Raw genomic sequence first — 55989 nt, forward strand, 5'->3', positions numbered from 1 at the left:
TGATGAACGCAACCTTGCCTTCGAGTCTGCTTCTCATCGCTGCGCCGCCTTGACAAGGTTCGACCCGATGATCAGCCGCTGAATCTCGCTGGTGCCCTCATAGAGCCGCAGCAGTCGCACGTCGCGGTAGATCCTTTCGACGGGCACGCCATGCATGTAGCCGCTGCCACCGTGAATCTGCACCGCGAGATCCGCTACCTTGCCGGCCATTTCGGTGCAGAACAACTTCGCCGCCGACGGCGCGACCCGGCGGTCGCCGTTGGTGATCCACATCCGGGCCGCGTCGCGGACCAGCGCCCGACCGGCCAGCACCCCGGTCTGCTGGTCGGCGATCATCGCCTGCACCAACTGGAAGTCTCCGATCGACGTCCCGCCCTGCGTCGCGGTGGCGGCATAGGAAACCGATTCGTCGAGAGCGCGTTGCGCGGCTCCCACCGCGATCGCGGCGATGTGCACGCGGCCGCGCGCCAAAGAGGTCATCGCCGCCCGATAGCCGATGTCTTCGCTGCCGCCGATCAGCGCGTCGGCGCCCAGTCGGACGTCGTCGAAGCTGACATCGGCGGTCCACGCGCCTTCTTGGCCCATCTTGGCGTCCTTGGCGCCGACTTCGACGCCCGCGGCATCCGCGGGAACCAGGAAGACGGCGATCCCCGGGCCTTGGTCGTCGGCCGGGCGGGTGCGCGCGAACACGACGAACAGATTGGCCACGGGCGCGTTGGTGATGAAGCGCTTCTGTCCGGTGATCACCCAACCACCGCCGTCACAAACGGCCTTGGTTCGCAGGCCGGCGGGGTTCGATCCGGCGCCGGGCTCGGTCAGCGCGAAGGAGGCGACGACGTCGCCCGACGCCATTGGCTCGAGCCAGCGCTTCTTCTGCTCGTCGGTGCCGAAGCCGACGAGAACCTGCCCGGCGATGCCGTTGTTGGTGCCGAACATCGACCGCACCGCCAGCGAGGTGTAGCCCAATTCCATTGCCAGCTCGACGTCTTGGACAAGGTTGAGGCCAAGGCCGCCCCACCGCTGAGGAATGGCGTACCCGAACAAACCCATCGTCTTGGCCTGCTCGCGCAGATCGTCGGGCACCCGATCGTCGGTCAGGATCTCCTGCTCGCGCGGGATCACCGCGGTGCGGACGAAGTGACGGGTCGCCTCAAGGATCGCCTGGAAGTCCTCGTCAGAGACTTCGGGCTCTTCGTGGACTCCCGCGACGGTCATGCGCAGACGCTCCTTTCCTCGAATTAGGTACCCCAGCTCCCAGCACAGGATCCTATATGAAATATGATATTCGGAACTCAGGGGTCCCCCTGGGAGCAAGAACGCGATTAAGGATGAGTGGTCTTCAGTGTCGTTGCTCAGCGGTCAGGCCGCGGTGGTCACGGGTGGTGCACAGGGTCTCGGTTTCGCTATCGCGGAGCGATTCGTCGCCGAAGGCGCGCGCGTCGTGCTCGGAGACGTGAATCTCGAGGCGACCGAAACCGCCGCCAAGCAGCTGGGCGGTGACGACGTTGCCCTGGCGGTCCGGTGCGATGTCACTCGAGCGGCCGATGTCGAGGGCCTCATCCAGACCGCGGTCGAGCGCTTCGGCGGCCTCGACATCATGGTCAACAACGCCGGGATCACCCGCGACGCGACGATGCGCAAGATGACCGAAGAACAATTCGATCAGGTCATCGACGTGCACCTCAAAGGGACCTGGAACGGCATCCGCCTGGCGGCGGCGATCATGCGGGAAAACAAGCGCGGCGCGATCATCAACATGTCGTCGGTGTCCGGCAAGGTCGGCATGATCGGCCAGACCAACTACTCCGCGGCCAAGGCCGGGATCGTCGGGATGACCAAGGCCGCCGCGAAGGAACTCGCCTATCTGGGAGTCCGGGTGAACGTCATCGCGCCCGGCTTGATTCGCTCGGCCATGACAGAGGCTATGCCGCAACGCATTTGGGACCAGAAGGAGGCCGAGGTGCCAATGGGCCGGGCGGGGGAGCCCAGCGAGGTCGCCAGCGTCGCCTTGTTCCTGGCCTCCGATCTCTCCTCGTACATGACCGGCACCGTCATGGAAGTCACCGGCGGTCGGCACATCTGAACTCTGCCGCGAAAGGATAGCCATGCGTGAAGCGGTTATTTGTGAGCCGGTACGGACGCCGATCGGCCGTTACGGCGGAATGTTCAAGTCGCAGACCGCGGTCGATCTCGGTGTCGCCGCGCTCAAAGGACTACTCGAGCGAACCGGTCTTGCGCCGGAGGCCGTACACGACGTCATCCTCGGACATTGTTATCCGAGCAGCGAGGCGCCCGCGATCGGGCGAGTGGTGGCATTGGATTCCGGTCTGCCCGTGACGGTTCCCGGCATGCAGGTCGACCGTCGCTGTGGGTCCGGCCTGCAGGCGGTGATCCAAGCGTGTCTGCAGGTGGCCAACGGTGACCACGATCTCGTCGTTGCCGGCGGATGCGAAAGCATGAGCAATGTCGCGTTCTATTCCACCGACATGCGGTGGGGTGGGGCGCGCGGGGGTATTCGTGTGCACGACGGGCTGGCTCGGGGACGCACCACGGCCGGTGGCAGGTACCACCCCGTTCCGGGCGGAATGCTGGAAACCGCCGAGAACCTGCGTCGCCAGTACGGCATTTCGCGCCAGGAGCAAGACGAGCTCGCGGTGCGCTCACACCAGCGTGCCGTGGCGGCGCAAAAGGACGGCGTCTTCGCGGAGGAGATCATCCCTGTCGCGGTCCGCAGTCGGCACGGTGAGGAACTCATCGACACCGATGAGCATCCACGCGCCGACACATCGGTCGAGTCGCTGAGCAAGCTCAAACCCGTTCTGCTGGCCGAAGATCCGGATGCGACGGTCACCGCCGGCAATTCCAGCGGACAGAACGACGCGGCATCGATGTGCGTGGTGACCACGCGCGAGAAGGCCGCAGAATATGGGCTGAGGCCATTGGTCCGCATGGTGTCGTGGGGGCTGGCGGGCGTGGCGCCGAACGTCATGGGCATCGGCCCGGTGCCCGCGACCGACGTTGCGCTCGGCAAGGCGGGCCTGCAACTGTCCGACATCGACGTCATCGAACTCAACGAAGCCTTTGCCGCACAAGCGCTTGCGGTGATGCGCGAATGGAATTTCGGCTCGGCCGACCACGACCGAACCAATCTGCACGGGTCGGGCATCTCACTGGGTCACCCGGTCGGCGCCACCGGCGGCAGGATGCTGGCATCGCTGGCGCGTGAACTGCATCGCCAGGAGGCGCGCTACGGGTTAGAGACCATGTGCATCGGCGGCGGCCAGGGGCTTGCCGCGGTCTTCGAACGGGTCGCTTCGACGTGAGCGAGTTGCCGCTGAGCGGCCTGACCGTGGTCGAGGTGTCCAGCTTCGTCGCCGCACCGCTGTGCGGCATGACGCTGGGCCAGCTTGGCGCGCAGGTGATCCGCATCGATCCGATCGGCGGCGCCTCCGACGTCCAGCGATGGCCGCTGGCGGCGGATGGCACGTCGATCTACTGGACCGGATTGAACAAGGGAAAACGTTCGGCCACCATCGATCTGCGCTCGGCCGAAGGCCAAGAGCTGGTCCAGCGGCTGATCGTCGAGGGCGACGGCATCGTCGTCACCAATGCCGCGGGCTTGTCCTGGCTGAGCCATGATCAGCTGTCCGCCAAGCGTTCCGACGTGATCCACGTGCAGCTCGTCGGGCGTGGCGACGGCTCCACCGGAGTGGACTACACCGTGAACGCCGGTCTCGGATTCCCGCTGGTGACCGGACCCGCCAATCATGCCGGTCCGATCAATCATGTGCTGCCCGCCTGGGATGTGTGCTGCGGCCTGTACGCCGCACTGGCCGTCGTCACCGCCGTCCGGCGCCGCGAGCAGTCCGGGACGGGTGCGCGCGTCAGCCTGGCGCTCGAGGACGTCGCGCTGGCCACCGCGGGAAATCTGGGACTGCTGACCGAGCCGCAGGTCAACGGGACCCAACGCCCGCGATTGGGCAATGCCATCTACGGCCAATACGGCCAGGACTTCACCAGCCGTGACGATGTGGCATTCATGGTTGTCACGTTGACCGGCAGGCACTTTCGCGATCTGGTCGATGCGACGGGCACCGGCGCCGCGGTGTCGGCGCTCGCCGGGGCGCTCGGTGTGGACTTCGCCGCCGAAGGGGACCGCTATCGGTACCGTGACGCGCTCTCCGGCCTGTTCGCCACCTGGTTCGCCGAGCACACGGCCGAGGAGATCACCGCGGCATTGTCGAACACCACCGTCCTGTTCGAGCGATACCGCACGTTCGCGGAGGCCGCGGAACACCCCAAAGTGACCGCAAATCCGCTTTTTTCGCGGCTGCATCAACCCGGTGTCGGGGACTATTTCGCCCCCGGCTTGCCGGTGTCGTTCGACGGCACCCATCCCGCCAGCGCGCCCGCGCCCACCCTGGGGCAAGACACCCCCGACCTGCTCGCGCAGCGCCTGGGACTGACCCCGGCCGAAATCGAGCGCTTGACAAGCACCAACACGATAGGGAACGACAGCCCATGACCAGACTCGCGCAAACGCTCGGCCTGACGGAATTTCAGACCGAAATCATCGCTACCGTACGGCAATTCGTCGACAAGGAAGTCATTCCCAACGCGCCGGAACTCGAGCGCGCCGACACCTACCCACAGGAAATCGTCGACCAGATGCGCGAGATGGGTCTGTTCGGACTGATGATTCCGCAGGAGTACGGCGGCCTGGGGGAGTCGCTGCTCACATACGCGCTCTGCGTCGAGGAGCTGGCACGCGGTTGGATGAGCGTGTCCGGGGTGCTCAACACCCACTTCATCGTGGCGTACATGCTGCGTCAGCACGCCACCGACGAGCAGAAGCAACGGTTCCTGCCGCGCATGGCGATCGGCGAATCCCGCGGCGCGTTCTCGATGTCGGAGCCCGAGCTGGGCTCCGACGTGGCCGCGATCCGCACCCGGGCCAAGCGGAATTCCGACGGCACCTACAGCATCGACGGCCAGAAGATGTGGCTGACCAACGGCGCGACGTCGACACTCGTGGCCGTGCTGGTGCGCACCGACGAAGGTTCGGACAAGCCACACCGTAACCTGACCGCGTTTCTTGTCGAGAAACCCGTCGGTTTTGGTGAAGTCGTGCCGGGCCTGACGATTCCCGGCAAGATCGACAAACTCGGCTACAAGGGCATCGAAACCACCGAGCTCATCTTCGACGGCTACCGGGCGAGCGCCGACGACATTCTCGGTGGCACACCGGGGCAGGGATTTTTCCAGATGATGGACGGCATCGAGGTCGGCCGGGTCAACGTGTCGGCACGAGCCTGCGGCATCGGAATCCGCGCCTTCGAACTCGCCGTACGTTACGCGCAGCAACGCCATACCTTCGGCAAGCCGATCGCCGAGCACCAGGCCATCGCGTTCCAGCTGGCCGAGATGGCGACCAAAGTCGAAGCCGCACACCTGATGATGGTCAACGCGGCGCGGCTGAAGGACTCGGGAGAACGCAACGACGTCGCCGCCGGCATGGCCAAATACCTTGCCAGCGAATACTGTTCGGAGGTCACGCAGCAGAGCTTCCGGATTCACGGCGGCTACGGCTATTCCAAGGAATACGAGATCGAGCGGCTGATGCGCGATGCGCCGTTCCTGCTCATCGGCGAAGGAACCAGCGAGATCCAGAAGTCCATCATCAGCAAGCGATTGCTCGCCGAGTATCAGGTGTGAGGCGATGAGCATTCCGGATTTCGCCGCGCGGCCTCAGCTTTCCGAGGACGTCGCGCGATTCGTCCGTACCCGGATATTCGACGGCACCTACGCCGCGGGATCCTACGTTCGGCTAGACCAGCTTGCCGCGGAACTGGGGATCAGTGTCACCCCGGTGCGTGAGGCGCTGTTCGCCCTGCGCGCCGAGGGCCTCATCGCCCAGCAGCCGCGCCGGGGATTCGTGGTGTTGCCCGTGACCGGGCGCGATGTCGCCGACGTCGCCAACGTGCAGGCTCACGTCGGCGGCGAGCTGGCCGCACGCGCCGCTCTCAACATCACCGACGACCAGTTGCGTGAACTCAAGGAGATCCAAGCGCAGCTCGAAGACGCCTATGCCGGCGACGACCATGAGCGAACCGTTCGTCTCAACCACGAATTCCATCGGGCCATCAACGTTGCCGCGGATTCACCCAAGCTCGCCCAGCTGATGTTGCAGATCACCCGCTACGCCCCGGAATCGGTGTTTCCCAACATCAAAGGGTGGCCGGAACAGTCGATGAAGGACCATCGCCGGATCCTGTCGGCGCTGAAAAAGCGCGACGACAAACTCGCGCGGGCCGCGATGTCAGAACACCTTGCCGCCGGCGCCGTTCCGCTGATCGACCACCTCACCGCCCATGGGGTTGTCGTGGAGGTAAACGGTTCACGGGACTAGCTGTTGTTGTGCGAGCACGGCGGGGCTTACCCTGCCATTGGGGTGGGCAACGGTATGGAGATGAGAAATGCCCCCACTGCTTCGCACGTCGTCCGTGTTCGCGGCATGCATGGTCGCGTTCGCGCCCCCGGCGATCGCCGACCCGCTCGATCCGATCCCAGGCAACGGTGTCTTTGTCGTAGGACCCGACATTGCACCTGGCCTGTACCACACGGGCGGGTCGGGGTCAGCCTTTGGCGTCTGGATCAACAATGTGCCGACGCAGGACTCGATGTGCTCGTGGTTCACCTACAGCACGCCCGATGCGAACAAGGACCATGTACTGCAGACGAACACCTCTATCGGTCCGATGTTCGCCAATATCAACAGCTCGGTTAAGGCCTTCGAGTCGCAGAACTGTCAACCCTGGACGCGCGTCCCCTGACTCGTCACCGGCCGGCCTTGTCTCGGAATGTATTGCGATAACTCTGCGGTGCCACCCCGACTAGTCGGCGAAACTGTTCACGGAAATTCGTCGCCGATGCGAAACCAACTCGGCGTGAGACGTTTTCGATGCTGTCGGACGTTCTCTCCAGCAGCTCCTGCGCATGCTTGATCCGAATACCGTTGACCCACTGCATGGGTGTCTGCCCCGTCTCTTGCTTGAAACGCCGATTGATGGTCCTCTCGCTGGTGGACGCCTGCCGCGCGATACCGCGGAGGGTCAGCGGCAGGTGCGCGTTGTTCTCGATCCATGCCAGCAGGCCGTCGAGTTCGGTGTTGGACATGCGGCGGTTGCGGATGATGAATTGCGCTTGCCCGCCGGTGCGATGGAGCGGGGTGACGGCCAAGCGAGCGGCGTCGGCGGCCGCCGCAGAACCGTAGTCGCTTGCAACCATATGCAGGCAGAGGTCTAGGCCCGCTGATGCTCCGGCCGAAGTGAGAATCTGCCCCTCGTCGACGTAGAGGGCATCGGCGTCGAGCCGGACGCTGGGATAAGCGGCAGAGAACAATTCGGCTGCCAGCCAGTGAGTGGTCGCGCGCCTGCCGTCCAAGATGCCCGCGGCCGCCATGGTAAAGGCCCCGCTGCAAATGGAGGCGATTCGAGCTCCGCGGCTGTGGGCCGACTTGAGCGCGATGGCGACGTCGTCGCGAACCGGCGCCGTGACATCGTTGCGGCCAGGCACGACGATGGTGTCGGCGTTGCGGAGTTCTTCCAAGCCGAAGTCGGTGGAGATGCGGATCGGTCCGGCCGCTAAGAGGGGCTCGCAACCGCACACTCGGACCCGGTAGCCGGGCGCGCCGTCCTCGAGCCGGACACGGCCGAATACCTCGATCGCGATGGCGAGGTCGAACGCGATGACGTCCGGCTCCGCCAGGACGGCCACGCGGTGCATGGCTTGGCAATATACCGGTGCATTGTGTCATTCCAGCCACTGGTTCACTGCCGCCGGACCCGTGACGATGGCGGAGTGCATGTGCAAATCGTGCTGTACGACGGGTTCGACCCGCTCGACGTCGTCGGGCCGTTAGAAGTGCTGGCCGCGGGCAGCGACAGCGTCGGGGGCGAGCTGACCGTGACGCTGGTGTCGGCGGAAGGGGCGCGCAGCGTGACCGGGGGAACCCGTGGACTCGCGTTGGCTGCCACCGCCACGCTTGATCCGGACAGCCGCGGGTGTGTCATCGTGCCCGGCGCCAGCGGGCCCGTGGCCGGGGACCCGGATGACGGCGTCGAGACCATTCCGGTGCTTTTGGCCAGGGCAAGCCAGACCGAGCTAACGCCGTTGTTGCGGAAGGCTTTCGCCAACCCGGAGGTGACGATGGCGGCGGTGTGCGGGGGATCGGTGGTGATGGCGATGGCGGGCCTGATCGAAGGACGCCACGCCACGACGCATCATTTGGGATTGGAGTTACTCGAGGCTTGCGGCGTGCACCCGGTGGCGGCTCGGGTCGTCGACGACGGGGATCTGGTCACCGCGGGCGGGGTGACATCGGGGCTGGATTTGGGTCTCTACCTGCTGGACCGGTGGTACGGCCCACGAATTGCGCACGCCGTCGAGGAACTCTTCGAGTACGAGCGCCGGGGCACCGTGTGGCGCCCAAGCGGGCGAGAACCAGTGGAGGCATGAGTTGGGTATCGAAGGCGAATGGGACGTCACGATCAAAACGCCGATCGGCACACTCGCCGTGGAGTATGTGTTCAGGGAGTCTCCTGACGGGCTCGGTGGGACCGCGACCTATAAGTCCGAAACGGTTCCGTTGCACGACATTACGAGCGAGATCGTCGAGGACGGCACCCGGCTGACATGGCGTCAATCGGTGACCAAGCCCATCCGGCTGAATCTAGCCTTCGACGTGGTGGTCGACGGTGAAGTCATGACGGGGCATTCTCGCGCGGGCCGGCTGCCGCGGTCGGCGGTGTCCGGCAGTCGTCGTTAATCGCGCGCCGCGCCGAGCAGTGCCCCCCGCAGACGAGGGATGTCGACCTTGCCGGTGCCGCCGCGCGGAACGTCGTCGTCGGATTGCAGAATCAGCCACAGCGTCGGCACTTTGAAGGAGCTCAACAACTTTCGGGCCGAAACGCTCAGCTGTTCGGCGGTCAGCGCCCCCGCGCACACCACCGCCGCGCCGACCCGCTCACCCGACGGATCGGAGACGTTGGTGACGTACGCGTTCTGGACGCCGTCGATCGTGCGCAGCGCGCGTTCCACCTCGCTCGGATACACGGTCGCGCCGCTGACCTTGAACATGTCGTCGGATCTGCCGTGGTAGAACAGGAACCCGTCTCGATCGAGGTGGCCGAGGTCGCCGGTGGGGTAGAAGCCGTCGGCGGTGAACAGTTCTTCGCGGCTGCGTCGGCAAATGCCACGCAGTGTGTGCGGTCCCCGAATCTGGATCGTGCCAACGGTTCCCGCGGGAACCGGCTCACCGTTGTCACTGTCGACGATGCGAACCTCCATGCCGGCAAAGGGCTTTCCGCAGCTGCCCCACGCCGTCGGCGGCATGTCGGTGTCGGCGGGATAGCCGCAGTAGGGCCCGAACGCCTCCGTCATGCCGAACAGCGTGGCCCGCGCCCCGGGAGCGGCGCGCTGCTCGGGCGGCAACAGTGCTTCCAGGCTGCCGGGCCGCAACGCCGACAGATCGGCACCATTCGTTTCGGCGTGCCGGGCCAGCGCCTCGGCCTGATCTGGCCAGCCGCGAAACAATGTGACGCGCTCGGTTTCGAGGAGCCGCAGGGTGGTTTCGGGACGCGGGATTTCCTCGGTCACCAGGGTGGCGCCGGCCAGCAGCGCCGACAGGATCCCGCTGCCGAAGCCGCCAACCCAGAAGAACGGCATCGGGAGATACAGGCGCGTGTCGGTGGTGATGCAGCGCGCCGCCAGGCCCGACTCGACCGCGCCCAATGCGTTGCCATGCGAGTGGATGACGCCCTTGGGCGCTCCGCTGCTGCCAGAGGTGAACATGATGACCAGCGGATCGGAAGGGGTGACCGTTTCGGTCATCGCGTCGACGATCCGGCGAGCACCCTCGCCGGCCCCGGCGTCGTCAAACCGGTCGGCAGGCCAAACTTCGCGTAGGGCGGGAAGTTCGAGCCGCGGCATGGAGCAGACGTCGTCCAGGTAGCGATGGCCGCGGAATTCCTCGACGCTCACCAGGAACTGCACCGAGGCGGCCCGTAGCTGGGCGACCAGTTCGCCCGCTTGCAGCAGCGTGCTCAGCGGAACCAGCACGGCGCCAATGCGGGTCAGGGCGACGGCCACCTGCACCCAGCGCACGGAGTTGGGCATGATGAGCCCGACTCGCGTGCCCTTTCCGACGCCGGCGTCGACGAAGGTCGCGGCCAAATCGCGCGTGGTTGTGTCGAGTTCGAGGTAGCTGATCCTGGTCGTCGGGTCGATCACCATCGGCTTGGCGCCGTGCTGTGTGGCACGCGACCTGACCAGCCGGTCGATGGTGTCAGGCATCGAACAGCTTCCTGAGCCGGTGCGTGTCGACCTTGCCGCTGGACAGCAGCGGTATTTCGGCACGGGTCAGGGCGGCGAATCGCCTCGGAATTTTGTACGCCGACAATTCGGCCTTGAGCCGCTCTCGCAACGCGCCTTCGTCGATATTGGGTTGGACAACGACAGCCGCAACCAACTCCCCCCGCTCGGCGTCCGGTATGCCCACGACGTGCGCCTCGGCGCCGGTGACCTTGGCGATGGCCTTCTCCACCTCGGCCGCCGAGACGTTGGCGCCCGCCGTTTTGATCATTGCGCTGAGCCGGCCGGCGAAATAAAAGAAGCCGTCCGCATCGACGCGCACCAAATCGCCGGTGTGGAACCAGCCGTCGGCGTCGAAGCATTCCTCGCGGCTGCGCTTGTAATACCGCTGCATCACGTACGGCCCGCGGATGCACAGCTCCCCGACTCCCGCGGAATCCGGGTCGACGACCATGGTCTCGAATCCGGGCGCCGGCTTGCCGAACGACCCGCGCCGCGATTCGGGTTGATCGGATTCGTCGCCGCTGATCAATACGACGCTGCCGGCCTCGGTCATGCCCAGCATGTTGTGACGCAGCTCCGGGTCGGCCGGGCGAATATCGGGCGGCATGATCGGGTACAGGTTGCCCCGGCGCATCGAGGACAGATCGCGTTCGGCGAAGCTCGGATGGTTGGTCAGGTGAGCGACCGCCGCGGCAAAACCGTTGGTCATGGTTGGCTTTTCGGCCTCCAGCAGGTCGAGCGTCTCGCCGGCTCCGCTGGCGTCAGAGCCGGCGTTGGAGCACACCAGCGTCGACCCGGCAACCAACGTGGCCAGCAGGCCGAACGCGAACCCGCCGATCCAGAAGAACGGCGAATTGCATAACAGCTTGTCGGCCGCGGTCAAGCCGCGGATCTCGTTGAGGTTTTGCTGATGTTCGAGCAGGGCGGCGTGGGTGTGCACCACTCCTTTGGGAGCGCTAGCCGATCCCGACGTGTAGACGACGGCCAGCGGATCGCAGCCGTCGACATCCTGTTCCATCGCGGCCAGCAGCGCGGGCTCGACGGACGCGGCCAGCCCGCACACGCGCTCGTGCGTGAGCGCAACGCGGCGCAGTTGTGGTGCGGCGGTGACGAACAGGCGTTCGCCCGAATCGAAGCGGGGGTCGGCCAGCGCCCCGGCGATTCGTTCCGCGTAGTGGTGAGAGCGGAACGATTCGGCGCTCAAGAGAATTTCGACGTCGCTGTGGACCAGTTGCTCGCGCAGCTCGCGAGCGGTGACGAAAGTCGAAAACGGGATCACGACGGCGCCGATTCGCGCGGCCGCGAGCATCCCGACGATGAACTCGGGGCCGTTTGGGTAGAGCAGGCCGACATGGGTTCCCTTGCCTGCGCCGAGGGCGATCAGCCCGCGGGCGAGCTCGGCCGACCGCCGATCGGCCTCGGCGTAGGTGATGCGGTCGGAGTCGGAGACCAGAAGCGGGTGGTCACCGCGCGGCTGCGCCTGGGTCCGCAGGATACCGGCGACCGTCAACTCACTGGGCATGGTCTCGCTGCGCGGCGGATTCGTCGAAGAAACGTTGGACCGCACGCAGATCGGCTTTACCCGACGGTGTTCGCGGGATCGTGTCGACGATCGCAATTTCGGTCGGAATCTCGTAGCGGGCCAGTCGCGTTCGCAGATACTCCACCAGCGCGTCGGCGTCGGTGTATTCGGCTTCGCGCAGTTCCACCACGGCGACCGGAGTCTCCCCGAGCCGTTCATCGGGTCGCCCGACCACCGCGGCGCCCGCCACCGCAGGGTGGCCCTCGAGCGCGACGCGCACGTCGTCGGGCATGACCTTGAACCCGCCGCGGATGATCGCTTGATCGGCCCGCCCGACGATCCACACGAAGCCGTCGGCGTCGATTCGCGCCATATCCGTGGTCCGCATCCACGTTGCCGACGGCCCGAGTTGCCCGGGTTTCACCTCGAGCAGGCCCACCCGGTCCGGCTCGAGCGTCTTGCCGTCATCGCCGACCACCCGCAGCTGCGCACCCGGGTTGGCCCGGCCCACGCTGCCACGTTTTGCGCGCCAGAACTTCTGGTAGTCGGTGAGCGTCCAGCCGGCCACTCCTCCGCCGAATTCGGTTGCGGCATAGGAGGTCAACACGGGGATGCCGTATTTGTCGGTGAAGGCGTCGGCGTCGTCGGCTGAGAGCGGAGCCGTGCCGCAGGTGACCGCCCGAATGCTGTCCAGGTCGGCCCGCGGCAGATCGGAGTGCAACACCGTCCGCAATGCCGCCGGTACCAGCGAAACCGCGCGGGGCCGGTGCTTGCGCACCGCTTCGGCCCAGGCGTTGAGTTCGAATCTTTCTAGCAGCACAAACGGTCTCGCTTCGGCGATGCATTGCAGAACGCGGAACACACCGCCGATGTGCACCAGCGGGGAATTGACGATCGCGACTCCGCGCCTGAGCTGGGTGGGCGCCGAAGCGTTCTCCGGAGCGGGACCCATCACGCTGCGCGCCAGCATGTCGTAGCTGAGGTCGACTCGCTTGGGAGTGCCGGTGGTTCCGCTGGTCAGCATCCGTACCGCCACGCCGGGTGGGTCGGCGGTGTGCGGCGTCGGTCGCGGCGACCCGCCGGCATCGTCCAACGCGCCCGAGATCGCGACGGTCCGGGTCTCCGGGCTGACCAGCGTCGCCAGGTCGTCGGGTTCGCCGAGGACCAATGGCAGTTGTAGCGCGGCGATATCGGCTCGGGTGCGCTCATCGCCCCGAGATGGGTTGATGGTGACCACAGTTCCGCCGCCCAGCAGCACACCGAGGAATGCCGCGACGTGCGCCGGCCGGTTGCGCAGCAGCATCCCGATCCCGGCCTTGTGGTTGGCGGTGAGGGACGCGACATGCGATGCCGCATCGCCAACTTGACGCCACGACAACCACTGGCCATCATACTCGATGGCGTGCGAGTCCGGCTGCAGGTCAAGTACTTCCGCGATGCGCTGGCTGAGTGGGTGAGGAGGCATCAGCGGATCTTCGGCTGGCGGGGGCCCTCGCTCTGCTGGGTGGCTAACTCGGCGGTGCCGAGCGGGTTTCCCAGCCGGGTGTAGATCAGCCCCTGCTCCAATGCTGCTCGATACGGCTTGTCCAGCGACTCCCAGATCGCCTTCACGGTGCCCTGGGTCGCCGACGGCGGCTTGGCGGCGATCGCCGCGGCGATGTCACGGGCACGGTCCCACAGCTGGTCGGGAGAGACAACCTCCGATACCAAGCCGATTCGCAGCGCGGTGTCGGCACCGACCCGTTCGTCGTTGCCCATGAGCGCGATCCGCAGCGTCTGACCCAGACCGATGCGCCGCATCAGGCCGATCGGCTCCAACGCGCAGACCAGGCCGGCCGACACGTGTGAATCGAAAAACGTTGCATCCGTTGAGCAGATGACCACGTCGGATTCGTTGAGGAAGTAGAACGCGCCCGCGGTGCACATGCCCTGGACGGCGCATACCACGGGTTTGAACATCTTCTGCCACTTGGGGCTGAGCGCCTCGCCGGGATCTTCGTGGTTCCAGACGTTTTCGGGTTGGCCGTAGGGCGTCTTGATGTCCAGGCCGGCACTGAACGCCCGGTCGCCGGCCGCCCGCAGCACGACCGCGTGCACCGAGTCATCGAGTTTGACCACGCGCCAGGCTTCGGCCATCTCCTCGCACATGGTTCGGTTGAACGCGTTGAGTTGGTCGGGCCGATTCAGTGTGATGGTCGCGACGTGGTCGGAGGGGTCGACGTCGAGCAGGATGGTTTCGAAATTCATCGACACTGCCAATCCGGCTTCCGCTTTTCCACGAAGGCCTTAGGCCCCTCGAGAGAATCCTCGGTGTGCAGGTTGCGTTCGCGGAATGACTCGGCCAGCATTTCGGCTTCGTGCAGTGGCAGGTCCAGGCCTTTGATAATGGCGAGCCGGGTGCCCCGGACCGCCAGTGGCGCATTGGAGTTGACGATGTCCGCGATCTCGTGGGCGCGTTCCAGCAGACGGTCGTGTTCGACGACCTCGCTGATCAGCCCAAGCTCGTATGCCCGCCGTGCGTTCATCCGCTCGTGCTTGCCCATGAGAGCCATGCGCAGGGCAATCGAGCGCGGCAACACCCGCGCCACCCGGACCACCTCACGCCCGGCCACGAGCCCGATGCTGACATGGGGATCGAAGAACGTCGCTTTGTCCGACGCGATGACAATGTCTCCAGTGGTGACCCAATCCAGCCCGGCGCCACAACACAATCCGTTGATCGCCGCGAGCACCGGCTTGGCCATCGTGCGAAACGGCGGTGTGCCCTCCTGCGGTGCCTCCCACTGTTCGTAGGTCGACAAATACGGCCGTTCGTTGATCACCTTGCCGTCGCCCGGAATGGCTTTCACGTCGGCCCCGGTGCAGAAGGCGCGTCCGGTGCCGGTCACGACGAGCAGCCACACCCTCTCGTCGTTCTCGGCCTCGTCGTAGGCGGCCCGCAGCTCGGTGATCATGTGCGGGCTTAGCGCGTTGAGGGCCTCCGGCCGGTTCAGCGTGATGGTGGCCGTGTGCCCGTCGACGTCGTAGTTGATGGTGTCGAACGAGTCAGTAGGCATACCTGCTCCTCATCGGCCGTTGAACTTCGGGGCGCGGCGTTGCCGAAAGGCGTCCAGGCCTTCTTTGAAATCGCTTGTCCGACACGATAGTTCCAGATTGAACAGCTCCTGGGTCAGGGACTGGCTCAGCGTCGCATCCTGACCGAAGCCCAGCGCTTGCTTGGCCAGCCCGAGTGCGACCGTCGGCCCGCCTGCCAGCCGCCCCACCAATTCCTCGGCGGTGCCGTCGAGTTCGGCGGGCCTTACCGCCTGATGAATCAATCCCCAGTCGGCGGCATCCGTCGCGCTGACTTTCTCGCCGAGCAGCAGCATTCGCCTGGCCCGGGCCAGGCCGACCAGCCGGGGGAGCAGCCAGGTCGAGCCGGAATCAGGGCTGAAGCCACGGTCGACGAACGGCTCCCAGAACACCGCGTCGGTCGCGGCCACGGTGAAGTCGGCGGCCAGCGCCACGTTGCAGCCAAACCCCACCGCCCGTCCCTGCACGCTGCACACCACCGGCAGTTGAATGCTTCCGACGAGCTCGATCACCCGGTGGGCTTCGTGGGGAACGCGCCTCACCAGATCGCCCGTACGCGGGCGTTGCCGATCGTTGGTGGCCACCCAATCGACACCCGCACAGAAGTCGTCTCCGGCGCCCCGAAGGTGAATCGCCCGCAGCGAGTCGTCGGCGGCGGCATCGGTCAACGCCTCGACCAAAGTCCCGATCATCAATTGGGTCAACGAATTACGCCGGGATGGCCGGTCGAGCGTGAGCCGCAAGACCGCGCCGTCTCGGCGCGCACTCACCGAACCCTCGGCACCGGCCTTCTCGGCCTCGTGACTCACCGTCGAATCCGGCCTTTCTCCGCCGATACGGTTACCCATACAGTAGGCAATACGATTGATACGCTGTATAAGTTAGCAAGGAAACGCTGCCGACGGAAATATCCCGGGTCTGACCCGGCGAAAAGAGGGAAGCATGGCCTTCGAGCGAGGGCAGGCCGCGCCCGCCTCGGCGGGCACTCACGCTGCCAGTCCGGACGCCAAATTCGGCGAGGCCCCGCTGGCCCAGACCATGGCCGCCGCTGGCGCCATGCGGCGCCTCAGCTCGCTGCTGCTCAGCCTCGAGCACGATCACCCGACGGTCGACGTCATGCTGGCCAGGTTCGCCGAATGGGAAAGCGAGCTGGACGCCGCCGCACCGACGGACTACGCGCCCCGAATCGGTGAGATGGACGACGATCCCCGGCGGGTCTATCTCAATCACGCCACCGACATCGGCGCCTACAACCCGTGCTTTCCGGAGTATGGGTTCGACCGTCTCGACGCCGAGACGGCCGGCGGCCGCGTCGCCTTTCCCGTCGTTTACGAAGGGCCGCCCGGACTGGTGCACGGCGGCTTTCTGGGCGTCTTTTTCGACTGCGTCATACAGCATCACAATTGCGTCACCGGGCTTTCCGGCAAGACGCGATCGCTGCTCGTGACGTTCCGCCGCCCCACGCCGCTCCTGACCGAGCTGCGGTTCGACATCGTTCGCTCGCCGGCCGAACGGGGGATCACGTCGACGGCCCGGCTCCTGCTCGACGACGAAGTGCTGTGCATCGGTGAGGTCAACACGTTGGCCTCGCCGCCGGAGAAACTGACCGGATTCAAATTCGGCAGGCGGCGAAAGGAATCCGACGGATGACTGCCTCGGGCGACCCGGACGATCGTGTACTTTTCGACGTCGATCCGGAGCGGCGAATCGCGACGATCACGCTGAACAATCCCACGCAACGCAACTCCTACGATGCCGCCATGCGCGACGCCGTCGCCCGTTACCTGGATCGCGTGGCCGACGACGACGACCTCACGGTGGTCCTGCTGCGCGGGGCCGACGGCGTCTTCAGCACCGGCGCCGACATGAACAACGCGTACGGCTGGTATGGCAAGGAGGGCGGCCAGGACGATGAGGCGGCCAAGCGCCGTCCCAGCCAGCGCAGGCGACTCACCGTGGACCGCAAGTCATTTGGCTTCTACCACAACTTGCTGGGCTTCCCCAAGGTAACGGTCGGTGAGATCGCCGGCTACGCCCTGGGCGGCGGCTTCGAGATGGCGCTGATGACCGACATCTCCGTCATCGCGCGCGACACCAAGATCGGCATGCCGGCGACGCGCTTCCTCGGGCCCGCGCTCGGCAGCCTGCACATGTTCTTCCACCGGCTGGGACCCGTGCTGGCCCGGCGTCTGCTGCTGACCGGCGACGTAATCGAAGCCGGCGACATCGAGCAGCTCGGAATCTTCACTGACACATGCGATCCCGGCTACGTCACGGTGCGCGCCCAGTACTGGGCGGAGAAGGCGGCCAAGATGCCGGCGGATGGAGTCGTCATCGCCAAGGAGGCGTTCCGCCTCGTCGAGCAGACCCAGGCGTACCAGGGCGAGGAGGTGGCGAGCTATCTGTTCCACGCCTTCGGCACCAACTTGCAGTTCGGGCCGGACGAATTCAACTTCGTCAAGACCCGCGCACAGCACGGCACCAAGGAAGCATTTCGGCTACGTGATGAGCACTTCCACGTGCCGGAACCCGAAGCGTGATAACCCGATTCGATTGGGCCAGCCGGGGGCTAACGTGCCGCAGCCGCCTTGCTTCGCGCCCGCTGAGCGGGTGACTTGGCCGCCTTGCGTTGCCGCGACGGCGCCGACTTGGCGCCCTTCGCCCCCTTGCCCTCTTCGATCAACCGGTCGGCGTGGTCGAGGATGCAGTTGAGGCCGTATTCGAAATTGGTCTCGTCGGGAGCCCCGATGCGGTGGCCGATTCCGGTGACTTGGGCCAGCAGGGGAGTGGTCCCGGGATCGATGGCGACGGCGTCCTCGATTGCGCGCTGTCCGAGGTCCGTCGATTGGTTCTTTTCGTAGAGCCGCTGCAGCACCACCGACCCGCGGACGTGCATCGAAATCGCGGAGTAGGTGTCAAAGGCATCCTCGGGCGTCAGGCCGGCCTCGACCAGGTTGGCGATCGCTTTTTCCATCTCCTGGGCCCCCAGGCGGGCGGCTTTGGGGCTGAGCGCCGCGCGAATCAGAATCAGGTCGCACAGAATTGGGTTGCCCATGAACGTCTTACGCATCAAACGTGCGTGGTTGCGCAAAGTCTCGCGCCAGTCGTTCGCTTCGACGTACGGGGTGGCAAACACGTACTTGCTCAAGGCGCGATCGGTCATCGCGTTGAGCAGATCGTCCTTCTTGCGGAAGTACCAGTAGATGCTGGTGACGCCGACGCCGAGGTGTTTGCCGAGCAGCGGCATGCTCAGGTTGTCGATCGATACCTGCTCTGCGAGTTCGAATGCGCCGCTGATGATGTCATCGGGATTGATGGATCCGCGTTCGCGTCGCTGCCGCTTATCGGCGGTTGCCTGCTTTGCCACTACGGGCACCTCCATCAAAATGTATCCTGCGTCTGCGGTCTGGAAGAACCGCGCCACCCGTGCAGGTGAATCTACCGGCAGATCCTTTCCCACCTGCGCATACGCGGGCGTGTCGCTGTTCGCCTTTGACCAGTCAACTCGGCTCTCGTGCGGATTTCCATCTGCTACTGTAATACCTATCGTAGGCTTTTTGGTAAATAAGGCTGGACGGGCGAAGATGGCCGGGCGCAACCTTCTGGGTGAATCTCCCGATGAGCCGCGGATCGCGCCATGGATTTAGGGCTGGCGAACGCCTCGGCGGTGGTCGTCGGCGGTAGCCGCGGCATGGGCCTGGCGACGGCGCGCTGCCTCGCTGAGGAAGGCGCCCGCGTAGCGGTCGTCGGCCGGACCCGAGCGAGCCTCGACAGCGCGGTGGCGGATTTGGCGGGGCGCGGCAGTCCCGATGCCCTCGGGTTCGCCGCCGACATCGGTGACGCCGGCGAGGTCGACAAGGTCTTCGCCGAGCTTGGGCAGCGGTGGAACGGCGAACTCAACGTGCTCATCAATACCGTCGGGCCGGGCGCGCCAGGCACCTTCGAAGTCCTGACCGACGACCAGTGGCGCCAGGCCGTCGAAGACGGCGTAATGGGGATGGTTCGTTGTGTTCGCGCCGCACTTCCGTTGCTGCGCAACGCGCAATGGGCTCGGATCGTCAACTTTTCGGCGCACTCGACGCAGCGACAAAGTGTGATGCTGCCCGCCTATACGGCGGCCAAGTCAATGCTGACCAGCGTCTCGAAAAACCTGTCCCTGTTGCTGGCGAAGGACGAGATTCTGGTCAACGTCGTGTCGCCGGGCAGCATCGCGTCCGAGTCGCTCGTCGGCTGGGCGAATTCGGTCGGCGTCGACGGGAGCGATCCCTATCGCCTGATGGAGGCAATCGGCAAGCACTTCGGGCATCCGGCGCAAATGCCTCGGGCCGGGCTACCCGAAGAAATCGGGCCCGTCGCCGCGTTCCTCGCGTCGCGGCGGAACTCCTACATGACCGGGGCCAACATCAACGTCGACGGTGGTTCCGACTTCACCTGACTTCCAAATCGTTTGGCTCGCATAAGGAGTGCACTATGGCGACGGCTGCCGAGGCTCGTGTTTGGGCGCGAGGGGCGTTGCGGGGAATCGGCGACTCCCTCTATACCCCGTTCTGCGGGACCGACGGTGATGAAATCGACTGGGACGCCTATCGGACGCTGGTGCGCTACTGCGTCGGCGACCTCGGCCACCCGATGTTGTGGTGCACCAGTGGCATCGCCGAGTTCTGGTCGCTGACCCTCGATGAGCGCAGACGTCTGTTAGAGGTGGCGATCGAGGAGGCGCGCAGGCTGAATCCGGATGTCGTCGTGCAGGCCTGCACGGCCGCGATGTCGGCGAAGGACTGTTTGGCGTTGACGCTCCACGCGCAAGAGGTGGGCGCCGACATCGCCTACATCCAAACGCCGATGATGGAGGCCCACGGCGGCGAGGGCGTGTTGAGGTTCTTCAAGTACATCGCCGCGCGCACGGATATCGCGTTGGGAATGTTCAACTCCCCGTCGTCCGGCTACGTGTTGACCCCGGCCGAAAGTGCGCGGATCTACGACGAGGTACCCGCCGTGTGCGCCACCAAGGAGGGCGCCTTCCGGCCGGAGGCGAGCCGGCGGCTGCACGAGTTGGCGCCCGACTTGGCGGTCTGGGAATGCGACCGGACCGTGTACCGCGCGGGGTGGTTGCGTGCCGGCATCGTGTGCCCGGCGCAATTGGGTACGGCCGGCTATCTGTTCGAGACTCCCAAGCGGCGACTGTTTTCCGAGTACTGGGATCTGGTGTGCAACGACAAACTCCTCGAGGCGATGGACTACGGGCGCGAGTCCGGGATGGATCAGTTCGACCTGGACATCGGGTCTTGGTGGACCTGCTACCCGGGGCGATCGGATTACTTCACGCACTGGGGTGGCGCGTTCAAGTACGCCGCCTCGCTGCTGGGTCTGCCGATAGGTGACTATCCGCATTCCCGGCCGCCCCAAGCGGTGTTGCCGCCCGAGGCCAAGGCGCAGATCGAGAAGGCCTATCGCCGGTTGGGGCTCATCGACCAGTAGCTTTCGCGCGAAAACGATTGGCAGCACGTTATTTTCAAAGGCGAAAGGCCCGACCCCCAATGGGCCGGGCCTTCGCCGTACGGTTCGTGCTTAATGTTGTTCGGCCTGCTGGCGCTTCTCGGCAAGCTTGGCCGCGCTGCGGGCGGATTCGGCTTCGGCCTCCTTCTTCGCCGCATTGCGCTGGGCCTGGGCCTTGTCCTGCTGGGCCTTACCCTCGTTGAACAAGTCGTCACGACCGATCACCGCGCCGACGACGACCTTGGCCTTGCCCTTCACGTCTTCCACGACGCCCTTGACGGCTTCCGCCACACCGCTCTTGATGTCAACCATTGCATTCCCTCCCCTCGCTAATGGATGTCTCGTCTTCGTCTTCCCGGTCACCGGGCGGGACAAAACGTGTTCGCGGCGTGTCGCTCGCCACACCCGAGGCGCGAGTGATCCGATCGCTTCCTGAGCGGGGGATTCGCGGCCCCGGTCGACAACCTCGGCGACCCGGAATTCGCTGTTTGGCCTGGGTTTCGTGTGGCCTCGGTGGCAGTTGTGGAATGCGGTACCGATAGGTATACAGTATGGGTACAAAAAGCCCACCGAATCCGGCAGTCAAGTACGAGGGGGTGCCGCGCACGATGTCCGGCAGCGACGGCGCCTCAGACGCCGAAGACGCGGTGCTGTACGAGGCCACCGACAGTGGAATCGCGATCCTCACGTTCAATCGCCCGGAGCGCCTCAACGCCTGGGGCCCCGACCTTGCCGCCGGGTTCTACGCCGCCGTCGACCGCGCCGAACAGGACCCGGACGTCCGGGTGATCGTGCTGACCGGCCGGGGCAGGGGATTCTGCGCCGGCGCCTATCTGGGCGCGCCCGGTTCGGCGGACAAAATGGGCGAGACCATGGAGAAGGCGGGTCAGACCGACCTGGCCGACCTGGTCGGCGAACGCCCGCCGCATTTCGTGACCACGCTGCGCAAACCCGTCATCGCCGCGATCAACGGTTCCTGCGTCGGCATCGGTCTCACCCAGGCCCTGATGTGCGACGTCCGATTTGCCGCCGCCGGAGCGAAGTTCGCCGCCGTGTTCGCCCGCCGCGGGCTGATCGCGGAGTTCGGCATCTCCTGGATACTTCCGCGACTGACCAACTGGGGCGTCGCTCTCGACCTGCTACTGAGCGGGCGCACCTTTCTCGCCGAAGAGGCCGCCCAGCTGGGTCTCGTCAAAGAGGTCGTCGCGCCGGACGACCTGATGAAGCGCGCGCTCGACTATGCCGAGGACATCGCGCGCAATTGCTCGCCGGCGTCGATGGCGGTGATCAAGACGCAGGTATACGGCGACGCGACGCGCGACGTCGTGGAAGCCACTGCTCTTGCCGAGGTGTTGCTGCACGAGGCGATGCCGCGGCCTGACGTCATCGAAGGGATTACCAGCTTCCTCGAGAAGCGCCCGCCGCAGTTTCCCTCGCTCGCGGGTACTGGAAAGGAATCATGATGAGTAGCCTGCGGTACAAGGCGATTGACGTCGACAACCACTACTACGAACCGCTCGATGCGTTCACCCGCCACCTGGACAAGGCGTTCAAGAGCCGCGGCGTGCAGATGGTCACCCACGGCAAGCGCACTCTGGCCGTGATCGGGGGCCGGGTCAACCATTTCGTTCCCAATCCCACCTTCGACCCAATCATCGTGCCGGGCTGCCTGGACTTGTTGTTCCGCGGCGAGATTCCCGAAGGCGTCGACCCGGCGTCACTGATGAAGGTCGAGCGACTGGCCGAACATCCCGAGTACCAGAACCGTGATGCGCGCATTGAGGTGATGGACACCCAGGACATCGAGACCGTGTTCATGCTGCCGACATTCGGGTGCGGGGTCGAGGAGGCGCTCAAGCACGACATCGAGGCGACGATGGCGTCGGTGCACGCCTTCAACCTGTGGCTGGACGAGGACTGGGGCTTCGACCGGCCCGACCATCGGATCATCGCCGCGCCGATCATCTCGTTGGCCGATCCGGTCCAGGCCCTCGCCGAGTTGGAGTTCGTGTTGGAGCGCGGCGCCAAGCTTGTGTTGGTGCGACCGGCGCCGGTGCCCGGCCTGGTCAAGCCGCGGTCACTGGGTGATCGCAGCCACGATCCGGTATGGGCGCGGCTCGCCGAGGCGGGGGTTCCGGTGGGATTCCACCTGAGCGACAGCGGTTATCTGCACATCGCGGCGGCGTGGGGCGGCAAGTCGACGTTCGAGGGGTTCGGCGCCAAGGACCCGCTGGATAACGTTCTTCTCGACGACCGCGCAATCCACGACACGATGGCCTCGATGATCGTGCACGGCGTGTTCACCCGGCATCCGAAACTCAAGGCGGTGAGCATCGAAAACGGTTCGTACTTCGTCCACCGGCTGGTCAAGCGCCTCAAGAAGGCGGCCAACACCCAGCCCCGTGATTTCCCCGAGGACCCGGTGGAGCAATTGCGCAACAACGTCTGGATCGCCCCCTACTACGAGGACGATTTGCCGGAGTTGGCGCAAGTCATCGGCGTCGACAAGATTCTGTTCGGCTCCGACTGGCCGCATGGCGAGGGCCTCGAGTCGCCGGTGTCGTTTGTCGAAGAGCTCAAGGATTTCAGCGAAGCCGATATTCGAAAGATCATGCGCGACAACGCCTTAGACCTGCTGGGCGTCAAAGCCCCAGTGGCGGCCTAGGCGGCCGGCCCGGTGAGCGAATGGACCGTCGGTGCGGTGCTCGACGCTATCGCCGAGGTGGTACCCGACCGCCTGATGACCGCCTGCGGCGACCGGCGCAGCACCTTCGCCGACTCGGCTGTTCGAACCAATAGGCTGGCAAATTTCCTAGTCGATAAGGGATTCGGGGTTTACGCGTCGCGCGACACGCTTGAACGATGGGAATGTGGCCAGGACCGGATCGCGCTCATCATGTACAACGACCTGTATCCGGACATGCTGATCGGATGCCTGAAGGCGCGCGTGGTTCCGGTCAACGTGAACCATCACTACTCGGCGCGCGAGATCCGTGACCTGCTTGACTACATCCGTCCCCGGGGCATCATCTATCACCGCTCGCTCGGCGCCCGGTTCGCCGAGGTCTTGCCGCCCAACGGAACTGAGTTGCTGGTGTCGGTCGACGACGGAAGCGGCGCTGGCCAATTGCCGGGAGCCATCTCGCTCGATGACGCCTTGGCCGCCGGTGCGGCCGATCTCGACCTGGTTGGATCGCCGGACGATCTGATCATGATGTGTACCGGCGGGACCACCGGACGGCCCAAGGGAGTGCTGTGGCGCCAAAGCGACATGTACGTGTCGTCGATGGTGGGCGCCGACCACGACAGCGTCACCGAGATCCACGACAAGGTCCGCTCCGGCGGCCCGCCTTGGTTTGCGGTCTCGCCGCTGATGCATGCGGCGGGGATGTGGACGGCGTTCGCGGCGCTCTGTGCGGGCCTGCCCGTGGTGCTCTACGACGATCGCCACAAGCTCGACGTCCGGTCGGTGTGGAAAACCGCCGAGCGGGAAAAGGTGGGCATGATGACCATGGTCGGCGACGCGTACGCCGGCCCGCTGGTCGCCGAACTACGCGCGCACACCTACGATCTGTCGGCGCTGAACGCCATCGGCACCGGCGGCGCGGCCACCAATGCGAAATACAAACGGGCACTGATGGAATGCCTGCCACACATCACCATCATCGAAGGCTACGGATCGTCGGAATCCGGAAACATGGCATTCGGGCACAGCCGCGACGGGCACGCCAGCGAAACCTTCGAACCCAGGGTCGGCGCCACCGTCGTCTCCGCCGACCGCAGCCGGTTCCTGGAGCCCGGTGAGCGGGAAGTCGGGTGGGCCGCGAGGACCGGCCGGATTCCGCTCGGATACTTCAGCGATCCCGACGGCACCCAACGCACCTTCCCGGAAATCGACGGCCAGCGGGTCGTGATCCCCGGCGACCGGGCGTCCCTTGAAAAGGACGGCACCATCCGCCTTTTCGGCCGCGATTCCCTCGTGGTCAACACCGGGGGCGAAAAGGTCTTCGTCGAAGAGGTCGAAGAGGTGCTGCGCGCACATCCGGGCATCGCCGACGCCCTCGTGGTCGGGCGCCCGAGCGAACGGTGGGGCCAGGAAGTCGTCGCGCTCGTCGCCGCACACCCGGGCGCCGACCTCGCCGGAGACGGGCAGGACCTCTACACCTTCTGCACCGCGCGGCTCGCGCATTTCAAGGCGCCCAAGGCATTCATCTTCGTCGAGCAGATTCAGCGGCTCGGCAACGGCAAGCCCAACTATCGCTGGGCCCGAGAGCAAGCCGAACAGAAGGTGTCATGAACACAGGAGCGATCGACTGCCTGATCAATGTGCACTTCGGTGAGACGGATTCCCAGCCCTCCTGGATGCTCAAGGTCCGCGACGACTACTTCAAGGGGCCGGAGTCGATGTTCGCTCCGGTCGACCTGTCCGAGCTGCTCGACGAGATGGACGAGCAGGGCGTGCAGAAGGCGATCCTGATGGACTCGCTCGCCAATCCGTCGACCACCGCTCGCAAGTTCGTCGAAGCCAAGCCGGATCGGTTCGCGCTGGCCATGGGCGGGGTCAACCTGCTGCGTCCGGTGCGGTCACTGCGCGAACTGAGCGCGGTCGTCGGCGACCTGCCGGTCGCGTATGCGGTTGTGGGGCCGAGCTTTTGGGGTGATGGGCAGTACCCGCCCAGCGACGCCGTCTACTATCCGCTCTACGCCAAATGCGCGGAGCTGGACCTGCCGCTGTGCGTCAACACCGGCATCCCGGGCCCGCCGATTCCGGGAGAGGTGCAGCACCCCATGCACCTGGACCGGGTGTGCGTGCGTTTTCCGGAGCTGAAGCTGTGCATGATCCACGGCGCCGACCCGTGGTGGGACGTCGCGATCCGGTTGCTGCTCAAGTACGCCAACCTGCGGTTGATGACGTCGGCATGGTCACCGAAACGGCTACCGGAAAGCCTGCTGCACTACATGCGCACGCGCGGACCCGACAAGGTGATCTATGCGTCCGACTGGCCGGTTCTGCGCATGCGCCGCGTGATACCCGAAGCCCGTGCGCTGGACCTGCCGGCCGAGGTCCTGGACAACTACCTCTACAACAACGCGCGGGAATTCTTCTTCGGACAGGAGCACTGACCATGGACCGCTTCGAATTGCGCAGGCTGGACTACAGCCTGTCCGACGACCACGTGGCCCTGCAAGACGCGTACAGGCAGTTCTTCAAAACCCACTGCTCGATCGAAACGGTGCGCGCCGCAGAGCCTTCCGGCTTCGACAAGAACCTCTGGGAGCGGTTGTGCGCGATGGGCGCGACCACGATGGCGCTGCCGGAATCGTGTGGCGGTGACGGGGCGACGCTGGTCGACCTGACATTGGTGGCCGAAGAGATCGGCCGGTCGCTTGCGCCGGTCCCGTGGATCGACCATGTCTGCGCGGCCCGGTTGCTGGGACGCCTGGGCGCACTGGGCGCCGATACCGCCGGCGTGACCAATGGAGAACAGCTCGCCGCCCTCGATGCGCGCCTCGACGGCGCGCCGGGCCCGCGCCTCATACCGACCGGATCGATCGCCGACCACACCATCATTCGTGACGGCGATCAGGTGGTACGGCTGACTTTCGGCACCCGGCCGGCCAAGGTCGACAACATCGGCCGGCTACCGATGGCGTGGGTGGATCCGGCCGCCGCCGACGCTCAAACGGTCATCGCCGAAGGACCCGACGCGGTCGCGAATTATCAACGGGCCCTGGATGAATGGCGGTTGCTGACCGCGGCGGCCCTGGTCGGCCTGGTCGAGGAAACGATGACCATCGCCGCGGAGTTCGCCAAATCCCGCTACACGCTGGGCGTGCCCATCTCGACGCTGCAGGCGATTTCGCATCCCCTGGCGAACATGGCCATCACCGTCCAGGGCGGACGGAACCTCGCCCGCCGTGCCGCGTGGTTCCTGGACAACGAACCCGACGAACGACCCGAGCTGGCGCCGTCGGCATTCGTGTTCATGGCCGAGGAGGCCGCCAAGGCGGCAACCATGGCAGTGCACATCCAAGGCGGCCTCGGGGTTTCGTCGGAGGCTGCCGCGACGGCGTATCTGGTCCGAGCGAGGGGATGGCCGCTGGCGGGCGGCGACCCGGGTGCCACCGCCCAGCGGGTTGCCGAGATCGTGACCGCCCGAGAATACGCCCCCCAACGGTAGGACAGGAGCAGAAAAGCGATGGATTTCTCCCGGGTTGAGCTGTCCGACGCGGACCAGGCCTTCCTCGACGAGGCGCGGAACTTTCTCGGCACCCACATGACCGAAGAGGTCAGGCGGCGAGACCGCGAGACCGGCGACAACTTCGATGAAGGTCTGCATCTCAAATTCGGTGCCGCGGGCTATTTGGCCAAGGAGTGGAAGCCCGAATCGGAAGGCGGGTTCAGCCGGGTGCATCGGCGCATCTGGGAGCTCGAGAAGCGCCGGGCGCACGTGCCGTGGGTGACGTGGGGGACCACCGCCATGGTGGCGCGCTCGGTGCAGAAGTTCGGATCACCGGAAGTTCGCGACGAGGTGCTGCCCAAGGTCTTCAGCGGCGAGGTTCGGCTGTGCCTGGGCTACACCGAACCCGAAGGCGGCTCCGACGTCGCCACCTGCAAAACCCGGGCGGTGCGGGAGGCCGATGGATCTAGCTGGGTGATCAATGGCTCCAAGATGTTCACCACCGGCGCGCACAACTGCCAGTACGTCTTTCTGATCACCAACACCGACCCCGGCGCGCCGAAACACAAGAGCCTGACCATGTTTCTGGTGCCACTGGATAGCCCGGGCATCGAAATCCAGGGCATCCGCACGGTCGACGGCGACCGGACCAACATCGTCTACTACAGCGACGTCCGCGTTGACGACAAGTATCGGCTCGGCGACGTGAACGCGGGCTGGACGGTGCTGCGGGAGCCACTCAACACCGAGCACGGCGCGGTCGCCGCCGCGCCCGACGGGCTGCAGGACACGTCGATCATGATGCACCAAGCCGGTTCGCTGGCCGAGGCGGTGGACAAGGCCGTGGTGCGCGTGGCGCAGCCCGGCCCCGACGGCCGCCGGCTCGTCGATGACAAGTCGGTCGCGTACCGACTGGGCCGCAGCTTCTCTCGGCTGGAGGCGGCGCTGTCGTCCCCGAACATCTACGGCAGAGTCGCCATCGCGCAAACGATGCGGGAGATCTCCCCGGAGCTGATGGACATCCTCGGAGCGGCGTCGGCCCTGCCATATGGGACCGACGGGGCCGCCGACGACGGCAGCGCGGAATACGCCTACCGGTTCGCTCCCTTGGTCGGAATCTACGGCGGCACGCTAGAGGTGTTCCGAAACATGATCGGCCAGTACGCGCTTGGGCTGGGCAAGCCCGCCTACGCGCCGCCGAAAGTTTCCTGAGGCTGCGCGGCGCCGGTCGTCAATATCGTTGCGGTCCTAAGGCGACGCCGCGGCATTCGTCGCCTGCGCGTCGCTCTTGAAGGCCTCGCGTCGGATCATTTCCCACACCGTGGGCGTGTGCTCGGTCGTAGAGACAACGACCGCCTTCCGCCTTGCCGTCCCGTCTTGGGCAAGTTTGACGAGGTAGTCCGCCAGGTCGATGCGCGCCGTGAATGCGCCTACCGGATCCACTTCTCCAGCAACATAATTGGTAACCTCAGGCAAATCGAACAATCCCGACGGACGCACGATCGTCCAGTCGAGGCCGCTCTCGCGCACCAACGCGTCCATCCGCCGGATGTCGTCGTAGACAGTCTTACCAATTGTGCGGGTGATGATCGGCTCAAAAAGCCGCAGCATCAGGGGCGCTTGGCGGCGGGCTGGCGCAGGGTAGGCTCCGGTGGAGCTCACGACGACGAGCCGATCGACGCCGGTTTCGCGCATCGCGTTCACGACGTTGCCGGTGCCCACCGAATACGTGTCGACGGGCTGGCGGGTGAACGGCACACCGAGCGTCGATAGCACGGCATCGGCGCCGCCGACTATCCCGGTGAGGCCCTCGCGTCGCGCGTCCGCGCCGGCTACCGTCAGCCGCGGATCGGTGATGGGAAAGTCGTCGGGCCGCCGGGTTACGGCAGTCGCTGAGTGACCGGCGTCGAGCACGCGCCGCGTCAGCAGCCTCCCGGTCAATCCATTGGCACCGAAAATCACGATATGCATGAGAACTCCTTCGATAGTTACCGGCGGCGGGTTGCCGCCTTGTGCCGCTGAGGCAGAGCGGGGATCAGGACCGCTGCGGCCACACAGTGCAGCGCGGTCAACATGAGTTGGGTGCCTAGGTTCGCGGTCGTCCGGAAGACCGGCACGATGGATACCACCAGAACGACCAGGCTCAGCGCGATCCACATGCTTCGGGGAGATGAGGCGTAGCGCTCTAGCAGCGCGATCGCGATCCAGCCGGCTATGCCCGCGGCCACGGTGGCGACGATGGTCAGCGCGAGGGTGATTTCCCGGCTGCCGATCGGCGTATCCACTATGTAGTCAACGTGGGCTTTCCGGCCCAACACCCACGCCAGACCGGTTGCCGCGGCGGCGATCGCGACGACGCCGACACGACCGGCGCGCCACCGCACCGCGAGTTGTCCAGTCAAATGCGACATCGCAATTCCTTCCGCCGAGCTGCTTTGCGGGAAGCGATTTTTCCCGCTCGCTACTACGACGAAACGGCCCGCGCGAAAGTTACAGGCGATCTGCGGGATGACGGGCTGGGCGCTGCGTCAGGTCGTCAAAATCGTGGCGGCGGCGGTGCCCGGCGCCCCGTATAGCTGAGCGAACCCGACCTTCGGATTGCCCGGGACCTGCCGGTCACCGGCCTCGTCGCGGAGTTGGCGAACGATTTCATGAATCTGGCGCAATCCGGAGGCGCCGATCGGCTCACCGTTGGCGATCAGCCCACCATCGGTATTGACGGGCATCGCACCGCCGATCTCGGTGGCGCCGTCGGCGAGTAGCTTCTGCTGATCACCGTGCGCGCAGAATCCGCATTCGGCCATGTGGATGATCTCGGCGCCGGCGTCGGTGTCCTGCAGCTGAATCACGTCGACATCGTCGGGCGCCACGCCGGCCCTTTCGAATGCGGCCTGCGCCGCGTAAACGGTCGGCGACACGTCCTCGTCGACCGGGGCGAAGGTTGTATTGACCTCGTAAGCGCCGTAGCGGCGGGTGCGCACCTCCGCTGCCCGCAGGTATACCGGTTTGGAGGTGTAGCGGTGTGCGATATCGGCCCTGCACATCACCGCGGCCGCGGCGCCCTCGTCGGGTGCGCAAAACATGTACTGGGTCAATGGGTAGTTGAGGACCGGCGAACTCAGGATCTGGTCCTCGGGGATTGGCTTGCGGCGAAAGGCGTTGGGGTTCAACGCTCCATTGCGGAAGTTCTTGGCGGCGACCTTGGCGAGCGTCTCCTGAGAGATGTTGTGTTCGTGCAAATAGCGGTTCGCCTTCATTCCGAAGAACTTGGTGGTCAGGTACTGCCCGTTCTCGGCATACCATCTCGGCATACCCACCAGCGCAGGGTCTTCGGTGAACGCTCCGCGCGGGTGCTTGTCCAAGCCAACGGCGATGCCGATGTCGTAGTCGCCCAACCGGATCCCATCGGCACACGCCTTGACGGCGCTGGCCGCGGTCGCGCAGGCGTTGAACACATTGGTGAACGGGATGCCGGTCAGACCGACCATGGCGACGATTGCGTCGGGGTTGGCCACCGTCCAGCTGCCACCGGTGGCGAACTGGATGTCCTGCCATGCGACGCCGGCGTCGGCGACGGCGGCAAAAATCGCATCGGCTCCCATCTGCATCGCGGATTTGCCCTCGAACCGACCGAACGGGTGCAGCCCAACCCCAATAACGGCAACGTCGTTCATGCGATGGCTCCGGCCTCCTTCAATTCGGCGATGCGATCCCAGTCCATGCCGAGCTCCATCAGAACGATCTCGGTGTGCTCGGAGGCCTGGGGAGCCCGGGTAGTCACCAGCGGCTCGTGGTTGAACTGCACGGGCCCGCGCACGACCTTGAACGGTTCGCCGCCGCTCGCGAGCTCGACCTCGCTGATCATGTCGTTGGCGATGGCCTGCTCGTCGCTGGCCAGATCGATCAGGCTCTGGAACGGTGCCCACTGACCTTTCATCGTTTTCAGGTGCTGGCGCCAGTATTCAAATGGCTTGCCGGCGAAGGCCTTCGCGATCAGTTCGGCGGCGGCGTCGGCGTTCTGTATCAACGGGAGCACGTCCGCGAAGCGGGGATCGTCGGCGGCCTCGGGGATGCCGAGATGCTCGAAGGTGTCGCGGATCAATCCGGTTGGGCTGATGATGCACAGGTTGATGGTGCCGCCGTCGGAGGTTTCGTAGTTGCCCATGAACGGATTGACCGACGGCGCGCCGGAACCCGGCATGAACGTGCGCATGACCTCGCCGGTTTCCATGCCCTGCGTCACGCTCGCCCCCGCCGCCCACCAAGCGGTGCTCAGCAACGACACGTCGAGCTCGAGGGCCTCGCCGGTGCGCTCACGATGCAGCAACGCGGCCGAGATGCCGCCGGCGATGAACATGCCGCCGATGGAATCGCCGAACGCGGGAATGCCCTGTCCCAGTGCGCCGCCCAGCTCCTCGGGTGTCAGCGCGTATCCGATGCCACTGCGCGTCCAGAACGCCGTCCCGTCGTACCCGCCGACGTCACGCTCGGCGCCCTTGTCGCCGTAGGCGGAACCGCGGGCATACACGATGTTGGGGTTCGCCGCGCGGATGTGTTCCACGTCGAATTTGTGCTTCTGCCGCTGCGCGGGCATGTAGTTGGTCAGGAACACGTCGGACGTCTTGGCCAGTTCGTAGATCACTTCCTGGCCGCCCGGGGTGGAAACATCGATCCCGATGCTGCGCTTGCCCCGGTTAGGGTGCTCCATCAACGGGTGCCGGTCCGGATCGACCTGGATGCCGCCCATGTTGAGGAAGCCGCGCTGGGTGTCGCCGCGCACCGGGTGCTCGACTTTGAGGACGTCCGCGCCCCAGTCGGCGAGGATGGCCCCCGCCGCGGGGACGAACGTGAACTGCGCAAGCTCCAGGACCCGAAAGCCCTCCATTACCTTGACCATTCCCGGACCCTACTTCGCGTCGAACGTGACCGGAAGCGCCGTCGGCGAACGGAAGGGTTGACCGTGGATGTGTGGGTCGTCGTCCGCCAGCAGGTTGATGTTGGCCAACCGATTCAGCAGGCATTCGAGGGCGACGCGGGTTTCCAGCCGCGCCAGGTGCAGGCCCAGACACGTGTGCTCGCCGGCGGCGAAGGAGATGTGCGGCACATGCTTGCGGAAGATGTCGAACTCCTCCGAACGCTCCCAGCGTTGCTCGTCGCGATTCGCGGAGCCGATGCACACGCCGATCACCGAGCGTGCCGGAATCGCAACGCCTTCCACTTCGGTGTCCTCGGTGGTGAACCGCTGCACGGTGGTCAGCGGCGTCTCGAATCGCAGTCCCTCCTCGATGGCCTGGGGGATCAGTTCGTGGTCGGCTTGCAGCGCGGCGAATTGGTCCGGATGTGTCAGGAGCAGATACAGCAGGTTTCCCGACGACCGGTACGTGGTCTCCAATCCGGCGGGCAGCAGCAGTCGCAGGAAGGAGTAGATGGCTTCGTCGCTGAGCTTTTCGCCGTCGATCTCGGCGGTGACCAGGTCGCCGATGATGTCCTCGGTGGGTTTGGATTTGCGCCGCTCGATCTGCTCGACGAAGTAGTCCTTGAGCGCCGCCGACGCCTCGAAGGCCCGCTCATAGTTGACGTGGTAGCTGATCAACTCCACGGCCCGCTGGTGGAACATTCCCAGGTCTTCGTCGGGCAGGCCGAGCAGCCGGGCGATGACGCGGGTGGGGAACTCGAAGGTGAAATTCCGGACCAGATCCGCCGTTCCGGCGTCGATGAACTCGTCGATCAACGCGTTGCAGACCGGCCGCACGATGGCGGGCTCCCATTGCGCCAGCGCCTTCGACTTGAAAGCGGCGGAGACCAGGTTGCGATGATCGCGATGCTTCTTTCCCTCCATCGCCAGGATGGTGGGACCCATGAACAGGCCGATCGTTTTGTCGTAGGGCTCGGAGCTGAAGACCCGGCCGTCGCGGAACACCGTGTTGACCGCGTTGAAGGAAACCGCGGAATACTCCCGCTTGGGCATCAGGGATTCCGGTGTCTTCGAGTAGTCCATGACGGTGCCGCGGAAAGCGCCGGCCTGCCTGCGCTTATGGGCGAAGAAGGGGTAGGGGTCGCGCAGGCTGACGGTTTCGTCGCCGGTGCCGGCGGCGGCGTGAACGTTGGTCGTCACCTGATCTCCAACATCATGGCCTTGAATGGACGGTCCTCGCGTACGATCGTACTGTAATTATTACAGTAGACAATATGGGCGATGCACTGGACGGCGTGGTTCGCGGCTGATCGGAATTAGTGGCGGCACCGTCTACGTCTTCCGTAACATCATTTCTCAGCACTGGTTGGGTCTGGGCCACGCGACCCATTCATCGCTGAAGAAGGTGACCTGATGACGATCGAAATGATCGCTGATGGTTTGGGATTCACCGAAGGGCCCGCCTACCTGCCCGACGGTAGGTTTGCGTTGGTCTCGGTTAGCCACGGCTGCGTGTACATCCTCGACCCAGGCGGGGGTTCACCGGAAAGGATCGACACTGGCGGCGGGCCCAACGGTCTGTGCGTCGGGTCCGAGGGAGCCATCTACGTCGCCCAGAACGGCGGCGATTTTGGCGCCGACGCGAAAGCCGAGCCTGGCGTGCAGGTCATCCGCGACGGCCGAGTCGACACCCTCGCTGATGGCATGGACGCGCCGAACGATCTCGTATTCGGGCCTGATGGTCAACTTTGGGTCACCGACACCCGCGCCGAAATGGAATTCTTTCATCCCGACGAAAGCAAGCCCGGATGGGTGTGGACCGTTGATACCGCCACCGGCGCAAAAGAGTTGGTCCTCGAATCGGGGCCGGTTTGGATCAATGGCCTTGGTTTCAGCCCGGATTCGACCGGACTGTTGGTGACCGCGACGTCCGGCGCGCAACTCCTGCGTTATCCAATGGGAGCGACGGGCTCGCCCGATGGCCACGCAGGTGAGGTGGTATGCACATTTGAGCAGGCATGGCCGGCGGGAATGGCGGTTCGGGCCGACGGAGCATCTTGGGTGGCGTTGACAGCCGGAGACAGGCTCGACCTCGTCGGCGAGACGGGCGAAATCCTGGATGTGGTGGTAACGCCCCATGGGGCGCTTCCGACGAACGTGTGCCTGAGCCCGGTGTCCGCGGACGAATTGCTCGTCACCGCCGCGCATCTCCAGGCACTATTGAGAATCCGGCTGCCACATCGTGGGTAAGCCAGGCAAGCGCCTGGCTGCTGGCTGAGCTGTCAACCGTTCTCTGCCTGCTCGCGCGCCCACCGGTAGTCGGCCTTGCCCGACGGGCTGCGCTCGACGGCCGGACGGAACACGATCGCCTTGGGAAGTTTGTAGCGAGCCAGGGATTGGGCGGCGTGTGCGACCAGCTCGTCGGCGCTGGCTTCGGCGCCTTCGGCCAGCGCGACCACGGCAACGACCTCCTGGCCCCACCGCTCGCTCGGCCGCCCGGCCACAACCACATCGGCGACCGCGGGATGCGACGCGATCGCGGTCTCGACCTCCTCGACGAAGATCTTCTCGCCCCCGGAATTGATCGTCACCGAATCGCGGCCCAGCAACTCGATGCTGCCGTCGGCGCGGTGGCGGGCCCGGTCGCCGGGGATCGCATAGCGCACGCCGTCGATCACCGGAAATGTCTTCGCAGTCTTCGCCGCGTCGCCCTTGTAACCCAACGGAACATAGCCCCGCTGCGCCAGCCAGCCCATGCCGTCGTGTCCCGGCGGCAGGATCGCACTCAAGTCCTCGGCCGCCACGAAGGTGTCTGGTCCGGCGTTGAAGGTTCCGGTCGACACCGCCCCCGACGACGACAGGTGGTGCATCTGCGCACCGGTCTCCGACGATCCGACACCATCGACGACGACGGCGTTGGGCAGCGCTTCGATCAAGCGCTGCTTGACGTACGGGGTGAGCAACGCGCCGCCGTTGGCGATCACGCCTAACGACGACACGTCGGCTGTGCCCTTCTCGATGGCGGCAAGCAGCGGCCGCGCCATCGCGTCGCCCACAACGGTCACCACGGGCAGTCGTTCCCGCTCGATGGTGCGCACCACTTCGTCGGCGTCCAAATGGTCGACGACGGAAGGGAAGACGACGGATTGCCCGGTCGTGATCGCCATCATCACGCTCCACTGGGCCGCACCGTGGATCAGCGGCGGCAGGATCATCAACTTTGTGCCGGGGCCCGCGACCACCCCCGCCGTGATCTCGTCGATGGAGCCGAAGGGCTCCCCGGTCATCAGGCTGCGCCCGCCGAACGACGTCATGAAGATGTCATGCTGGCGCCACAGCACACCCTTCGGCATCCCCGTGGTGCCACCGGTGTACAGGACGTACAAGTCGTCGGGCGAATGCCGCACCGGTGGCGGCGCGGGCGAACTCGAGGCGACGACGGTCTCGTAATCCACTGCGCCGTAGACCAAGTCGTTGCCTGAGTCGTCGGCGATCTGAATCAGCACGCGTAGCTGCGGAAGATCCGGCAGCACCTCGGCCACGCGCGGCGCAAACGCGGAATGGTAGATCAGCGCGGTCGCCCCAGAGTCTGCCAGCAGGTACTGCAGCTCGCTCTTGACGTACCGGAAGTTGACGTTGAAGGGCGCAACTCGCGCGGCGAACGTGCCGAGCAACGCCTCGACGAACTCATTCCCGTTGTAGGCGTAGATGCCCAGCAGATCCTGGCCCACCTGGTGGCCGGCGAGCGCTGAGCGTTCTGTGTGACATCCCAGTCCCCGCGAGTGCAGGTAGGAGGCGAGCCGGTTCGATCGCTCGAGGATTTGCGCGTAGGTGTAGCGCCGCTCGCCTTGAATCAGCAACTCCCGATCGGGAATCGCGGCGGCGACGGCTGTCGCGACGGCTGGCACCGTGAATTGTGTTGCGGTGTCGGTCATGGCTGCGTCCATACTCCGAGCAGGTCGTCGGTGGCGGTGATGGTCGCCAGCAGCGACAGAGTGTTGGCGATAATGGCCTCTCCATATTCGGTCGGGATGCCGGCGACGGCATCACGGGGCACGATGACGCGATAGGCGGCGTTGACCGCATCCATGACAACATTGGGTATCGCGATATTCAGCGAAACGCCGACCACCACGATGGTGGATACTCCGAGGTTCCGCAGCACCGCGTCAAGGTCGGTACCGCCCATCGGTCCGACGCCGTGCCACCGACTCAGCACCAGATCCGTTGGTTCGGGACCCAATTCGGGCAGCACCGAAGCGCCGGGCGTGCCGGGGACTATGTCTACCTCGCCGCGCCCGAGCGCAAAGATCTTCGCGTTGTGGCTGGAGCCGAGCCCGTCGGGCCGTCGCTGCACCAGGCAGTGCACGACGCGCACACCGGCCGCCCGCGCCACCGGCAGCAGCCGCACGATGTTGGGCAGCGCGACGCGACGCGCCTCCTTCGCGAGCGCGGCCAGGCCAGCGTGTGGGCCGATGACCGCGCCCTGGCATTCCTGCGTGACGATCGCGGTGTGCGCGGGCGCCGCCAGGTCCTTCAGTGCCATCATGCGGGCACTTCGTAGAATTGGGTCGCCCACTTGCGCAGTGCCATATACCCTTTCGCGTCGACCTTGGAGAGCGGCGGGCGTTCCACGTATTTCTGATAGCGCCAGATCTGCAGATCGTCGAAGACTGTGGACAGGAACTGTTTTTCGATGACCTCGCGCAGCTTGCCCTGCGGCACGTCGGAGCTGTCGCCGGGGATTCGGGGCCACCAGATCGAGTAGAAGAGATCGGAGCACCCGTCGTCGACCGGTGTGCAGGTGAAGATCAACCGATGGTTCTGCGCGCCCTCGAAGACGCTGATCGCCCCGCCCAGACCGAACAGGTGGCTGTGGAATCGCAGCGCGAGGTCCTCCGGGTCGTCGCTGCTGGCGTCCGGCCAACCCGCGACGAATTGCCATTCGTGGTCGACGATCTTCCAGTCCAGCACCCGGGGCGTCACGGTGGCGTGGTGGACGTACTCGAAATGGGCGCTGTCGGGGGCGTTCTCCGCCACGATCTGCGGGTGTACCGGTTCGCGCTCCGCGCGCCGGGAGAACTCCGGATACGCCCGGTAATAGGCCGCCGGGTCGGTCTCGAATTGAGGGAATTTGCGGAAGATGTCCGGCATCTCCCACTGCGGCTCCTTGCCGTCCGGCTGATGCCAGACGAACACGCAGTCGTACTGCTCCCGCACGGGAAACACCCGCAGCCGCAGCGCGCGGTTGGGCCGCTCCGGCTGATAGGGGATGTGTCGATTGGTGCCGTCGGGGCCCCAGCGCCACCCATGGAAGGGGCACTGCACGCAGTCGCCCACTACCGTGCGCCGTGGCCGATGTGCGCGCCCAGGTGTTTGCAGTGCGCCTCCAGGACATGCAGCTCACCCGACTCGTCGCGGTAGGCCACCAGATCCTCGCCGAAATAGCGCAGCGGCCGCACCTCGCCGATCGGGAATTCGGGCGACCACCCGACCATGAACCACCCGGTTACCTTCCAGGTGAAGGGCACTTTCACGCGGGTGCCTCCCGTGAGCGTTGATACTAAGTCCGTTACAGTATAGATTTCAGCAGTTCGGTCGGTGCGCGGCAAGGAGCGAAATGACGACAGCGGCTGACGAGCTCGAAGCGATCCGGCAACTCAAGGCGCGCTACTGCAGATTTCTGGACGCCAAAGACGCCGAGGGCTGGCGCGGCGTGTTCACCACCGACGTGGTGGTGCACCTGGATATGGCGGTCTCCACCGGTGGGGCCGACCCCCAGACGGCGCCGCCACTCGAGGGTGTGGACAACTTCGTCCCGATGGTGCTGGGCGGGCTCGAGAACGCGGCCACCATGCACCACTGCCACACCCCGGAGATCACCCTCACCTCGGGCACCACCGCGACGGGCATCTGGGCGATGGAAGATTGGATCGTCTTCGGCGATGGCCACGAATTGCACGGGGCCGGCCACTACCGCGAGACGTACGAGAAGCGGGACGGCAACTGGCTGATCAAGACGCTGCATCTGACCCGAACCATCCTGAAGCTCAGTGATGGCGGTGGCTAAGGCATTGAGCGGTTTGGGCCTCGCAGCCCGCGAGCTGGGCATGGTGCTGCCGCGTACGGTGTCGGGTCTCAACGAGTCGACGGGCTGGGTCCCGGTGTCGCGGCGCGGCGTGCGTCAGTTCGGCGAGGTCATGCTGGACGAGCTGGTGCTGAGTGGCTTCTCGCTGCTGGGCGGGGTGCCCGGTCCGCTGCGGTCGCTAAGTTCGTGCTCCGCGGCGGCCGAGGAGCTGTCGGAGCTGGGCATCGACCATGCGCACGCCGATCCAAAACCGTTGCGGGTGACGTCGTTACGGCGGCGGCGGATCGCGGGACTGGCGTACGAGCGGATGATGTTCGAGCACGATCCGGCGCTGCCGCGGTCGCTGGAAGCCGAGGGTCTGGGTGGCCCGGCGCGCGCGGTGGTGCATGTGTGTCGGCATCGCGACGGTCCGAGGCCGTGGCTGGTATGGGTGCACGGCGCCGGCCAAGGCGGCACGGAAGACCTGTTGTTGTCTCGAATCGGCCGGATCCATCACGGGCTGGGGTTCAACGTCGCGATGCCGGTGCAGCCCGGCCACGGCTGCCGACGCCGCGAATGGCCCGCTTACCCGGACATGGATCCGCTGGGCAACGTCGCAGGCATGATGCGCGCGGTCTCGGAGGTGCGCGCGGTGGTGCGATGGGCGCAGCCGCAGGCCACCGCCGTTGTGGTGGCAGGGATTTCGATGGGCACCCCGGTTGCCGCGCTGGTTTCGCATCTGGAGAGGCAGATCGACGCGGTCGCGCTGTATACACCGATCCTGGGCCTCAACGCGATGATCGCGCGACACCTGGTGCGGTGGGGTCCGTCGCGTAACGGGTTCCGGGAGCTATTGGGGTCCCCCGAGATCGCGCAGCTGACCTCGGTGATCGACCCGCTCGCGGCCGACCCCGCCCCGCCCCCGCACCGCCGGCTCATCGTCGGGGCGTGGCACGACCGAATGGCGATGCGCGAGCCCGCGATTGCGCTGCAGGAACGCTGGGGCGGGCAGCTGCACTGGTACGACGGCGGCCATGTCGGCCACGTGTTCTCCCGACGCGTGCAGCGGGTGACCGAGCGATTCCTGCGCGGGGTCGTCGACGAGGCCGCCGGCTGATGGCGGCCGTTCGGACCGCGCGCGAAGTGGTCGAACTCTACAACCTCGTGGTCTGGAACGAACGCGACCTGACGCTGGCCGAGGAGTTGTTCGCCGACAACGTGATTCGACACGAGGTGGGGGAGGCGCACACCCTGACCCGGGAGCAGGCCGTCAATCGCGTCAAGGACCTCTGGGAGTTGTTCGACAGCTTGCGCTTCGATTTGAACATCGTTGTTGCCGGCGACGACGGTGAGCACGTCGCGATCGTCTACGACTCGACGATGACCACCAAGGACGGGACCGGTACCGACGTCGCCAGCATCGAGGTGTTCCGCGTCGTCGACGGCAAGATCATCGAGGTCTGGAATTGCGGCTACAAGCAAGGGGTTTGGAATTGAGCGATCGTGCGCTGGACGAATTGGGCTACTACCTGCTGGCCGGGGCCGGGGGCGAGGGACCAGCGACCTTGATGGACGAGGCGCGCCGCGGCGAGGAGCTGGGCTTCGGCACCGCGTTCATCTCCGAGCGCTGGAACGTCAAGGAGGCCTCGTCGCTCGTCGGGGCCGCGTGCGCGGTGACCAACCGGATGCAGATCGCCACGGCCGCAACCAATCACAACACCCGTCATCCGCTGATCACCGGATCGTGGGCCACCACCATGCACCGCCTTTCCCGCGGGCGATTCACCCTGGGCATCGGCCGCGGCATCGCCGCAATCTACGGAGCGTTCGGCATTCCCGCGGTCACGACCGCACAGATGGAGGATTGGGCCCGGGTCATGCGCCGGCTCTGGCATGGCGAGGTGATCTTCAACCACGACGGCCCGATGGGCAAGTACCCGATCCTGTTTCTGGATCCGGACTTCGACGAAGACATTCGCCTCGCGTTGGTGGCCTTTGGGCCTCAGACGCTCGCGCTCGGCGGCCGGGTTTTCGACGACGTCATCCTGCACACCTACTTCACCCCGGAGACGTTGCAGCGCTGCGTCAAAACGGTGAAGTCGGCGGCGGAAAAGGCCGGCCGCGATCCCGACAGCGTCCGGGTGTGGTCGTGCTTTGCGACGGTCGGTGACCACCTTCCCGAGCAGTTGCGGCTGAAGAAGACCGTCGCGCGCCTGGCCACCTATCTGCAGGGCTACGGCGACCTATTGGTGCAGACCAATAAGTGGGACCCCGCTGTGCTGCAACGCTTTCGGGAAGACGCGGTGGTGACGTCGATCGCGGGCGGGATCGATCACAAGGCCACACCAGAGCAGATCGAGCACATCGCCACGCTGATACCCGACGAATGGCTGGAACCGTCGGCCACCGGATCTGCGGACCAGTGTGTGGACCGCATCCGTAACGAATTCGACTACGGGGCCGACGCGGTGATCCTGCACGGGGCGACGCCCGACGAGCTCGAGCCCGTCGTCGCGGCGTATTGCCTCACGGCATGATGACGGTTCGGGTCACGGGTTCGGCGGCGGCCTGCCGGCTGGACAGGCCGCGCAGCAGGGCTGCGAGCAACGCGTCACGGGTCTCGCGGGGGTCGATGAGTTCGTCGAATCCCATACCCTCGGCCGACCGGTACGACGCCTGCAGCTCGGCGTTGCGCAGTTTTTCCGACAGGTCCTCGCCGGCGTGCGACGCCCTGCTCAGCGCCGCCGCGCTCATGGCGCCCATCGTCGCGCCGGGGTAGGCGAAGGTCGCGACCTGGTGGTCGAACCCCAGCAGCGACATCACCATCGAACCGAACCCGTAGGCCTTGCGCAGCGTGAGGTGCAGCTTCAACGTGGTGGCCGCCGTCTGCGCGGCGAACATTCGGGCCCCGGCGCGCAGCACGCCGCTGCGCTCGGACCGACTGCCGGGCAGCATCCCGGGGTTGTCGGCGAGGAAGACGATCGGCAGGTGGAACGAGTCGGCCACCATGATGAAGTGCGCCGCCTTGTCCGCGGCGGCGGCGTCGATGGAGCCGGCCAGCACCTGGGGCTGGTTGGCCACCACCGCTACCGGATGGCCGCCGAGATGGGCCAGCGCGCAGATGATCGCCTTGCCGTAGTGCGGCTGGACCTCGAACCAGTCCGGCCGGTCGAAGATCACGTCGAGCACGGCACGCATGTCGTAGACCCGTCGGTTGTCGCGGGAGACGATGTCGAGCAGCTCCGGTGTCCGCCGCGGCTCGCTGGTCTGGCCGGCGGTCAGCGACGGCGGGTAGGACCAGGCGCTTGGCGGGAAGTACGACAGGTAGCGACGGATGTCGTCGAGCACGGCTTCGTCGTCCTCGGCGACGTTGTGGATCACCCCGCTGGGCAAAGCGACGTCGGGTCCGCCGAGGTCCTCCTTCGAGATGTCTTCTCCGGTGGACTCTTTGACGACCGGGGGCCCGGCGGTGAAGATCGCGCCCTGGGCGCTCATGATTCGGAAGTCGCACACCGGGGCCACCAACGCGCCATGGCCGGCCGAGGGGCCGAGGACGGCGGCGACGGTCGGCACACGACCCGAGCACTGCGCCTGGGCCAGCAGGTCGGTCGGGCTGCGGCCGTAGTGCCCACCGGTGGGACGAAAGCCCGCGCCCTCGAGCAGCATCACCAGCGGAATTTTGTCGCGCAGCGCCAGTTCCGCAATGCGGTATCGCTTGGAGTTGCCTCCGGGTCCGATGCTGCCGGCCATCGTGGTGAAGTCCTCGGCGCCCAGCATCACCGGCGAGCCATTGATCGCACCGGAGCCCACGACGAGCCCGTCGGCCGCGACCTCACCGCCGACGAGGGTACCGAGCTCGCGGAACGTGCCGGGGTCGAGCAGGTGCTCGATCCGCGCGCGGGCGTCGAGCTTGCCCTTGCCGCGGTGCTTGTCGAGGCGCTCCGGGCCGCCCATGGCCAACGTGCGCTGGCGCCGACGGTCGAGATCCTCGAGCGTCTCGTCCCAGTCCTGGGCTTTCGTCATGCTTCTGTCCTACCTCGTGCGGCTGCGATCGCCTAGTTGGAACTTGCAGGGTCACATACTGGATTGCTTACTGTAAAGTTACCCGCATGGCTGACGCCCCCCGCCTCAAGATCGACGGGGGCATCCCCAACCGACTCGCCGGGGCGGCCGAGGCGGCCGCCGCCCTCGAACAGCAGGGGTATGACGGGGGCTGGACCGCCGAAACCAGTCATGACCCGTTCCTGCCGCTATTACTCGCCGCCGAACACACGTCGCGCCTCGAGCTCGGCACCAACATCGCGGTGGCGTTCGCGCGCAATCCGATGATCGTCGCCAACATCGGTTGGGACCTGCAGGCGTATTCGGAAGGCCGATTCATCCTCGGGCTGGGCACCCAGATCCAGCCCCACATCGAGAAGCGGTTCAGCATGCCGTGGAGCCACCCGGCGCGCCGAATGCGCGAATTCGTCGCCGCTCTGCGCGCGATCTGGTTGGCATGGAAGGACGGCACCAAACTCCGCTTCGAGGGCGACTTCTACACCCACAAGATCATGACCCCGATGTTCACCCCTGAGCCGCAGCCACATCCGGCGCCGAAGGTGTTCCTCGCCGCCGTCGGCGAGACCATGACCGAAATGTGCGGTGAGGTCGCCGACGGCCACCTCGGTCACCCGATGGTCTCGAAGCGCTACCTCGACGAGGTGACGCTGCCGGCGCTGCGCCGCGGCATGCAGCGCTCAGGCCGCGACCGCAGTCGCTTCGAGGTGTCCTCCGAGGTGATGGTGGCGACCGGCGACAACGACGCCGAGCTGGAGGCCGCCACCGCCGCTGCCCGCAAACAGATCGCCTTTTACGGATCGACGCCGGCGTATCGGACGGTCCTCGACCTGCACGGCTGGGGCGAGCTGCACGCCGAGCTGCACCGCCTGTCCCTTGCGGGGGAGTGGGACACGATGGGCTCGCTCATCGACGACGAAATGCTGGCCGCTTTCGCGGTCGTGGGGCCGGTCGACACCGTCGGCGCGGCGCTGAAAAGCCGTTGCGAGGGCGCCGTCGACCGGGTCCTGCCGATCTTCCCGACCGCTTCGCAGTCCTGTATCACCGCCGCACTGAAGGAGTTTCGCGAGTGAGCACGCCGACGATGGATGACGCCGCCAAGCTGTTGACGGATCCGCTGGCGTATACCGACGAGCCGCGGCTGCACGCGGCATTGACACACCTGCGGGCCAACGCCCCGGTGTCGTGGGTCGACGTGCCTCACTACCGGCCGTTCTGGGCCATCACCAAACACGCCGACATCATGGACATCGAGCGCGAGAACATGCTGTTCACCAACTGGCCGCGCCCGGTCCTGACCACCGCGGAAGGCGACGAGATGCAGGCCGCCGCGGGCGTGCGCACGCTGATCCATTTGGACGACCCGCAGCACCGGGTGGTACGCGCGATCGGCTCCGACTGGTTTCGCCCAAAGGCCATGCGAGCGCTCAAGGTTCGCGTCGACGAGCTGGCCAAGATCTACGTCGACAAGATGATGGCCGCGGGCCCCGAGTGCGACTTCGTTCAGCAAGTGGCGGTCAATTACCCGCTCTACGTGATCATGTCGCTGCTGGGGCTGCCGGAGGCCGACTTTCCCCGGATGCTCAAGTTGACGCAGGAGCTGTTCGGCAGCGACGACTCCGAGTTCAAGCGCGGCAGCACCAACGAGGACCAGCTGCCGGCGTTGATGGATATGTTCCAGTACTTCAACGGTGTGACGGCGGCACGCCGCGAGCACCCGACCGAGGATCTCGCGTCGGCGATCGCCAATGCCCGCGTCGACGGCGCGCCGCTGTCGGACATCGACACCGTGTCGTATTACCTCATCGTCGCCACCGCGGGGCACGACACCACCAGCGCCACCATCTCCGGGGGCATGCAGGCACTCATCGAGAACCCGGACCAGCGTGAGCGCCTGCGCGACAACCTCGACTTGATGCCGCTGGCCACCGAGGAGATGATCCGCTGGGTCACCCCGGTCAAGGAGTTCATGCGCACCGCCGCCGAGGACACCGTCGTACGCGGGGTGCCCATTGCCGCCGGGGAGTCCGTGCTGCTGTCGTACGTGTCGGCGAATCGCGACGAGGATGTCTTCGACGATCCTTTCCGCTTCGACGTCGGGCGCGACCCCAACAAGCACCTGGCATTCGGCTACGGCGTGCACTTCTGCATGGGCGCCGCCCTGGCCCGCATGGAGGTCAACAGCTTCTTCTCCGAGCTGTTGCCCAGGCTCAAATCCATTGAGCTGACCGGTGATCCGGAGCTCGTCGCGACGACCTTCGTCGGCGGCCTCAAGCATCTGCCGGTGCGCTACTCGTTGGCCTGAATCGGGGCGCGGCCGCTGAGCGGTCCGCTTAGATCGCGCTCGCTAGACTCCCCGTGGAGGACCAGGCAATGGCGCGCAAGACGATTCTCATCACCGGTGCCAGCGACGGCATCGGTGCCGCGGCGGCCCGTCGGCTGCACAGCGGCGGCGACAACGTGGTGGTGGTGGGGCGGTCGGAAACCAAGACCGCCGCGGTGGCTACCGAATTGGACGCCGACTATTTCGTGGCCGACTTTTGCGACCTGTCCCAGGTTCGGGCGCTCGCGGACAAGATTCGTTCCCAATACCCGCGCATCGACGTGTTGGCTAACAACGCCGGCGGCATGTTCACCAAGGCCCACGGCACGGCCGACGGTAACGAGACGACTTTGCAGGTCAACTATCTGGCGCCGTTTCTGCTCACCACGCAATTGATGGAGGTGCTCGTCGAGTCGCGTGCCACCGTCATCAACACGACGAGCTCGTCCCACAGACTGCTTCCACGGGTCAGGATCTCCGATCTGGAGAGCACGGCAGGACGCCGACCCAGCGTCGCGTATGCCTTGAGCAAACTCGCAATTGTGTTGTTCACCATGGAGTTACATCGGCGATACCACGCCAGCGGGCTATCGGCCGCGACGTTTCACCCCGGCTTCGTCAACTCGAATTTCGGCGATGCATCGGGATCGCGGTTTCTCACGTTCATGAAGTACCGCGTCCCGATCAGCGCCCGATTCACGGTCACCGCGGACCAGGGAGCCGACCAGCTGGTCTGGTTCGCGTCTAGCAGGCCCGGCGTCGATTGGACGTCGGGCGCGTACTACGCGAAGCACAAGATCGCCAAGCCCAACCGCGCGGCTCATGACCCCGAGCTTGCGCGCGAGCTGTGGGATCGCACCGCCGCGAAACTGGGCTGCGCACAATGACCGCCCCGATCTCCCTGGTGACCGGCGGCGGGTCGGGGATCGGTCGCGAGGTTGCCACGCGGCTGCGCGAGGCTGGTCACGGCGTCGTGGTGTGGGACCTGTCCGGCGGCGACATCGCTTGCGATGTCAGCGATCCCGACGCCGTTTCGACCGCGATGGAACAAACCGTGCGCGATCACGGCGTGCCCACCCGGGTGGTGACCTGCGCGGGGATCGGCGCGTCGGGAATGCTGCTCGAACAGCCGCCCGCGGAATGGGAACGGGTGTTGGCGGTCAACCTCACCGGCACCTGGCTCACCATCCGGGCCGGCGCACAGGGTATGGTCGACGCCGGCGTGGGCGGCTCGATCGTCGCGGTCTCGAGCATCAGCGGCACCCTCGCCGACCGCGACATGGGCGCCTACTGCGTGTCCAAAGCGGGGGTGGACATGCTGGTGAAGGTCGCCGCCGTGGAATGGGGCGTGCACGGCATCCGGGTGAACGCCGTCGGGCCCGGTGTCACCCGGACACCGATGCTGGCGAAACCCGAACAGCTTCCCGGCTGGGTGGACGGACTCACCGAGCGCACGGCGCTGGGCGGCGTGGGTGACGCGGGAGACGTGGCCGGCGCCGTCGTGGGCGTCCTCGAATTGCCCTGGGTGACCGGTCAAATCGTGCACGCCGACGGCGGCTTGGCGCTGCACAGCCCGATCGACGCGTACGGTCAAACGCAGCGGGTGATGGGCCGCAAAAAGTAACCTCAGGCGATCCCGAAATCGATGATGCCCCGGACGATTTTGCCGCTGAGGAGATCGTCGTAGGCGTCGTTGATGTCATCGAGGCGATAGCGCCTGGTGATCATCTCGTCGAGCTGCAGCTGCCCGGTTTGGTAGAGCCTGGCCAGTCTGGCGATGTCCGACCTCGGGTTGCAGGAGCCGAATATGGTGCCCGCCAACGTCTTGTTCATCAGGATGAAGTCCTGCAGCTCGAGGTTGACTGACCGAGTCAACTGCGAGGTCATTCCGGTGAGCACACAGGTCCCACCCTTACGGGTGAGCCGCACCGCGTCTCGAACGTCGTCGGCGGTGATCAAGGACGGCGACACCACCACCGCGTCGGCCATCACCCCATACGTCAGACCGCGCACCAGGTCGAGTGCCTCGTCGGCCGTCGCGACGCTGTGGGTCGCGCCGAACTGCAACGCCGACTTCTGTTTGAACTCAACGGGATCGACGGCGACGATCTGCGCGGCGCCGTTGATGCGGGCGCCCTGGATCGCCCCCGTGCCGATCCCGCCGACGCCGATCACGACCACGGTGTCCCCGGCGCGCATGTTGGAGCGGTTCGCGACGGAACCGTAGCCGGTCGGGATCGCGCACGACAGCAGCGCGCTCGGCGCCAGCGGCAGGTCCGGCTCGATCTTCACGAGTGAATTCGTCGATACGACAGTGTGTTCGGCGAACGCGCCGACCTTGGCGATATGGCCGAGATTTCGGCCGTCGGCGGTGTGATGGCGGAAGGTGCCATCGGTCGGCATTCCCGGGATCATGGTGCCGATGCCGACGTCGCAGACGTACTCCATCCCGGTCGCGCACCAGCGGCACTGTCCGCACACGGCGACGAACGACATCACCACGTGGTCACCCGGCTCGACATCGGTTACGCCCTCGCCGACTTCACGCACGACGCCGGAACCCTCGTGGCCGCCGATCATCGGGAACATTGTGGGCAGGCCGAGGGATCGCATCACCTCGTTGGGCGCCGACATGTCGCCCTTGAGGATGTGGTCGTCGGAGTGACACAACCCGGCGGCGGCCATCTCGACCAGAACTTCGCCGGCTTTCGGCGGATCAAGCTCGAATTCCTCGACGCACCAAGGCCCTCCGACATCGTGGAGGATGGCCGCGCGGCTTCTCATGCGGCCGGGCTGAACGTGACCGGAAGCTTGTTGGGCGACCGGAAGGTAAGCCCGACGATTCTCGACTCCTCGCCGGTTCCGTCGTCGGACACGAACGCCAAGTCCTTGACGCGGTCGAAGAGGCTGTTCAGCATGACCTGCGTTTCCAGGCGCGCCAGATGCATGCCGAGGCACATGTGAATCCCGCCGGCGAAGGCGATGTGGGCCTGGCGGGGCCGGCGAATGTCGAACGTGTTGGGGTCGGTCCAGCGGCTGTCGTCGCGGTTGGCCGAGCCCATGCACATCCCAATGGCCGCATCGGGCGGGATTGTCTTGCCGCCGATTTCGACTTCTTCGGTGGTGGTCCGCATGACCGTGGTCAGTGGGGTTTCGTAGCGCAGGCCTTCCTCGATCGCCGCGGGAATCAGAGACCGGTCGTGATAGACCATCGCCAACTGCTCGGGGTGCGTCAAGAGCAGGTAGAGCAGGTTGCCCGACGAGCGATAGGTTGTCTCCAGCCCGGCGGGCAAGAGCAGCCGCAAGAACGCGATGATCGCCTCGTCGCTGAGCTTCGCGCCGTCGATTTCGGCGGCAACCAGATCGCCGATGATGTCGTCGGTGAGTTTGCGGCGCCGCTGCTCGACCTGGTTGAGGAAGTAACCGTGCAGCTCGGCCGCGGCGTTGAGCCCCGCCTCGATGTCGGTCGGGATCGAGATGAGGTCGAGGGACAGTCGCCGGAAGAGGTCGAGATCCTCGCGGGGAAGTCCGAGCAGCGTGGAGATGATCCGGGTCGGAAACTCGAACGTCACCGCCTTCACCAGGTCGGCGTGGCCCTCGTTTTTGATTTCGTCGACCAGCCGATCGCAGACCGGTCCGATGACCGACGGCTCCCAGCGCTCCAGCGCAGTGGCGCGGAAGGCCTTGGCCACCAGATTGCGGTGGTCGTGATGTTCCTTGCCGCCCATCGCCAGGATGGTGTGGCCCATTACCAAACCGATGGTCTCGTCGTACTTGTGCGAGCTGAAGATGCGGTCGTCGCGGAACGCCTGGAACAGGGCGTCGTAACCGAACAGCACCCATTCGTCGGTGGGCCGCAGTTCCTCCGGCATCTGTGAGTGGTCCGCCAAGGAACCATGCCAGACCGGGTCGGTGCTCCTCATATATTCGAAGAACGGGTATGGACTGGTTTCACCGGTGAGGTCGAGGGTGACGGGCTGGCCGCCGGGGTCGGTGCTGAGCGTCATCGGCGCTCCTCCTGAACAGCCGGTATGGCGGATATGTATCGCAGGGAATATCGCTATCATAGTATAAATAGCAACGAAGCCCAATGGTCTTGTAGTAGTTACCGTAACGGGCACAGTATTGACCCTGGTGTCAAGAAGGCGGTGATTCAGCAGGTGCCCACGCGCCGTTTCGTGTGTTCCCTCGACGAGCTGCCATCCGGCGGCATGAAACTGGTTGACGTCGGCAAGTTCGGCGTTGGTGTGTACAACGTGCGCGGTGCGTTGTATGCGATCGTGAACTATTGCTCGCACGAGGGCGCCCCGCTATGTCTGGGGCTGATCGGCGGCACCAACGAGTCGGCTCCCGAATTGCCCGACCGGATGCGCCGGGCTCGGGACGGCCAAATCGTTCGATGCCCTTGGCACAATTGGGAATTCGATGTCACCACGGGCCAAAACGTCGCCGATCCGCGGCGCCGCGTCCGCACCTACGAGGTCGATGTCACCGACGGTGAGGTTTACCTGACGGCATGATTATCGATACCAACGTGCAGCCGCACTTCCGCTACAACGCCGAGATCCGGCGCTATCTCCCCGATGCCCACAAGCTGCGGGCGATCCCCGACGTCGAGCAGCAGTGGTACCAGGCGCCGGGCGGCGACTACCGCCGAGACCTCTACGGAGAGAACTACCCGGGATCGGATCCCGACACCGTCGGCCGGCATCTGTCCTCACAGGGCGTCCACTACGCGATCCTGAACCCGCTGACCCGCGGAAACATCGCGGATTACCTGCTCAACAGCAGGATCTGCGCCGCCGTCAACGACTGGCTGCTGGACCGGTGGCTGGAACCCGACACCACCGACCGCTTCACCACCCGTTTCCTAGGCACCATCCGCGTCAACCCCGAAGACCCGAAGGGCGCGGTCGCCGAGATCGAGCGCCTCGCTGCGCATCCCAAGCTGGTGCAGGTCGGCGTTCCGATGCAGTCACGCGAGCCGTATGGCAAACCGATGTTCGAGCCCATCTGGGAGGCCGCGGCCGCCCAGGGCTTGCCGGTCGTGGTGCACATCAACGGCGGCAACGGCGTCGACTATCCACCCACGTTCGCCGGCCACGCGCACACCTACCCCGGATATGCGGCGTTCATGCCGCTGAACTACTTCGTGCACCTGGCCACCCTCATCGTCGAGGGCGTGTTCGGCCGGCACCCGAGCCTGAAATTTGTGTTCGCGGACGGCGGTTACGACATCCTCACCCCGTTGATGTGGCGCCTGGACACCTTCTGGTTGTCGATGCGCGACCAAACACCTTGGGTGGACCGCTATCCCAGCGAGTACCTGCCCGGCCATGTGCGGTTCTGCTCGTCGGCGTTCGACGGGCCGGTCGACACCGGCGCGATGGGGCGCTGGATGGAGTTCAGCGGCAAGTCCGACCTGCTGATGTACGGGTCGAGCTACCCGCACTGGTCCACCTCGTCGCCGGACGTGATGGCCGAGGGTCTCGACGATGCGCAACGCGACAAGGTGTTGTGGCGAAACGCCAGTGAGCTCTACGGGTTTGCGGTGAAGGAGAGTGCGCTATGACCACGATCGAGCGAGTCGATTCCCCAACGGGTCAAGAGGACGAAATCGCGGTCACCATCGTCGACACCGACGTGCATCCGCTGCCCGTCTCCGCCGAGGTGCTCAAGTCCTACGCGCCGGCCGAATGGGTGGACAAGATCTGGCCGACGGGAAACGCCGCTAGCCCGGTGCCGCACTTTTACGACACCCCAGACTCGTACAAGACGATGTCGCTGCGCCTCGACGCGGCCCCGCCCAACGGCGGAGTCGCCGGCAGCGACCCGGATTTCGCCGCCAAGCAGTTGCTGCTCGACGCCGGTATCAGCATCGCGACGCTGGAGCCGATGTGTGACGCGCAGCTGCCGCAGGCCGAGCATGTGCTGAAGTCGACCCACAACGACTGGCTTGCCGACGTCTGGCTCGACAAATACAACTGGCACGGCCGCTGGCGCGGGTCGATCAGCGTCAGCGCGCAAACGCCCGAGCAGGCGGCCCGCGAAGTCGAGCGGTGGGCCGGGCATCCGTACATGGCGCAGGTGCTGATGACCCCGCAGACGCGTGGAATCCCCTTCGGCAACCCGCATTTCGACCCGCTCTACGAGGCTGCCTCGCGCAACGGGTTCCCGGTGGCCACGCACCTGATGGGTCAGACGCCGTTCGAGTTGATTCCGCTGTACCCCGTCGGCAACCCCGCGCACTGGCATGACTTCTTCGCGTCCTGGCCGCTGCTCTACGTCTCGCACCTGATGAGCCTGGTGTTTGACGGTGCGTTCGATCGCCATCCCGATCTCCGGGTGGTCTTCGTCGAGGGCGGCTTCACCTGGGCGATGCCGGTGATGTCGCGCATGGACAGGATTTGGGAAGCCCGCCGCGGCGACCTGCCGCATGTGCGTCGCCGCCCGTCGGAGTATGTGCGCGAACACGTCCGGTTCACCACCCAGCCGCTCGAGGACACCGACACCGTGCAGTTCCGCGAGTACCTGGAGATGATGGACCTCGGCGACAATCTCATGTTCTCGACCGACTACCCGCACTGGAGCTACGACGCCCCGACCTACGCCATCAACCGGTTCCCCGCCGACCAGCGCGAACGGATCATGCGCGGTAACGCGACAGCGCTCTACGGGCTACCCGCGACGGTCAAGGCGTTGCCCGGGGAACGGTGAGCGATGGCCGATCTGGCCGCCAAGTTGAGCGCTCTGATCGGCGAATACGACGCGAAATGGGCGGCGCTGGACGTCGCCGGCGTCGCCGAATTGTGGGAGCGTGACAATCCGCGGCCGATGTACATCGGCGACGAGTACGCGATGCCGCTGATCGGCGCCGACGCACTCGACCGGCACTGGGCCCGGCTGGCCGGCCGCTTGAAGCGAGCGTCGATGTCGTCGCGGCTGTGGTCCGCCGAGGAACTAACCGGCGGCATTGTTCGCTGCGTCGTGGTGAGCCGGTGGAGCTTCACCGGAGAAGAATCGGACATCCCGCATACCGGCGCCAGCTGGATCACCTGGCTGCTGGCGCCGCGGGGCGAGGGGTACCGCATCTTTCACCACATGGAATCGCAGGTCTACCTTGAAGAGGGTTTCCCGGACGGAAGTTGAGAGGGTATGACACAAACGGATCTGACGCGCCCGCAAGGTCTTAACCGCATCGACCCGGTGCTGCGCGAGGCCGCGATCGATGTGGGCATCGTCGAATTCCAGGCCGAGACGCTTTCTGCCGAGCGGGAACACGCCAACCGGATGGCCGCAAAGCGTGCCGCTGCAGTCGGCACCGACGGCGTGACCATCGAATCGCGATCGATCCCCGGCCCGGGAGGTCAGCAGCTCGACCTCCGGCTGTACCGGGGTCCGTCGCAAGACGCTTCGGGCACGCCCCTGGTGGTCTATGCCCACGGCGGGGGCTTCGTGACCGGAAGTCTTGACACCGATCACGCGCAATGTGTGGAGTTGGCCAGGGACGCCGGATGTCTGCTGGTCTCGGTCGACTACCGGCTGGCGCCGGAAAACCCCTGCCCGGCGGCATTGGACGATGTCGAGGCGGGCTTTTACTACGCCATCCGCAACTGCGCCGAGCTGAACGTGGATGTCGGCCGGATCGCGGTGATGGGCCGCGACGCCGGTGCCGCACTGGTCGCGGGCCTGACGCAGCGCATGTTCGACGACGAAGGTCCGCAGATCCTGGTGCAGATCCTGCATCAGCCGATGCTCGACTCGGACGCCACCCAATCGCGGCGCGAATTCCAGCGCACGCCGGGGCTCAACGGCCCCGCGGTGAGCCGGGCCTGGAACCACTACCTCAGTCAGGCCGGCGCCAATGGTCAACACGTTCCGGCGCATCGGGCGAACCTGGAGGGCCTGCCCCCCACGTTTGTCAGCTGCTCCGAGATCGACCCGTGCCGCGACGAGGCGATCGACTACGCCACCAGGCTGCTACACGCCTACGTACACACCGAGCTGCACGTTATTGCGGCGACATTCAACGGCTTCGATTCGCTGGTTCCGGATTGGGTTGTGTCCCAAGAGAACCGGGCCCTGCACGCGCAGACCCTGCGCCGTGTGTTCGCGATGTAGCGCTCGGGTCACGCGGCTTAGATCGGGTCGAACTTGGTGATCAGCCAGTGGTTGTCGACCCTGGTCAGGCTCACCAGCACGTTGCTGGCCGCCATCGACGGATCGGGTTTGTCCTTGCTCGTGGTGCTCTGGTCGACGAAGACCAGGACCACGGCCGAATTCGGATGCAACTCCGACACCGCCGCGCCCATGATGTGAGCCGTGGTTTTCAGCGACTTTTGCTTCGCGGCCGGAGCCACGATCTCCGAGGTGAACTGGTTGTAATAGGACAGGAAGTCCCCGGTGAGGTGCGACTTGGCGGCCGCGAAGTCCTTGTCCAGCGACTCCGGGGAGTACGACAGCAACGCAACCGTGCCGTCCGACGCCGCGCTGACCACCGCCCGGGCCACGTCGGGGCTGGTCTGCTGCTGGGGCTTGTACTGGTTGAAGTACAGCCACGCCGCCGAGCCGCCGGAGATCAGCAGCAGCACGATCAAAATCACGGGAACGAGTTTCACGTTGCGCAGCATGCGTAACCGGTTCGGTCGCGCGGCGGATTCCTGCGCTGCGGGCTTTTCGGTTGCCTCGGTGGTCTTTTCGGTCATGGCACGAAGTCAACTTTCGACATCTTGTACTGGCCGCCGTCATCGGTCACGGTAACGCGGAGCCGCCACGCGCGCGGTTCGTCCTTGGCGCCCGCGGAATTGGTGATCTTCGAGGTCGCGGAGACCAGTACCGTTCCGGAATGGTCGTCCATGGATTCAAGGGCCGCGCTGTTGACCGTGCCTTCGGTGACGACCTTGGACTGCTGGACGACCGTCGTGAAATCTTTTGCGCGCTGCTGGAAATCGTCCCTGAACTGTCCGGTGGAGCTGTCGATTACGCGCTGGACGTCGTGCTGGGCATTGTTGAAGTCCAGGGAGGTCATGTTGATAACCCCCTGCCTGGCACCGGCGATGAACCTCGCGGCGCGCTGGTCCCGCTCGGTGGCGGAATTGTGTTGCCAGACCATGTATCCACTGGCCGCGCCGAAGCCCACGATCAGGATGATCACCGCCGCCTTCCACGTCACGGACAGTGACGGCAGCCAGCGCCGCCGCCGGGCCGGCCGGGCCGCCGGTTCGGTGGCCTCGGCGGTCTCGTCGGAGGCTTCCTCATCGGCCGTCTCCTCGGGCTCGACCTCTGCGGCTTCCGCATCGTCGGCCTGGGGCTCGGGCTCGGCCTTGCTCTCAGCTTCGGCCTCGGCGGCGGCCTCGGGCTCAGCCTCGGGCTCGTCTTTGGTCTCGGGCTCTGGCTCGGCCTTGGCCAGCGCCTCGCGGCGCAGCCGGGCGGCGCGGGCGCGGGCTCGGGCGGCCGCCGCCAGCGCTTCGGCCTCGGCAGCCTCGGCTTCGGCCTCCTCGAGGAGGGCCATCGCGTCGGCTTTCGATGTGGCCGAATCCTCCGGCGGTTCCTTCGCCTTAGTCATCGCGCTCACCGCTGGTCAACATCATTATCGACTGGACTCCGGTATCTCTTACTGTATTGCTCATTGATAGCATCAGAGTCTCCAGCGAACTCCGACGAGGACCGATGAGGCGGACGATCATCCACCCACACTTTCCACCTTGCATCCCTGGCAGCGGCGATCGAATGCCCAGGAAGGCCCTGCCGACACCATGACCGCCGTCGACTCTCCCGAAAAGATACTCTTCGCTTCCACAACCCAAGCCTTTCTGCAAAAGGAAGCGCCGCTGCGTCATGTCCGCGAGCTGCACGCCGCGGGCGCGTCCTTTGATCCTGCATGGTGGCAGCGGGCCGCCGAACTCGGGTGGACGGGTCTATTGGTTCCGGAGGAATTGGGCGGCGGCAGCGTGTCGGGCAGCGGCATCGCGGACCTCGCCATGGTCGCCGAGCAGCTGGGCAAGACGGTCGCGCCCGGACCGCTATACCCGGTCAGCATCGTCCTCGCGGCACTCGCCGGCTGCGCCGAGGCGCAACCGCACGCCGACACGATCGAGTCGCTGATGTCGGGCCAAACGGTGGCCTCGTGGGCGGTGTCCGAGCCGGGCCGGGGCTGGGCGCCGTTGGATCCGTCCGTGACGGCCACCGAAACCGACGCCGGCTACCGCATCGACGGCACCAAGGACCGCGTCGAGGCCGGCGCCCAGAGTGCGCTGCTGCTGGTGGTGGCGCGCTGCGGCCCAAATGCAGCTGACGTTCGCCAATTCCTGGTCCCGACGGACGCGCCGGGCGTACGCATTGTGCCGCAGCAATCGGTCGACCTGGTTAAGCAATACGCGCGGGTGCAGTTCGACGGTGTGGTCGTGGAGCGGTCGGCGGCCGTGGGCGGCGCGGCCGAGACGCCGGCGCTGATCGACCGGCAGAGCCAGATCGCTCAGGTGCTGCAGTGCGCGGAGGTGGTCGGCGTCCTGCAGACGGTGTTCGACTTCACCGTCAAGTGGGCGCTGGACCGGCACACATTCGGTCGCCCGCTCGCGTCGTACCAAGCGCTCAAACACGGGTTCGCAGACATGAAGCTGTGGCTGGAGGCGTGCCGCGCCACCACTGCCGCAGCGGTCGCCGACGTGGCCGCCGGCGCGCCCCAGGCGGGCTTGTCGGCCAGCATCGCCAAGTCCTACGTCGGGGAGACCGCGGGGCGCGTCGTTCAGGCGTGCGTGCAGATGCACGGTGGCATCGGCGTCACCTGGGAGCACGACCTGCACCTGTACCTGCGGCGGGTTACGTTGTACCGCTCGATGTTTGGCACTCCCGAGGAGCACAACCTGAGGGTGTACGAGTCGGAGAAGGCGGTCCGGTCGATGGCGAACGCCGGATGACGGCAGCCGAAACGGTCGCGGAATTCGCCGCCCGCGCGCGAGAGTGGTTGGCGGACAACATGCCTGTCATCGACCCCGACTCGCCGCCGGCCGCACCGCGCGACGACGAACAGTCCTGGCTGCGGGCTCGCGAACTGCAAAAGCGGCTCTACGAAGGGGGATTCGCCGGCATCTGTTTTCCCCGTGAATACGGCGGCCAGGGGCTGGATTACGCATACCAGAAGGCATTCGACGAGGAATCCCGCAACTACGAGATGCCGTTGATCCTCAACACCCCGACGTTCACCATTTGCTGCGCCACGCTGCTCGATATGGGCAGCGAAGATCAGAAGAGGCAGCACATCGCTGCCGCGCTGCGTGGCGATGAGGTTCTGGTGCAACTGTTGTCGGAGCCCAGCGGCGGCTCGGATCTGGCGGGCGTCCTCACCCGCGCCGAACGGCGCGACGACCGCTGGGTGCTCAGCGGCGCCAAGACGTGGAGCACTAGCGCGTTCGCCGCCGATTATGGACTGTGCCTGGCCCGCACCGACTGGGACGTGCCCAAGCACGAAGGCCTGACGATGTTCCTCGTGCCCATCGCGCATCCGGGAATCACGTTGCGGCGCATCACGATGCTGAGCGGTTCCACGGAATTCTGCGAGGAGTTCCTCGACGAGGTCGACGTCGGCGACGACGCCGTCGTCGGGGAGGTCAACGGTGGCTGGGCGGTGGCGTCGCGGCAGCTGTATCACGAACGCCGGGCCGTCGGGCAGGGCTCGGAATTCTCCAGCGGCGCGGGCCATGAAGGCGGCCACACGACCCCGATCGACTACGCCGAACTCGCCGAGAAGACGGGACAGGCTGACAACGAACGCATGCACGAAATGGCCGGCCGGGCGCTGGTGCACCGCGCGGTGGCCGAGCAGCTGATCGATCACGTGTACCGCAACGTCAGGGACGGCGTGCTGCCCCCGGCCGGCGGCACGCTCATCCGGCTCTTCCACTCCGAGACCGTGACCCTCGAGATGGACACGGCGCTGGCGATCACGGGGGCGGCCGGTGTGGTGGGGGACATCGGCGAAGG

57 protein-coding genes and 1 pseudogene (2 of these 58 cut by a window edge) are annotated in these 55989 nt (G+C 65.8%); 34 read left to right on the forward strand and 24 right to left on the reverse strand.

Going from position 1 to position 55989, the window contains the following annotated elements; all coding sequences use genetic code 11:
• Together A5747_RS18990 and A5747_RS18995 are read right to left on the reverse strand one after the other, a co-directional pair.
• Positions 1-37, reverse strand: the beginning of a protein-coding gene (locus tag A5747_RS18990; RefSeq protein WP_076127075.1) for a mycofactocin-coupled SDR family oxidoreductase. 785 nt of this gene lie to the left of the window's left edge; the window shows 37 of its 822 coding nt (coding positions 1-37); its start codon is at positions 35-37; the stop codon falls past the left edge of the window.
• Positions 34-1215 (reverse strand): acyl-CoA dehydrogenase family protein, encoded by a 1182-nt coding sequence (locus A5747_RS18995; RefSeq protein ID WP_076127077.1) that lies wholly within the window; start codon positions 1213-1215, stop codon positions 34-36. Before A5747_RS18995 ends, A5747_RS18990 begins: the two co-directional genes overlap by 4 nt.
• A 106-nt stretch (positions 1216-1321) precedes the next feature.
• Between A5747_RS18995 and fabG the strand changes: the two genes are divergently transcribed.
• From fabG to A5747_RS19025, 6 genes are all read left to right on the forward strand, one after another.
• On the forward strand, positions 1322-2083 hold the full coding sequence (fabG, locus tag A5747_RS19000; protein WP_076127079.1) for a 3-oxoacyl-ACP reductase FabG: 762 nt from the start codon (positions 1322-1324) through the stop codon (positions 2081-2083).
• 22 nt (positions 2084-2105) lie between these two features.
• Positions 2106-3323 (forward strand): acetyl-CoA C-acetyltransferase, encoded by a 1218-nt coding sequence (locus A5747_RS19005; RefSeq protein ID WP_076127081.1) that lies wholly within the window; start codon positions 2106-2108, stop codon positions 3321-3323.
• A gap of 68 nt (positions 3324-3391) precedes the next feature.
• Complete coding sequence (locus A5747_RS19010; RefSeq protein WP_233148089.1) at positions 3392-4525, forward strand: CoA transferase; 1134 nt, start codon at positions 3392-3394, stop codon at positions 4523-4525.
• A complete protein-coding gene (locus A5747_RS19015; protein ID WP_076127084.1) occupies positions 4522-5715 on the forward strand; it encodes an acyl-CoA dehydrogenase family protein in 1194 nt (397 codons plus the stop codon). The genes A5747_RS19010 and A5747_RS19015 overlap by 4 nt, the downstream gene beginning before the upstream one ends.
• A gap of 4 nt (positions 5716-5719) precedes the next feature.
• Positions 5720-6409 carry a GntR family transcriptional regulator gene (locus A5747_RS19020; protein WP_076127085.1) on the forward strand — a complete coding sequence of 230 codons (690 nt, stop codon included), beginning with the start codon at positions 5720-5722 and terminating at the stop codon, positions 6407-6409.
• Between the two features lie 67 nt (positions 6410-6476).
• Complete coding sequence (locus tag A5747_RS19025) at positions 6477-6833, forward strand: hypothetical protein (RefSeq protein ID WP_076127087.1); 357 nt, start codon at positions 6477-6479, stop codon at positions 6831-6833.
• 4 nt (positions 6834-6837) lie between these two features.
• On the opposite strand, the gene A5747_RS19030 is transcribed toward A5747_RS19025, so the two are convergent.
• Positions 6838-7785: a GlxA family transcriptional regulator gene (locus A5747_RS19030; RefSeq protein WP_076127090.1), complete on the reverse strand. Its 948-nt coding sequence runs from the start codon at positions 7783-7785 to the stop codon at positions 6838-6840.
• Between the two features lie 75 nt (positions 7786-7860).
• On the opposite strand from A5747_RS19030, the gene A5747_RS19035 reads away from it, so the two are divergent.
• Both A5747_RS19035 and A5747_RS19040 read left to right on the forward strand, forming a co-directional pair.
• Positions 7861-8517, forward strand: a complete 657-nt coding sequence (locus A5747_RS19035) for a DJ-1/PfpI family protein (protein WP_076127092.1) — start codon at positions 7861-7863, stop codon at positions 8515-8517.
• A 1-nt stretch (position 8518) separates the two neighbouring features.
• Positions 8519-8827 carry a hypothetical protein gene (locus A5747_RS19040; protein WP_076127094.1) on the forward strand — a complete coding sequence of 103 codons (309 nt, stop codon included), beginning with the start codon at positions 8519-8521 and terminating at the stop codon, positions 8825-8827.
• On the opposite strand, the gene A5747_RS19045 is transcribed toward A5747_RS19040, so the two are convergent.
• From A5747_RS19045 to A5747_RS19070, 6 genes are read right to left on the reverse strand one after another with little or no spacing between them, the layout of a single operon-like run.
• A complete protein-coding gene (locus tag A5747_RS19045; protein WP_076127096.1) occupies positions 8824-10353 on the reverse strand; it encodes a class I adenylate-forming enzyme family protein in 1530 nt (509 codons plus the stop codon). The genes A5747_RS19040 and A5747_RS19045 overlap by 4 nt on opposite strands.
• A complete protein-coding gene (locus A5747_RS19050) occupies positions 10346-11896 on the reverse strand; it encodes a class I adenylate-forming enzyme family protein (RefSeq protein ID WP_076127098.1) in 1551 nt (516 codons plus the stop codon). Before A5747_RS19050 ends, A5747_RS19045 begins: the two co-directional genes overlap by 8 nt.
• A complete protein-coding gene (locus tag A5747_RS19055) occupies positions 11886-13361 on the reverse strand; it encodes a class I adenylate-forming enzyme family protein (RefSeq protein ID WP_076127100.1) in 1476 nt (491 codons plus the stop codon). Before A5747_RS19055 ends, A5747_RS19050 begins: the two co-directional genes overlap by 11 nt.
• Positions 13361-14143: an enoyl-CoA hydratase/isomerase family protein gene (locus A5747_RS19060; RefSeq protein ID WP_076127102.1), complete on the reverse strand. Its 783-nt coding sequence runs from the start codon at positions 14141-14143 to the stop codon at positions 13361-13363. Before A5747_RS19060 ends, A5747_RS19055 begins: the two co-directional genes overlap by 1 nt.
• The gene (locus A5747_RS19065) at positions 14140-14952 is read right to left on the reverse strand and encodes an enoyl-CoA hydratase/isomerase family protein (protein WP_076127104.1); all 813 of its coding nucleotides are present in this window, start codon (positions 14950-14952) and stop codon (positions 14140-14142) included. Before A5747_RS19065 ends, A5747_RS19060 begins: the two co-directional genes overlap by 4 nt.
• Positions 14953-14961: 9 nt before the next feature.
• Positions 14962-15816, reverse strand: coding sequence for an enoyl-CoA hydratase/isomerase family protein (locus A5747_RS19070; protein WP_369805142.1), 855 nt, complete (start codon positions 15814-15816; stop codon positions 14962-14964).
• A 94-nt stretch (positions 15817-15910) separates the two neighbouring features.
• On the opposite strand from A5747_RS19070, the gene A5747_RS19075 reads away from it, so the two are divergent.
• A complete protein-coding gene (locus tag A5747_RS19075; protein WP_076127107.1) occupies positions 15911-16618 on the forward strand; it encodes a hypothetical protein in 708 nt (235 codons plus the stop codon).
• A complete protein-coding gene (locus tag A5747_RS19080) occupies positions 16615-17508 on the forward strand; it encodes an enoyl-CoA hydratase/isomerase family protein (protein WP_076127109.1) in 894 nt (297 codons plus the stop codon). The genes A5747_RS19075 and A5747_RS19080 overlap by 4 nt, the downstream gene beginning before the upstream one ends.
• Positions 17509-17537: 29 nt before the next feature.
• Here A5747_RS19080 and A5747_RS19085 read toward each other — a convergent pair whose 3' ends face one another.
• Positions 17538-18350, reverse strand: a complete 813-nt coding sequence (locus A5747_RS19085; RefSeq protein ID WP_076127318.1) for a TetR/AcrR family transcriptional regulator — start codon at positions 18348-18350, stop codon at positions 17538-17540.
• A gap of 255 nt (positions 18351-18605) precedes the next feature.
• Here A5747_RS19085 and A5747_RS19090 point away from each other — a divergent pair, with 255 nt between their 5' ends.
• Together A5747_RS19090 and A5747_RS19095 are read left to right on the forward strand one after the other, a co-directional pair.
• Complete coding sequence (locus tag A5747_RS19090) at positions 18606-19403, forward strand: SDR family NAD(P)-dependent oxidoreductase (protein WP_076127111.1); 798 nt, start codon at positions 18606-18608, stop codon at positions 19401-19403.
• Between the two features lie 35 nt (positions 19404-19438).
• Positions 19439-20446 carry a dihydrodipicolinate synthase family protein gene (locus tag A5747_RS19095; RefSeq protein WP_076127113.1) on the forward strand — a complete coding sequence of 336 codons (1008 nt, stop codon included), beginning with the start codon at positions 19439-19441 and terminating at the stop codon, positions 20444-20446.
• Between the two features lie 90 nt (positions 20447-20536).
• On the opposite strand, the gene A5747_RS19100 is transcribed toward A5747_RS19095, so the two are convergent.
• Positions 20537-20776 carry a CsbD family protein gene (locus A5747_RS19100; protein ID WP_076127115.1) on the reverse strand — a complete coding sequence of 80 codons (240 nt, stop codon included), beginning with the start codon at positions 20774-20776 and terminating at the stop codon, positions 20537-20539.
• A gap of 296 nt (positions 20777-21072) precedes the next feature.
• Between A5747_RS19100 and A5747_RS19105 the strand changes: the two genes are divergently transcribed.
• From A5747_RS19105 to A5747_RS19130, 6 genes are read left to right on the forward strand one after another with little or no spacing between them, the layout of a single operon-like run.
• Complete coding sequence (locus A5747_RS19105) at positions 21073-21927, forward strand: enoyl-CoA hydratase (protein WP_076127320.1); 855 nt, start codon at positions 21073-21075, stop codon at positions 21925-21927.
• Complete coding sequence (locus A5747_RS19110; RefSeq protein WP_076127117.1) at positions 21927-23129, forward strand: amidohydrolase family protein; 1203 nt, start codon at positions 21927-21929, stop codon at positions 23127-23129. Before A5747_RS19105 ends, A5747_RS19110 begins: the two co-directional genes overlap by 1 nt.
• Positions 23130-23141: 12 nt before the next feature.
• Positions 23142-24761: an acyl-CoA synthetase gene (locus A5747_RS19115; protein ID WP_076127119.1), complete on the forward strand. Its 1620-nt coding sequence runs from the start codon at positions 23142-23144 to the stop codon at positions 24759-24761.
• Entirely contained in the window at positions 24758-25588 is an 831-nt protein-coding gene (locus A5747_RS19120) for an amidohydrolase family protein (RefSeq protein ID WP_076127121.1), read from the forward strand. Before A5747_RS19115 ends, A5747_RS19120 begins: the two co-directional genes overlap by 4 nt.
• A 2-nt stretch (positions 25589-25590) precedes the next feature.
• Positions 25591-26646: an acyl-CoA dehydrogenase family protein gene (locus tag A5747_RS19125; protein WP_076127123.1), complete on the forward strand. Its 1056-nt coding sequence runs from the start codon at positions 25591-25593 to the stop codon at positions 26644-26646.
• A gap of 18 nt (positions 26647-26664) precedes the next feature.
• The gene (locus A5747_RS19130) at positions 26665-27858 is read left to right on the forward strand and encodes an acyl-CoA dehydrogenase family protein (RefSeq protein WP_076127125.1); all 1194 of its coding nucleotides are present in this window, start codon (positions 26665-26667) and stop codon (positions 27856-27858) included.
• A 36-nt stretch (positions 27859-27894) separates the two neighbouring features.
• On the opposite strand, the gene A5747_RS19135 is transcribed toward A5747_RS19130, so the two are convergent.
• The 5 genes from A5747_RS19135 to A5747_RS19155 all read right to left on the reverse strand — a co-directional run bounded on the left by A5747_RS19135 (position 27895) and on the right by A5747_RS19155 (position 32761).
• Positions 27895-28617: an NAD(P)-dependent oxidoreductase gene (locus tag A5747_RS19135; protein ID WP_076127126.1), complete on the reverse strand. Its 723-nt coding sequence runs from the start codon at positions 28615-28617 to the stop codon at positions 27895-27897.
• A 17-nt stretch (positions 28618-28634) separates the two neighbouring features.
• Positions 28635-29057 (reverse strand): DUF6069 family protein, encoded by a 423-nt coding sequence (locus A5747_RS19140; RefSeq protein WP_076127129.1) that lies wholly within the window; start codon positions 29055-29057, stop codon positions 28635-28637.
• Between the two features lie 117 nt (positions 29058-29174).
• The gene (locus A5747_RS19145; RefSeq protein ID WP_076127131.1) at positions 29175-30320 is read right to left on the reverse strand and encodes a thiolase family protein; all 1146 of its coding nucleotides are present in this window, start codon (positions 30318-30320) and stop codon (positions 29175-29177) included.
• Positions 30317-31531: a CaiB/BaiF CoA-transferase family protein gene (locus A5747_RS19150; protein WP_076127322.1), complete on the reverse strand. Its 1215-nt coding sequence runs from the start codon at positions 31529-31531 to the stop codon at positions 30317-30319. The genes A5747_RS19145 and A5747_RS19150 overlap by 4 nt, the downstream gene beginning before the upstream one ends.
• Before the next feature lie 21 nt (positions 31532-31552).
• Positions 31553-32761, reverse strand: coding sequence for a cytochrome P450 (locus A5747_RS19155; RefSeq protein ID WP_076127133.1), 1209 nt, complete (start codon positions 32759-32761; stop codon positions 31553-31555).
• Positions 32762-32974: 213 nt separating this feature from the next.
• Here A5747_RS19155 and A5747_RS19160 point away from each other — a divergent pair, with 213 nt between their 5' ends.
• On the forward strand, positions 32975-33811 hold the full coding sequence (locus tag A5747_RS19160) for an SMP-30/gluconolactonase/LRE family protein (RefSeq protein WP_076127135.1): 837 nt from the start codon (positions 32975-32977) through the stop codon (positions 33809-33811).
• 32 nt (positions 33812-33843) lie between these two features.
• Here the strand turns inward: A5747_RS19160 and A5747_RS19165 are convergent, their stop codons facing one another.
• The 3 genes and pseudogenes from A5747_RS19165 to A5747_RS19175 all read right to left on the reverse strand — a co-directional run bounded on the left by A5747_RS19165 (position 33844) and on the right by A5747_RS19175 (position 37098).
• Positions 33844-35496 carry an acyl-CoA synthetase gene (locus tag A5747_RS19165; protein ID WP_076127324.1) on the reverse strand — a complete coding sequence of 551 codons (1653 nt, stop codon included), beginning with the start codon at positions 35494-35496 and terminating at the stop codon, positions 33844-33846.
• The gene (locus A5747_RS19170) at positions 35493-36110 is read right to left on the reverse strand and encodes a cysteine hydrolase (protein ID WP_076127137.1); all 618 of its coding nucleotides are present in this window, start codon (positions 36108-36110) and stop codon (positions 35493-35495) included. Before A5747_RS19170 ends, A5747_RS19165 begins: the two co-directional genes overlap by 4 nt.
• Positions 36107-37098, reverse strand: a pseudogene (locus A5747_RS19175) (Rieske 2Fe-2S domain-containing protein). The gene A5747_RS19170 and the pseudogene A5747_RS19175 overlap by 4 nt, the downstream one beginning before the upstream one ends.
• Positions 37099-37181: 83 nt before the next feature.
• On the opposite strand from A5747_RS19175, the gene A5747_RS19180 reads away from it, so the two are divergent.
• Genes A5747_RS19180 through A5747_RS19195 form a run of 4 tightly spaced genes read left to right on the forward strand, consistent with a single transcriptional unit; the run spans position 37182 to position 40165 of the window.
• Positions 37182-37631: a nuclear transport factor 2 family protein gene (locus tag A5747_RS19180; RefSeq protein WP_076127139.1), complete on the forward strand. Its 450-nt coding sequence runs from the start codon at positions 37182-37184 to the stop codon at positions 37629-37631.
• Complete coding sequence (locus A5747_RS19185; protein WP_083667544.1) at positions 37624-38745, forward strand: PHB depolymerase family esterase; 1122 nt, start codon at positions 37624-37626, stop codon at positions 38743-38745. The genes A5747_RS19180 and A5747_RS19185 overlap by 8 nt, the downstream gene beginning before the upstream one ends.
• On the forward strand, positions 38745-39125 hold the full coding sequence (locus A5747_RS19190) for a nuclear transport factor 2 family protein (protein WP_076127143.1): 381 nt from the start codon (positions 38745-38747) through the stop codon (positions 39123-39125). The genes A5747_RS19185 and A5747_RS19190 overlap by 1 nt, the downstream gene beginning before the upstream one ends.
• Complete coding sequence (locus tag A5747_RS19195; RefSeq protein WP_198938220.1) at positions 39122-40165, forward strand: TIGR03857 family LLM class F420-dependent oxidoreductase; 1044 nt, start codon at positions 39122-39124, stop codon at positions 40163-40165. The genes A5747_RS19190 and A5747_RS19195 overlap by 4 nt, the downstream gene beginning before the upstream one ends.
• Here the strand turns inward: A5747_RS19195 and A5747_RS19200 are convergent.
• Positions 40155-41651: an acyl-CoA carboxylase subunit beta gene (locus tag A5747_RS19200; RefSeq protein ID WP_076127147.1), complete on the reverse strand. Its 1497-nt coding sequence runs from the start codon at positions 41649-41651 to the stop codon at positions 40155-40157. The genes A5747_RS19195 and A5747_RS19200 overlap by 11 nt on opposite strands.
• Positions 41652-41737: 86 nt before the next feature.
• Between A5747_RS19200 and A5747_RS19205 the strand changes: the two genes are divergently transcribed.
• The 4 genes from A5747_RS19205 (at position 41738) to A5747_RS19220 (ending at position 45634) form a co-directional block, all read left to right on the forward strand.
• Positions 41738-42760 (forward strand): LLM class F420-dependent oxidoreductase, encoded by a 1023-nt coding sequence (locus A5747_RS19205; RefSeq protein WP_076127149.1) that lies wholly within the window; start codon positions 41738-41740, stop codon positions 42758-42760.
• An 11-nt stretch (positions 42761-42771) separates the two neighbouring features.
• Positions 42772-43992, forward strand: coding sequence for a cytochrome P450 (locus A5747_RS19210; RefSeq protein WP_076127326.1), 1221 nt, complete (start codon positions 42772-42774; stop codon positions 43990-43992).
• Positions 43993-44060: 68 nt separating this feature from the next.
• The gene (locus tag A5747_RS19215; protein ID WP_076127151.1) at positions 44061-44897 is read left to right on the forward strand and encodes an SDR family NAD(P)-dependent oxidoreductase; all 837 of its coding nucleotides are present in this window, start codon (positions 44061-44063) and stop codon (positions 44895-44897) included.
• Complete coding sequence (locus tag A5747_RS19220; RefSeq protein WP_076127153.1) at positions 44894-45634, forward strand: SDR family NAD(P)-dependent oxidoreductase; 741 nt, start codon at positions 44894-44896, stop codon at positions 45632-45634. Before A5747_RS19215 ends, A5747_RS19220 begins: the two co-directional genes overlap by 4 nt.
• A gap of 2 nt (positions 45635-45636) precedes the next feature.
• Here the strand turns inward: A5747_RS19220 and A5747_RS19225 are convergent, their stop codons facing one another.
• Together A5747_RS19225 and A5747_RS19230 are read right to left on the reverse strand one after the other, a co-directional pair.
• Positions 45637-46794 carry a Zn-dependent alcohol dehydrogenase gene (locus A5747_RS19225; protein WP_076127155.1) on the reverse strand — a complete coding sequence of 386 codons (1158 nt, stop codon included), beginning with the start codon at positions 46792-46794 and terminating at the stop codon, positions 45637-45639.
• Positions 46791-48017, reverse strand: a complete 1227-nt coding sequence (locus tag A5747_RS19230; protein ID WP_076127157.1) for a cytochrome P450 — start codon at positions 48015-48017, stop codon at positions 46791-46793. Before A5747_RS19230 ends, A5747_RS19225 begins: the two co-directional genes overlap by 4 nt.
• Before the next feature lie 171 nt (positions 48018-48188).
• On the opposite strand from A5747_RS19230, the gene A5747_RS25525 reads away from it, so the two are divergent.
• Genes A5747_RS25525 through A5747_RS19255 form a run of 5 tightly spaced genes read left to right on the forward strand, consistent with a single transcriptional unit; the run spans position 48189 to position 52131 of the window.
• Positions 48189-48530 carry a Rieske (2Fe-2S) protein gene (locus A5747_RS25525; protein WP_369805148.1) on the forward strand — a complete coding sequence of 114 codons (342 nt, stop codon included), beginning with the start codon at positions 48189-48191 and terminating at the stop codon, positions 48528-48530.
• Entirely contained in the window at positions 48527-49582 is a 1056-nt protein-coding gene (locus A5747_RS19240; protein ID WP_076127159.1) for an amidohydrolase family protein, read from the forward strand. The genes A5747_RS25525 and A5747_RS19240 overlap by 4 nt, the downstream gene beginning before the upstream one ends.
• Positions 49579-50727 (forward strand): amidohydrolase family protein, encoded by a 1149-nt coding sequence (locus A5747_RS19245; protein ID WP_076127161.1) that lies wholly within the window; start codon positions 49579-49581, stop codon positions 50725-50727. Before A5747_RS19240 ends, A5747_RS19245 begins: the two co-directional genes overlap by 4 nt.
• Positions 50728-50730: 3 nt before the next feature.
• Positions 50731-51159, forward strand: a complete 429-nt coding sequence (locus A5747_RS19250; RefSeq protein WP_076127163.1) for a hypothetical protein — start codon at positions 50731-50733, stop codon at positions 51157-51159.
• A 6-nt stretch (positions 51160-51165) separates the two neighbouring features.
• Positions 51166-52131, forward strand: a complete 966-nt coding sequence (locus A5747_RS19255; RefSeq protein ID WP_076127165.1) for an alpha/beta hydrolase — start codon at positions 51166-51168, stop codon at positions 52129-52131.
• Positions 52132-52148: 17 nt separating this feature from the next.
• Here A5747_RS19255 and A5747_RS19260 read toward each other — a convergent pair whose 3' ends face one another.
• Both A5747_RS19260 and A5747_RS19265 read right to left on the reverse strand, forming a co-directional pair.
• Complete coding sequence (locus tag A5747_RS19260; RefSeq protein WP_076127167.1) at positions 52149-52715, reverse strand: hypothetical protein; 567 nt, start codon at positions 52713-52715, stop codon at positions 52149-52151.
• Complete coding sequence (locus tag A5747_RS19265; protein WP_076127170.1) at positions 52712-53575, reverse strand: hypothetical protein; 864 nt, start codon at positions 53573-53575, stop codon at positions 52712-52714. The genes A5747_RS19260 and A5747_RS19265 overlap by 4 nt, the downstream gene beginning before the upstream one ends.
• A 190-nt stretch (positions 53576-53765) precedes the next feature.
• On the opposite strand from A5747_RS19265, the gene A5747_RS19270 reads away from it, so the two are divergent.
• Complete coding sequence (locus tag A5747_RS19270) at positions 53766-54926, forward strand: acyl-CoA dehydrogenase family protein (RefSeq protein ID WP_076127172.1); 1161 nt, start codon at positions 53766-53768, stop codon at positions 54924-54926.
• A protein-coding gene (locus A5747_RS19275) for an acyl-CoA dehydrogenase family protein (RefSeq protein ID WP_076127174.1) crosses the window boundary here: on the forward strand, positions 54923-55989 show its 5' portion. The gene runs 169 nt beyond the window's last position; only the first 1067 of its 1236 coding nucleotides appear in the window; it begins with the start codon at positions 54923-54925; its stop codon lies beyond the right edge, outside the window. The genes A5747_RS19270 and A5747_RS19275 overlap by 4 nt, the downstream gene beginning before the upstream one ends.

This window comes from Mycobacterium sp. IS-836 (assembly GCF_001954275.1).
GTDB lineage: Bacteria > Actinomycetota > Actinomycetes > Mycobacteriales > Mycobacteriaceae > Mycobacterium.

Coding starts and splice junctions, on each gene's coding strand:
- A5747_RS19260 (WP_076127167.1), bottom strand. CDS start 52,715: ATGACCGAAAAGACCACCGAGGCAACCGAAAAGCCCGCAGCGCAGGAA.
- A5747_RS19210 (WP_076127326.1), top strand. CDS start 42,772: ATGGATGACGCCGCCAAGCTGTTGACGGATCCGCTGGCGTATACCGAC.
- A5747_RS19145 (WP_076127131.1), bottom strand. CDS start 30,320: ATGAACGACGTTGCCGTTATTGGGGTTGGGCTGCACCCGTTCGGTCGG.
- A5747_RS19180 (WP_076127139.1), top strand. CDS start 37,182: ATGACGACAGCGGCTGACGAGCTCGAAGCGATCCGGCAACTCAAGGCG.
- A5747_RS19130 (WP_076127125.1), top strand. CDS start 26,665: ATGGATTTCTCCCGGGTTGAGCTGTCCGACGCGGACCAGGCCTTCCTC.
- A5747_RS19005 (WP_076127081.1), top strand. CDS start 2,106: ATGCGTGAAGCGGTTATTTGTGAGCCGGTACGGACGCCGATCGGCCGT.
- A5747_RS19100 (WP_076127115.1), bottom strand. CDS start 20,776: ATGGTTGACATCAAGAGCGGTGTGGCGGAAGCCGTCAAGGGCGTCGTG.
- A5747_RS19085 (WP_076127318.1), bottom strand. CDS start 18,350: ATGGAGGTGCCCGTAGTGGCAAAGCAGGCAACCGCCGATAAGCGGCAG.
- A5747_RS19015 (WP_076127084.1), top strand. CDS start 4,522: ATGACCAGACTCGCGCAAACGCTCGGCCTGACGGAATTTCAGACCGAA.
- A5747_RS19055 (WP_076127100.1), bottom strand. CDS start 13,361: ATGCCTCCTCACCCACTCAGCCAGCGCATCGCGGAAGTACTTGACCTG.
- A5747_RS19270 (WP_076127172.1), top strand. CDS start 53,766: ATGACCGCCGTCGACTCTCCCGAAAAGATACTCTTCGCTTCCACAACC.
- A5747_RS19240 (WP_076127159.1), top strand. CDS start 48,527: ATGATTATCGATACCAACGTGCAGCCGCACTTCCGCTACAACGCCGAG.
- A5747_RS19255 (WP_076127165.1), top strand. CDS start 51,166: ATGACACAAACGGATCTGACGCGCCCGCAAGGTCTTAACCGCATCGAC.
- A5747_RS19215 (WP_076127151.1), top strand. CDS start 44,061: ATGGCGCGCAAGACGATTCTCATCACCGGTGCCAGCGACGGCATCGGT.
- A5747_RS19245 (WP_076127161.1), top strand. CDS start 49,579: ATGACCACGATCGAGCGAGTCGATTCCCCAACGGGTCAAGAGGACGAA.
- A5747_RS19165 (WP_076127324.1), bottom strand. CDS start 35,496: ATGACCGACACCGCAACACAATTCACGGTGCCAGCCGTCGCGACAGCC.
- A5747_RS19250 (WP_076127163.1), top strand. CDS start 50,731: ATGGCCGATCTGGCCGCCAAGTTGAGCGCTCTGATCGGCGAATACGAC.
- A5747_RS19160 (WP_076127135.1), top strand. CDS start 32,975: ATGACGATCGAAATGATCGCTGATGGTTTGGGATTCACCGAAGGGCCC.
- A5747_RS19200 (WP_076127147.1), bottom strand. CDS start 41,651: ATGACGAAAGCCCAGGACTGGGACGAGACGCTCGAGGATCTCGACCGT.
- A5747_RS19025 (WP_076127087.1), top strand. CDS start 6,477: ATGCCCCCACTGCTTCGCACGTCGTCCGTGTTCGCGGCATGCATGGTC.
- A5747_RS19220 (WP_076127153.1), top strand. CDS start 44,894: ATGACCGCCCCGATCTCCCTGGTGACCGGCGGCGGGTCGGGGATCGGT.
- A5747_RS19230 (WP_076127157.1), bottom strand. CDS start 48,017: ATGACGCTCAGCACCGACCCCGGCGGCCAGCCCGTCACCCTCGACCTC.
- A5747_RS19060 (WP_076127102.1), bottom strand. CDS start 14,143: ATGAATTTCGAAACCATCCTGCTCGACGTCGACCCCTCCGACCACGTC.
- A5747_RS19105 (WP_076127320.1), top strand. CDS start 21,073: ATGTCCGGCAGCGACGGCGCCTCAGACGCCGAAGACGCGGTGCTGTAC.
- A5747_RS19110 (WP_076127117.1), top strand. CDS start 21,927: ATGAGTAGCCTGCGGTACAAGGCGATTGACGTCGACAACCACTACTAC.
- A5747_RS19065 (WP_076127104.1), bottom strand. CDS start 14,952: ATGCCTACTGACTCGTTCGACACCATCAACTACGACGTCGACGGGCAC.
- A5747_RS19070 (WP_369805142.1), bottom strand. CDS start 15,816: ATGGGTAACCGTATCGGCGGAGAAAGGCCGGATTCGACGGTGAGTCAC.
- A5747_RS19050 (WP_076127098.1), bottom strand. CDS start 11,896: ATGCCCAGTGAGTTGACGGTCGCCGGTATCCTGCGGACCCAGGCGCAG.
- A5747_RS19135 (WP_076127126.1), bottom strand. CDS start 28,617: ATGCATATCGTGATTTTCGGTGCCAATGGATTGACCGGGAGGCTGCTG.
- A5747_RS19170 (WP_076127137.1), bottom strand. CDS start 36,110: ATGATGGCACTGAAGGACCTGGCGGCGCCCGCGCACACCGCGATCGTC.
- A5747_RS19095 (WP_076127113.1), top strand. CDS start 19,439: ATGGCGACGGCTGCCGAGGCTCGTGTTTGGGCGCGAGGGGCGTTGCGG.
- A5747_RS19120 (WP_076127121.1), top strand. CDS start 24,758: ATGAACACAGGAGCGATCGACTGCCTGATCAATGTGCACTTCGGTGAG.
- A5747_RS19020 (WP_076127085.1), top strand. CDS start 5,720: ATGAGCATTCCGGATTTCGCCGCGCGGCCTCAGCTTTCCGAGGACGTC.
- A5747_RS19125 (WP_076127123.1), top strand. CDS start 25,591: ATGGACCGCTTCGAATTGCGCAGGCTGGACTACAGCCTGTCCGACGAC.
- A5747_RS19010 (WP_233148089.1), top strand. CDS start 3,392: ATGACGCTGGGCCAGCTTGGCGCGCAGGTGATCCGCATCGATCCGATC.
- A5747_RS19190 (WP_076127143.1), top strand. CDS start 38,745: ATGGCGGCCGTTCGGACCGCGCGCGAAGTGGTCGAACTCTACAACCTC.
- A5747_RS19045 (WP_076127096.1), bottom strand. CDS start 10,353: ATGCCTGACACCATCGACCGGCTGGTCAGGTCGCGTGCCACACAGCAC.
- A5747_RS19090 (WP_076127111.1), top strand. CDS start 18,606: ATGGATTTAGGGCTGGCGAACGCCTCGGCGGTGGTCGTCGGCGGTAGC.
- A5747_RS19225 (WP_076127155.1), bottom strand. CDS start 46,794: ATGAGAAGCCGCGCGGCCATCCTCCACGATGTCGGAGGGCCTTGGTGC.
- A5747_RS18995 (WP_076127077.1), bottom strand. CDS start 1,215: ATGACCGTCGCGGGAGTCCACGAAGAGCCCGAAGTCTCTGACGAGGAC.
- A5747_RS19080 (WP_076127109.1), top strand. CDS start 16,615: ATGACTGCCTCGGGCGACCCGGACGATCGTGTACTTTTCGACGTCGAT.
- A5747_RS19030 (WP_076127090.1), bottom strand. CDS start 7,785: ATGCACCGCGTGGCCGTCCTGGCGGAGCCGGACGTCATCGCGTTCGAC.
- A5747_RS19075 (WP_076127107.1), top strand. CDS start 15,911: ATGGCCTTCGAGCGAGGGCAGGCCGCGCCCGCCTCGGCGGGCACTCAC.
- A5747_RS19140 (WP_076127129.1), bottom strand. CDS start 29,057: ATGTCGCATTTGACTGGACAACTCGCGGTGCGGTGGCGCGCCGGTCGT.
- A5747_RS19265 (WP_076127170.1), bottom strand. CDS start 53,575: ATGACTAAGGCGAAGGAACCGCCGGAGGATTCGGCCACATCGAAAGCC.
- A5747_RS19150 (WP_076127322.1), bottom strand. CDS start 31,531: ATGGAGGGCTTTCGGGTCCTGGAGCTTGCGCAGTTCACGTTCGTCCCC.
- A5747_RS19205 (WP_076127149.1), top strand. CDS start 41,738: ATGGCTGACGCCCCCCGCCTCAAGATCGACGGGGGCATCCCCAACCGA.